This window comes from Pseudomonas sp. GM102, assembly GCF_000282555.1.
In the GTDB taxonomy this organism is placed as follows: Bacteria; Pseudomonadota; Gammaproteobacteria; order Pseudomonadales; family Pseudomonadaceae; genus Aquipseudomonas.
Map to the genome: position 1 here is coordinate 1 of NZ_AKJB01000146.1, position 57,671 is coordinate 57,671.

42 protein-coding genes are annotated in these 57,671 nt (G+C 59.7%); 11 read left to right on the plus strand and 31 right to left on the minus strand.

Going from position 1 to position 57,671, the window contains the following annotated elements:
* Nucleotides 1–506: Hsp70 family protein (locus tag PMI18_RS01630; RefSeq protein ID WP_007907353.1), on the minus strand; the 506-nt coding region annotated here is incomplete at its 3' end.
* Between the two features lie 296 nt (nucleotides 507–802).
* Here PMI18_RS01630 and PMI18_RS01625 point away from each other — a divergent pair.
* Both PMI18_RS01625 and PMI18_RS01620 read left to right on the plus strand, forming a co-directional pair.
* Nucleotides 803–1,750: a DnaJ C-terminal domain-containing protein gene (locus tag PMI18_RS01625; protein WP_007907355.1), complete on the plus strand. Its 948-nt coding sequence runs from the start codon at nucleotides 803–805 to the stop codon at nucleotides 1,748–1,750.
* Nucleotides 1,751–1,774: 24 nt separating this feature from the next.
* Nucleotides 1,775–2,080, plus strand: coding sequence for a chaperone modulator CbpM (locus tag PMI18_RS01620; RefSeq protein ID WP_007907357.1), 306 nt, complete (start codon nucleotides 1,775–1,777; stop codon nucleotides 2,078–2,080).
* A 168-nt stretch (nucleotides 2,081–2,248) separates the two neighbouring features.
* On the opposite strand, the gene ureC is transcribed toward PMI18_RS01620, so the two are convergent.
* The 24 genes from ureC to PMI18_RS01500 all read right to left on the minus strand — a co-directional run bounded on the left by ureC (nucleotide 2,249) and on the right by PMI18_RS01500 (nucleotide 27,438).
* Nucleotides 2,249–3,949 (minus strand): urease subunit alpha, encoded by a 1,701-nt coding sequence (gene ureC, locus PMI18_RS01615; RefSeq protein WP_007907359.1) that lies wholly within the window; start codon nucleotides 3,947–3,949, stop codon nucleotides 2,249–2,251.
* A 142-nt stretch (nucleotides 3,950–4,091) separates the two neighbouring features.
* The gene (locus PMI18_RS01610) at nucleotides 4,092–4,397 is read right to left on the minus strand and encodes an urease subunit beta (RefSeq protein ID WP_007907361.1); all 306 of its coding nucleotides are present in this window, start codon (nucleotides 4,395–4,397) and stop codon (nucleotides 4,092–4,094) included.
* The gene (locus PMI18_RS01605) at nucleotides 4,397–4,930 is read right to left on the minus strand and encodes a GNAT family N-acetyltransferase (protein ID WP_007907362.1); all 534 of its coding nucleotides are present in this window, start codon (nucleotides 4,928–4,930) and stop codon (nucleotides 4,397–4,399) included. The genes PMI18_RS01610 and PMI18_RS01605 overlap by 1 nt, the downstream gene beginning before the upstream one ends.
* A gap of 5 nt (nucleotides 4,931–4,935) precedes the next feature.
* The gene (locus tag PMI18_RS01600) at nucleotides 4,936–5,469 is read right to left on the minus strand and encodes a GNAT family N-acetyltransferase (protein WP_007907364.1); all 534 of its coding nucleotides are present in this window, start codon (nucleotides 5,467–5,469) and stop codon (nucleotides 4,936–4,938) included.
* Nucleotides 5,470–5,478: 9 nt separating this feature from the next.
* On the minus strand, nucleotides 5,479–5,781 hold the full coding sequence (gene ureA, locus PMI18_RS01595) for an urease subunit gamma (RefSeq protein WP_007907366.1): 303 nt from the start codon (nucleotides 5,779–5,781) through the stop codon (nucleotides 5,479–5,481).
* Between the two features lie 143 nt (nucleotides 5,782–5,924).
* Nucleotides 5,925–6,764, minus strand: coding sequence for an urease accessory protein UreD (locus PMI18_RS01590; protein ID WP_007907368.1), 840 nt, complete (start codon nucleotides 6,762–6,764; stop codon nucleotides 5,925–5,927).
* A 30-nt stretch (nucleotides 6,765–6,794) separates the two neighbouring features.
* On the minus strand, nucleotides 6,795–7,493 hold the full coding sequence (gene urtE / locus PMI18_RS01585; RefSeq protein WP_007907370.1) for an urea ABC transporter ATP-binding subunit UrtE: 699 nt from the start codon (nucleotides 7,491–7,493) through the stop codon (nucleotides 6,795–6,797).
* Between the two features lie 168 nt (nucleotides 7,494–7,661).
* On the minus strand, nucleotides 7,662–8,531 hold the full coding sequence (urtD, locus tag PMI18_RS01580) for an urea ABC transporter ATP-binding protein UrtD (RefSeq protein ID WP_007907372.1): 870 nt from the start codon (nucleotides 8,529–8,531) through the stop codon (nucleotides 7,662–7,664).
* Nucleotides 8,528–9,607 (minus strand): urea ABC transporter permease subunit UrtC, encoded by a 1,080-nt coding sequence (gene urtC / locus PMI18_RS01575; protein ID WP_007907375.1) that lies wholly within the window; start codon nucleotides 9,605–9,607, stop codon nucleotides 8,528–8,530. Before urtC ends, urtD begins: the two co-directional genes overlap by 4 nt.
* Nucleotides 9,607–11,106: an urea ABC transporter permease subunit UrtB gene (gene urtB, locus PMI18_RS01570; RefSeq protein ID WP_007907377.1), complete on the minus strand. Its 1,500-nt coding sequence runs from the start codon at nucleotides 11,104–11,106 to the stop codon at nucleotides 9,607–9,609. The genes urtC and urtB overlap by 1 nt, the downstream gene beginning before the upstream one ends.
* Before the next feature lie 140 nt (nucleotides 11,107–11,246).
* Entirely contained in the window at nucleotides 11,247–12,512 is a 1,266-nt protein-coding gene (gene urtA / locus PMI18_RS01565; RefSeq protein WP_007907378.1) for an urea ABC transporter substrate-binding protein, read from the minus strand.
* Nucleotides 12,513–12,914: 402 nt separating this feature from the next.
* On the minus strand, nucleotides 12,915–13,286 hold the full coding sequence (locus PMI18_RS01560; RefSeq protein ID WP_007907380.1) for a DUF6124 family protein: 372 nt from the start codon (nucleotides 13,284–13,286) through the stop codon (nucleotides 12,915–12,917).
* 491 nt (nucleotides 13,287–13,777) lie between these two features.
* Nucleotides 13,778–14,788, minus strand: coding sequence for a FecCD family ABC transporter permease (locus PMI18_RS01555; RefSeq protein WP_007907382.1), 1,011 nt, complete (start codon nucleotides 14,786–14,788; stop codon nucleotides 13,778–13,780).
* The gene (locus PMI18_RS01550) at nucleotides 14,785–15,732 is read right to left on the minus strand and encodes an ABC transporter substrate-binding protein (RefSeq protein ID WP_007907384.1); all 948 of its coding nucleotides are present in this window, start codon (nucleotides 15,730–15,732) and stop codon (nucleotides 14,785–14,787) included. Before PMI18_RS01550 ends, PMI18_RS01555 begins: the two co-directional genes overlap by 4 nt.
* On the minus strand, nucleotides 15,729–16,517 hold the full coding sequence (locus PMI18_RS01545) for an ABC transporter ATP-binding protein (protein ID WP_007907387.1): 789 nt from the start codon (nucleotides 16,515–16,517) through the stop codon (nucleotides 15,729–15,731). The genes PMI18_RS01550 and PMI18_RS01545 overlap by 4 nt, the downstream gene beginning before the upstream one ends.
* Nucleotides 16,518–16,701: 184 nt before the next feature.
* Nucleotides 16,702–18,822 (minus strand): TonB-dependent receptor, encoded by a 2,121-nt coding sequence (locus PMI18_RS01540; RefSeq protein WP_007907389.1) that lies wholly within the window; start codon nucleotides 18,820–18,822, stop codon nucleotides 16,702–16,704.
* A 150-nt stretch (nucleotides 18,823–18,972) separates the two neighbouring features.
* The gene (locus PMI18_RS01535; RefSeq protein WP_007907390.1) at nucleotides 18,973–20,352 is read right to left on the minus strand and encodes a PepSY-associated TM helix domain-containing protein; all 1,380 of its coding nucleotides are present in this window, start codon (nucleotides 20,350–20,352) and stop codon (nucleotides 18,973–18,975) included.
* Nucleotides 20,353–20,505: 153 nt separating this feature from the next.
* Entirely contained in the window at nucleotides 20,506–22,623 is a 2,118-nt protein-coding gene (locus PMI18_RS01530; protein WP_007907392.1) for a TonB-dependent copper receptor, read from the minus strand.
* Between the two features lie 84 nt (nucleotides 22,624–22,707).
* The gene (locus PMI18_RS01525; RefSeq protein ID WP_007907393.1) at nucleotides 22,708–23,157 is read right to left on the minus strand and encodes a DUF2946 domain-containing protein; all 450 of its coding nucleotides are present in this window, start codon (nucleotides 23,155–23,157) and stop codon (nucleotides 22,708–22,710) included.
* A 21-nt stretch (nucleotides 23,158–23,178) separates the two neighbouring features.
* A complete protein-coding gene (locus PMI18_RS01520; RefSeq protein ID WP_007907394.1) occupies nucleotides 23,179–23,658 on the minus strand; it encodes a copper chaperone PCu(A)C in 480 nt (159 codons plus the stop codon).
* Between the two features lie 48 nt (nucleotides 23,659–23,706).
* Nucleotides 23,707–24,105, minus strand: coding sequence for a DUF2946 domain-containing protein (locus PMI18_RS01515; RefSeq protein WP_007907395.1), 399 nt, complete (start codon nucleotides 24,103–24,105; stop codon nucleotides 23,707–23,709).
* 300 nt (nucleotides 24,106–24,405) lie between these two features.
* A complete protein-coding gene (locus PMI18_RS01510) occupies nucleotides 24,406–25,140 on the minus strand; it encodes a cobalt-precorrin-6A reductase (RefSeq protein WP_007907396.1) in 735 nt (244 codons plus the stop codon).
* On the minus strand, nucleotides 25,137–26,234 hold the full coding sequence (locus PMI18_RS01505; RefSeq protein WP_007907397.1) for a cobalt-precorrin-5B (C(1))-methyltransferase: 1,098 nt from the start codon (nucleotides 26,232–26,234) through the stop codon (nucleotides 25,137–25,139). Before PMI18_RS01505 ends, PMI18_RS01510 begins: the two co-directional genes overlap by 4 nt.
* A complete protein-coding gene (locus PMI18_RS01500; RefSeq protein WP_007907398.1) occupies nucleotides 26,227–27,438 on the minus strand; it encodes a bifunctional cobalt-precorrin-7 (C(5))-methyltransferase/cobalt-precorrin-6B (C(15))-methyltransferase in 1,212 nt (403 codons plus the stop codon). Before PMI18_RS01500 ends, PMI18_RS01505 begins: the two co-directional genes overlap by 8 nt.
* 144 nt (nucleotides 27,439–27,582) lie before the next feature.
* Here PMI18_RS01500 and cobG point away from each other — a divergent pair, with 144 nt between their 5' ends.
* The 6 genes from cobG to PMI18_RS01470 all read left to right on the plus strand — a co-directional run bounded on the left by cobG (nucleotide 27,583) and on the right by PMI18_RS01470 (nucleotide 46,736).
* On the plus strand, nucleotides 27,583–28,890 hold the full coding sequence (gene cobG / locus PMI18_RS01495) for a precorrin-3B synthase (protein ID WP_033036903.1): 1,308 nt from the start codon (nucleotides 27,583–27,585) through the stop codon (nucleotides 28,888–28,890).
* Nucleotides 28,883–29,509, plus strand: coding sequence for a precorrin-8X methylmutase (locus PMI18_RS01490; protein ID WP_007907400.1), 627 nt, complete (start codon nucleotides 28,883–28,885; stop codon nucleotides 29,507–29,509). Before cobG ends, PMI18_RS01490 begins: the two co-directional genes overlap by 8 nt.
* Nucleotides 29,509–30,240: a precorrin-2 C(20)-methyltransferase gene (locus tag PMI18_RS01485; RefSeq protein WP_030128260.1), complete on the plus strand. Its 732-nt coding sequence runs from the start codon at nucleotides 29,509–29,511 to the stop codon at nucleotides 30,238–30,240. Before PMI18_RS01490 ends, PMI18_RS01485 begins: the two co-directional genes overlap by 1 nt.
* A complete protein-coding gene (cobJ, locus tag PMI18_RS01480) occupies nucleotides 30,240–31,943 on the plus strand; it encodes a precorrin-3B C(17)-methyltransferase (protein WP_007907402.1) in 1,704 nt (567 codons plus the stop codon). The genes PMI18_RS01485 and cobJ overlap by 1 nt, the downstream gene beginning before the upstream one ends.
* A gap of 559 nt (nucleotides 31,944–32,502) precedes the next feature.
* Nucleotides 32,503–39,585 carry a TcdA/TcdB pore-forming domain-containing protein gene (locus tag PMI18_RS01475; protein ID WP_007907403.1) on the plus strand — a complete coding sequence of 2,361 codons (7,083 nt, stop codon included), beginning with the start codon at nucleotides 32,503–32,505 and terminating at the stop codon, nucleotides 39,583–39,585.
* 134 nt (nucleotides 39,586–39,719) lie between these two features.
* Nucleotides 39,720–46,736, plus strand: a complete 7,017-nt coding sequence (locus PMI18_RS01470) for a TcdA/TcdB pore-forming domain-containing protein (protein ID WP_007907404.1) — start codon at nucleotides 39,720–39,722, stop codon at nucleotides 46,734–46,736.
* A gap of 69 nt (nucleotides 46,737–46,805) precedes the next feature.
* Here PMI18_RS01470 and PMI18_RS01465 read toward each other — a convergent pair whose 3' ends face one another.
* Entirely contained in the window at nucleotides 46,806–47,417 is a 612-nt protein-coding gene (locus tag PMI18_RS01465; protein ID WP_007907405.1) for a MarC family protein, read from the minus strand.
* A gap of 289 nt (nucleotides 47,418–47,706) precedes the next feature.
* Here PMI18_RS01465 and PMI18_RS01460 point away from each other — a divergent pair, with 289 nt between their 5' ends.
* The 3 genes from PMI18_RS01460 to PMI18_RS01450 all read left to right on the plus strand — a co-directional run bounded on the left by PMI18_RS01460 (nucleotide 47,707) and on the right by PMI18_RS01450 (nucleotide 50,110).
* Nucleotides 47,707–48,378, plus strand: a complete 672-nt coding sequence (locus PMI18_RS01460) for a hypothetical protein (protein WP_007907406.1) — start codon at nucleotides 47,707–47,709, stop codon at nucleotides 48,376–48,378.
* 173 nt (nucleotides 48,379–48,551) lie between these two features.
* Nucleotides 48,552–49,358, plus strand: a complete 807-nt coding sequence (locus tag PMI18_RS01455; protein WP_007907408.1) for a hypothetical protein — start codon at nucleotides 48,552–48,554, stop codon at nucleotides 49,356–49,358.
* 56 nt (nucleotides 49,359–49,414) lie between these two features.
* The gene (locus tag PMI18_RS01450; RefSeq protein WP_007907410.1) at nucleotides 49,415–50,110 is read left to right on the plus strand and encodes a hypothetical protein; all 696 of its coding nucleotides are present in this window, start codon (nucleotides 49,415–49,417) and stop codon (nucleotides 50,108–50,110) included.
* Nucleotides 50,111–50,189: 79 nt separating this feature from the next.
* Here PMI18_RS01450 and PMI18_RS01445 read toward each other — a convergent pair whose 3' ends face one another.
* From PMI18_RS01445 to dusB, 5 genes are all read right to left on the minus strand, one after another.
* Nucleotides 50,190–52,967: a hybrid sensor histidine kinase/response regulator gene (locus PMI18_RS01445; RefSeq protein ID WP_007907412.1), complete on the minus strand. Its 2,778-nt coding sequence runs from the start codon at nucleotides 52,965–52,967 to the stop codon at nucleotides 50,190–50,192.
* A gap of 99 nt (nucleotides 52,968–53,066) precedes the next feature.
* Entirely contained in the window at nucleotides 53,067–54,362 is a 1,296-nt protein-coding gene (purD, locus tag PMI18_RS01440) for a phosphoribosylamine--glycine ligase (RefSeq protein WP_007907414.1), read from the minus strand.
* 187 nt (nucleotides 54,363–54,549) lie between these two features.
* On the minus strand, nucleotides 54,550–56,157 hold the full coding sequence (purH, locus tag PMI18_RS01435; protein ID WP_007907416.1) for a bifunctional phosphoribosylaminoimidazolecarboxamide formyltransferase/IMP cyclohydrolase: 1,608 nt from the start codon (nucleotides 56,155–56,157) through the stop codon (nucleotides 54,550–54,552).
* An 82-nt stretch (nucleotides 56,158–56,239) separates the two neighbouring features.
* Entirely contained in the window at nucleotides 56,240–56,560 is a 321-nt protein-coding gene (gene fis, locus PMI18_RS01430; RefSeq protein WP_007907419.1) for a DNA-binding transcriptional regulator Fis, read from the minus strand.
* Entirely contained in the window at nucleotides 56,557–57,567 is a 1,011-nt protein-coding gene (dusB, locus tag PMI18_RS01425; RefSeq protein WP_007907421.1) for a tRNA dihydrouridine synthase DusB, read from the minus strand. Before dusB ends, fis begins: the two co-directional genes overlap by 4 nt.
* Nucleotides 57,568–57,671 lie beyond the last annotated feature (104 nt).

Below are 57,671 nucleotides of genomic sequence, written 5' to 3' on the forward strand. Positions count from 1 at the left end.
CCCGCCGCTATCGGCTCGTACTGGAACGAGACGTCCTTGAAACCAATGGCGCGGGCCACATCCACGAGGGTGTTTTCCGCTTCCTGGTCGGCCAACTCGTCGTCATCGACGAAAAACACCGGACGGCCCAGCACCACTTCCTCGAACTCACGACCGGCGGCGGTTTCGGCGCGCTTCTTCAATTGGCCGATGAACAGCCCGAGCAAGTCCTTGAAAGGCATCGCGGTGCCGAGGACGCTGGTGTCGTGTTTGATCAGTTTGGAACCCAGCAGGCTCTTGAGCGAGCGCATCAACCGGCCTTCGTAGCCTTCCAGGTACTCGTGCAGCGCCAGCCGGCCGTACACCGGGCGGCGTTCTTCCATATTGAAGAAGACCACCGAGGGCAAAGTGATCTTGTCGTCCTCCAGCGCGATCAGCGTTTCCATGCCGGGGCGCAGCCAGCCGACGGTGGAGTTGGACGTGCCGAAGTCGATACCACAGGCACGGGCTGGAGATGCGTTTTTCATGTCTTTCAAGTTCCGGTTAAAAAACGGCCGCGCAGTGTATGTCAGTGCGGCGAAGATTCGAAGGCCGACTATCCGTTAAATCGCAGCGATCAGCGCTTGAAAGATGGTCCATCACCCCCAAACTTCCCTGCATAGGCTTGGCAGCCCTCAGGGCGACTGCAAGAACCGCGCCCTCTGCCGATAAACTTCTAATGCGCCGCCCGGTCACAATGTTGAGATCGGTCAATCCAGATGCTGCAAACAAGAGCATGCTGTGCCGTGCTGCGCGATTTCGATAATGGATGGTGATTCCCTCGATGGACTTCAAAGACTATTACAAGATTCTCGGTGTGGAGCCGACCGCGGACGATAAGGCGATCAAAGCCGCCTATCGAAAGCTGGCGCGCAAATACCACCCCGACGTCAGCAAGGAAAAGGACGCCGAGGCTAAATTCAAGGACGCTTCGGAAGCCTATGAAGCGCTGAAAAGCGCCGACAAGCGCGCCGAATACGACGACTTGCGCAAATACGGCCACCACGGTCAGCCCTTTCAGGGCCCACCGGGTTGGCAGAGCCGCGGTGGTTTCGGGGGTGGTGGTCAGGACACGGGCGATTTTTCGGACTTTTTCAGTTCGATCTTCGGCAACCGTGGTCCGGGTTTCGGTGGTGGTGGACGGTCGGGCCATAGCGCCGGACGTCGAGGACAAGACGTGGAAATGGAATTACCGGTTTTTCTGGAAGAAACCCTCTCGACCGAATCGAAGAAGGTCAGCTTCCAGGTGCCGCATTACAACGCGGCCGGCCAGCATGTCAGCAACACCAGCAAAAGCCTGAACGTGAAGATTCCCGCCGGTGTGACCGACGGCGAGCGCATCCGCCTCAAGGGCCAAGGGGCGCCGGGCGTCGGTGGTGGAGCCAATGGCGACTTGTACCTGACCATCCGTTTTGCGCCGCACCCCAAATTCGACGTCGAAGGCGAAAACCTGATCATCACCTTGCCGCTGGCACCGTGGGAGCTGGCGCTGGGGACCGAAGTCGCGGTGCCGACCCTGACCGGCAAGATCAACCTCAAGGTTCCGGCCGGCAGCCAGAATGGCCAGCGCATGCGCGCCAAGGGCCACGGCCTGCTGCACAAGGCCGGTCACCGTGGCTACCTGTTCGTGCAGCTCAAGGCAGTGATGCCGAAAAAACTGGACCATGACGTCAAAGAATTGTGGGAGGAGCTGGCAAAAAAAGCCGCTTTCGATCCGCGAGAGAACTTTTGATTTCGAGATAAGGAGTAGCCAATCATGAGCGACCCCGTGATCGTTCTATTGGACCTGGCGGAATTCTGCGAGGCGACCGAACTGTCGGACGTGCATGTGATCGAGATCGTCGAACACGGCATCCTCGAACCTCAGGGAGCACAGCCCAAGGATTGGCGTTTCACCGATTATGAACTGGCACTGGCCAAGCGCGCTGCCAAGCTGCGGCGCGATCTGGAGCTGGAATGGGAAGGCGTCGCCCTGGCGCTGGACCTGCTGGAAGAGGTCCGGCAACTGCGGGCCGAAAACCGCATGCTCAGGCAGCGGTTGGGGCGGTTGCTGGTCGAGTAATCGTTCTGGTGTTTTTGTGTTGTCTGTCAGCCTGCCATCGGGAGCAGGCTCGCTCCCACATTTCTGATTTGTGGTGAACACGGAATTTGTGAACACCAACAATCCCCTGTGGGAGCGAGCCTGCTCGCGATGAACGATAACGCGGTCTCCTCGCCTCCGGAGAAAAAATCAGAACAGGAAGTAGCGCTGCGCCATCGGCAACACATCCGCCGGTTCACACCACAGCAACACGCCGTCGGCCTTGACCTGATAGGTTTGAGGATCGACGTCGATCTTTGGCAGGTAATCGTTGTGGATCAGGTCGGTTTTCTGCACGTCGCGACAGCCTTTGACCACGGCGATTTTTTTCTTCAGGCCCAGAGCTTCGGGCAAGCCTGCTTCCTGCGCTGCCTGGCTGATAAAGGTCAGGCTGGTGGCGTGCAACGAGCCGCCGTAACTGGCGAACATCGGGCGGTAGTGCACCGGTTGCGGGGTCGGGATCGAAGCGTTGGCGTCGCCCATCAGGCTGGCCGCAATGGCACCGCCTTTTAGAATCAACGTCGGTTTGACTCCGAAAAACGCCGGACGCCAGAGTACCAGGTCCGCCCATTTACCCACTTCCACCGAGCCCACTTCATGGCTGATGCCGTGGGTGATCGCCGGGTTGATGGTGTACTTGGCGATGTAGCGTTTGGCGCGGAAGTTGTCGTTGCCTTCACCGTCACCGGGCAGTGGGCCGCGCTGCTTTTTCATCTTGTCGGCGGTCTGCCAGGTGCGCGTGATGACTTCACCGACGCGGCCCATGGCCTGGCTGTCGGAGCTGATCATCGAGAACGCGCCGAGGTCGTGGAGGATGTCTTCGGCGGCAATCGTCTCGCGGCGGATGCGGCTTTCGGCGAAGGCCACGTCTTCGGCAATGCTCGGGTCCAGGTGGTGGCAGACCATCAGCATGTCGAGGTGTTCATCGATGGTGTTGCGGGTGAACGGCCGGGTCGGGTTGGTCGAACTCGGCAGCACGTTGGCGAAGCCGCAGGCCTTGATGATGTCCGGGGCATGGCCGCCGCCGGCGCCTTCGGTGTGGTAGGTGTGGATGGTGCGGCCCTTGAAAGCGGCGAGGGTGGTTTCGACGAAGCCCGACTCGTTGAGGGTGTCGGTATGGATCGCCACCTGCACGTCGTACTGATCGGCCACGTTCAGGCAGTTGTCGATGCTCGCCGGGGTGGTGCCCCAGTCTTCGTGCAGCTTGAGGCCGATGGCGCCGGCCTTGACCTGTTCGATCAACGGTTCCGGCAGGCTGGCGTTGCCTTTGCCGGTGAAGCCGATGTTCATCGGGAATGCATCGGCGGCCTGAAGCATGCGCGCCAAGTGCCACGGCCCGGAGGTGCAAGTGGTGGCATTGGTTCCGGTGGCCGGGCCAGTGCCGCCGCCGATCATGGTAGTGACGCCGCTCATCAGCGCTTCTTCGATCTGCTGCGGGCAGATGAAGTGGATGTGGGTATCGATGCCGCCGGCGGTGAGGATCATGCCTTCACCGGCGATGACTTCGGTGCTGGCGCCGACCGCGATGGTGACGTTCGGCTGGATGTCCGGGTTGCCGGCCTTGCCGATGGCGGCGATGCGCCCGTCCTTGAGGCCGACGTCCGCCTTGACGATGCCCCAGTGGTCGATGATCAGCGCGTTGGTGATCAGGGTGTCGACGACCTCTGCGGCCAATAACTGGCTCTGGCCCTGGCCGTCGCGAATGACTTTGCCGCCGCCGAATTTCACTTCTTCGCCGTAGGTGGTGAAGTCCTGTTCCACTTCGATCCACAGTTCGGTGTCGGCCAGACGGACCTTGTCACCGACGGTGGGGCCGAACATGTCGGCGTAGGCTTGTCTTGAGATTTTCATGCGCTTGCCTTGGGATTCAATTGGATTTGAGACTGTTCGCTTCGCTCACAGATTCGCGGGCAAGCCTCGCTCCTACAGGGGATGCGATCAATTGTAGGAGCGAGGCTTGCCCGCGAAGGGGCCGGTGCGGACAACGCATTACTTAAAGGTCGCCCATGATCCTGCCGGCAAACCCGAATACCCGGCGATGCCCGGCCAGGTCTACCAACTCGATCTCGCGGCTCTGCCCCGGTTCGAAGCGCACGGCGGTGCCGGCGGGGATGTTCAGGCGCATGCCGCGGCTGGCGGCGCGGTCGAAGGTCAGGGCGTCGTTGGTTTCGAAGAAGTGATAATGCGAGCCGACCTGGATCGGCCGGTCACCGCTGTTGGCCACCTTCAGGCTGAGGGTGCGGCGGCCGACGTTGAGTTCGATGTCGCCGGGCTGGACCTGGTATTCACCGGGAATCATCAATGGGCTCCTTGGAGAATCTTGTAATAGAGGGCGGTCGGTTTGTAGCGGCCATTCGGGTCGCAGGCGTAGTCGGGGATTTCGCCGGCGCGGGTGTAACCCAAAGCCTTGTAGAAGTCTTCGGCGGGGGAGCCGGCTTCGGTGTCGAGGTAGAGCATGCCGCGTTTGTGTTGGCGGGCCGCGAGCTCAACGGCATGCATCATCTGTTGGCCCAGGCCGCGACGACGGGCATGTTCACGCACCAGCAGTTTCTGCACTTCGGCGCGGTTCAGCCCATTGGCTTTCTGGCACAACGTCAGTTGCACGCTGGCCTGCACCTGTTCGTCCTTGACCACCACCCAGAGCAGCACGTTGCCTTTGTTCAGGTTCTCCTGGACTTCATCGAAATAGGCTCGGGCCTGGGTCGCATCCAGATCCGCCATGAACCCGACACTGGCGCCATAGCCGACGGCGTCGAGCAGCAAATCAATCAAACCCTGACGATAGTGCGCAAAGCTTTCAACATTGACGCGGCGCAGTTGGGCGGCGTTCATGGGTATCACTCCTTGTGGGGACCGGGTGGCATTGCGCCCGGGTCGAGAATCAGTTGCATGAAGGTCAGGTCCAGCCAGCGGCCGAACTTGGTGCCCACCTGCGGCATTTGGCCGGTGACGACAAAACCGGCCCGCTCGTGCAGCCGAATCGAGGCGCCGTTACCGCTTTCGATGGCGGCGACCATCACGTGTTTGTTGCAGCCTTTGGCGCGTTCGATCAGCACTTCCATCAGTCGCGGCCCGAGGCCATTGCCCCGCTGGTCGTTGCGCACGTACACCGAGTGCTCGACCGTGTGGCGGAACCCATCGAACGGGCGCCAGTCACCGAATGAAGCGTAGCCGAGTACGCTGTTGTCGCCGTCGACGATCACCAGGATCGGATAGCCCTGATCTTGCCGGGCGCTGAACCAGGCCTGGCGGTTGCCCAGGTCCACGGCCTGTTCGTTCCAGATCGCCGTGGTATTGAGCACGGCGTCGTTGTAGATGTCGCGGATCGCTGGCAGATCGGCGTGCAGCGCATCGCGGATGTGGTAAGTCATGGCGCGGCCTCAGGCGATCGGTTGGTGAACGGTGACCAGTTTGGTGCCGTCGGGAAACGTCGCTTCGACCTGGATCTCCGGGATCATTTCCGGGATGCCTTCCATCACTTGTTCGCGGCTGAGCAGGGTGGTGCCAAAATGCATCAGCTCGGCCACGGTCTGGCCGTCACGAGCGCCTTCGAGCAACGCCGCGGAAATGTAGGCCATGGCCTCCGGGTAATTGAGCTTCACGCCGCGAGCCAAACGTCGTTCGGCCACGAGGCCGGCGGTGAAGATCAGCAGCTTGTCTTTTTCGCGTGGGGTCAGGTCCATCGTTTGGAATCCATAATCGGCAGTTAAAAAGTTCACTCGCCCTGTAGGAGCGAGGCTTGCCCGCGAAGAGGACGCCTCGGTTGAATTGGAAGACCACGTTATCGTTCTTCGCGGGCAAGCCTCGCTCCTACAGGGGATCGTGTTCAGGTGCTCCATATTCGTGGCGGGACGGCTTCTCGGCCAAGCAACGCAGGCCTGAGCAATCGCCACACATCGATCAGCCAGCCACGTGCCAACAGCGCTTCACTGGCCAGGCATCGAGCCACCAAAAGCCCCGGCAATTGCGTCAGATCCCCGCGCACGTCATTGGGCAGCGAGCGGCACTTTTCCAGTAATTCGCTATCAATTTCACCCGTCACCAGCAACGTCGCAAACACCGGTTGGCCATCCAGCCCTATCGGCGAATCCAGCAAACCATCATTGCCGACAATGCGCTGGCGTTCGTGCCAGAGCAATTGGCCGTCGCGACGGATATCCAGGTGCGCCTGAAAATGCCCGAGGTCAAAGCGCTCGCCACTGGCCGGGCGACCCAGCGCCACCACGTCCCAGTAGAACAACCGCGCATCGCCCTCAAGGTCGATGCGGGTGCTGAGTTCCGCCTGAGCATCGCTGAAGATAATCGTCTCTTGCGGCAACCACTCCAACGTAGCACCAGCGGCCACGCGCAGGTCGAGTTTCTGATAAGCCGGCCCGGCCGCGCGATACCACTTGGCGGCGCCGGGGCTGGTAATTTGCGCCCAGGCATCAGGGCCGACGCTGGCCGAGATGTCCAGCCGGTCACCACCGGCAATCCCGCCCGGCGGGTGGACGATGATGTGCTGGCACACCTCGGGGCCTTCGGCATACAAATGCTTCTGCACCCGCAGCGGGCCTTTGTGGCGGCGCTGCACCGGGCGCGTGCTGTCGCCGAAACGGGCGTAGCCCAGTTCCAGCTCGGCATGCCAGCTGGGGGTGAACAGCGTGATAGGGGCAGGTAAATTCATGATTTCTGATTATCGTCAGGAGGCTGCAGGTTAGATCGTAACCAGTCCACGGACACCTTCGGCTTCCATATTCTCGCCGCGCCCTTGTTGCACGATTTCGCCCCGGGACATGACCAGGTACTGATCGGCCAGTTCGGCGGCGAAATCATAGAACTGCTCCACCAGCAGAATTGCCATGTCACCGCGAGCCGCGAGCTGCTTGATCACCGCGCCGATTTCCTTGATCACCGACGGCTGGATGCCTTCGGTGGGTTCGTCGAGGATCAGCAACCGTGGACGACTGGCCAGTGCTCTGCCGATCGCCAGTTGCTGTTGTTGACCACCAGACAAGTCACCGCCGCGCCGCTGTTTCATTTGCAGCAGCACCGGGAACAGCTCGTAGATGAACGCCGGGACTTCCTTGGCTTCGGAGCCGGGAAAGCGCGACAGGCCCATCAGCAGGTTTTCTTCCACGGTCAGTCGGCCAAAGATTTCCCGACCCTGGGGCACGTAGGCGATGCCGGCATGCACCCGTTGGTGCGGCTTGAACGTGGTGATCGGTTTGCCTTCCCAGTTCACTGCGCCTTCTTTGGCTGGCAGCAAACCCATCAGGCATTTGAGCAGGGTGGTCTTGCCCACACCGTTGCGCCCGAGCAGGCAGGTGACTTCGCCGACCTTCACCTCAAACGTCAGGCCCCGCAGGATGTGGCTACCGCCGTAGTACTGGTGCAGCTTGTCGACTTGCAGCATGTTCAAAACTCTCCCTCAGTGATCGTTCCCACGCTCTGCGTGGGAATGCATCCCGTGACGCTCCGCGTCACCCGTGCGTAGGACTTGAGCCCTGCATTGTCAGCGGGACGCGGAGCGTCCCCGGCGGCATTCCCACGCAGAGCGTGGGAACGATCATCTCCACAGCTCTCAGCGACCGAGGTAGACCTCGATCACCCGCTCATTGTCCTGCACCTGTTCCAGCGACCCTTCGGCCAGCACGCTGCCTTGGTGCAACACGGTGACGTGGTCGGCGATCGAGCCGACGAAGCCCATGTCGTGTTCCACCACCATCAGCGAATGCTTGCCCGCCAGACTCTTGAACAGTTCGGCAGTGAATTCGGTTTCGGCGTCGGTCATGCCCGCCACCGGTTCATCGAGCAACAGCAGTTGCGGGTCTTGCATCAGCAGCATGCCGATTTCCAGAAACTGCTTCTGACCGTGAGATAACAAGCCCGCCGGGCGATTGACCGAGGCAGTCAGGCGGATGGTTTCCAGCACTTCGCTGATGCGATCTTTCTGCTCGCCACTGAGGCGAGCCCGCAGGCTGGCCCATACCGACTTGTCGGTTTTCTGCGCCAGTTCCAGGTTTTCGAACACGCTCAAGGCCTCGAACACCGTCGGCTTCTGGAACTTGCGACCGATGCCGGCCTGGGCAATCTGCACTTCACTCATCTGCGTCAGATCGAGGGTTTCACCGAACCAGGCTTTGCCATGACTTGGGCGAGTCTTGCCGGTGATCACGTCCATCAGCGTGGTCTTGCCCGCGCCGTTGGGGCCGATGATGCAGCGCAATTCGCCGACGCCGATGTACAGGTTCAGATCGTTCAGCGCCTTGAAACCATCGAAGCTGACGCTGATGTCTTCCAGGGTCAGGATGGTGCCATGACGGGTATTCAGGCCGGGACCGACGCGTTGGCCGAGGCCGATGGCGTCACGGCTGCTACCTGCATCTTTGTTGGGCTCTACGGGGAAAAACGCCGGTTCGAGCATGAATTCAGCCGTTGCAGTCACTCTCATTGCTCGCCCCTTTTCTTCAGCAGACCGATCACACCCTTAGGCAGATACAACGTCACGACGATGAACAGTGCGCCGAGGAAAAACAGCCAGTACTCCGGAAATGCCACGGTGAACCAGCTCTTCATGCCGTTGACCACGCCGGCACCGAGCAGCGGGCCGATCAGCGTGCCGCGACCACCCAGCGCCACCCACACGGCAGCTTCGATGGAGTTGGTCGGCGACATTTCACTCGGGTTGATAATCCCGACTTGCGGCACATACAGCGCGCCCGCCAAGCCGCACAGCACCGCGCTCAACACCCAGACGAACAGCTTGAAACCGCGTGGATCGTAGCCGCAGAACATCAGGCGATTTTCCGCATCGCGCAACGCGGTCAGCACCCGGCCAAACTTGCTTTGCGCCAGCCGCCAACCGATGAACAGGCTCGCCACCAGCAGCAACACCGTGGCGAAAAACAACACCGCACGCGTCCCCGGTTCAGTGATGCCAAACCCGAGAATGGTGCGGAAGTTGGTGAAGCCGTTGTTGCCGCCAAACCCGGTTTCGTTGCGGAAAAACAGCAACATCCCGGCGAAGGTCAGGGCCTGGGTCATGATCGAGAAATACACGCCTTTGATCCGCGAGCGGAAGGCGAAGAAACCGAACACCAGCGCCAGCAGGCCCGGCGCCAACACCACCAGACACATGGCCCAGAGGAAGCTGCTGGTGCCGGTCCAGTACCACGGCAATTCGGTCCACGACAGGAAGGTCATGAACGCCGGCAAGCCATCGCCCGAGGCCTGGCGCATCAGGTACATGCCCATCGCGTAACCGCCGAGGGCGAAGAACAGACCGTGACCCAGCGACAAGAGGCCGGCGTAACCCCAGACCAGATCCAGCGCCAGGGCGACGATGGCGTAGCAAAGGATTTTGCCCACCAGGGTTAGCGTATAAGCCGAGACATGAAAGGTGCTGTCCGCCGGCAACAACGACAGCAATGGCAACGCCAGCAGCAGGGCGAGGATTACCGCACCGACAGCAATCGTGACCTTGGGGCCGGCCTTTTGTGTGGCCGTGAGCAGCAGAGGCTGATTCATCAGTCGATCACCCGTCCTTTCAGTGCGAAGAGGCCTTGCGGACGTTTCTGAATGAACAGAATGATCAGCGCGAGGATCAGGATTTTGCCCAGCACCGCACCGATCTGCGGTTCGAGAATCTTGTTGGCTATCCCTAAGCCGAATGCGGCCAATACGCTACCGGCCAATTGACCGACACCGCCGAGCACGACCACCAGGAACGAGTCGATGATGTAGCTCTGACCGAGGTCCGGGCCGACGTTGCCGATCTGGCTCAGCGCCACGCCGCCGAGGCCGGCGATGCCCGAGCCGAGACCGAACGCGAGCATGTCGACGCGCCCGGTCGGTACGCCGCAGCAGGCGGCCATGTTGCGGTTCTGGGTGACGGCGCGCACGTTGAGGCCGAGGCGAGTCTTGTTCAGCAGCAGCCAGGTCAGCACCACCACAAACAAGGCGAACGCGATGATCACGATGCGGTTGTACGGCAGCACCAGATTCGGCAACACCTGAATCCCGCCCGACAACCACGCCGGGTTGGCCACTTCGACGTTCTGCGCGCCGAACACCAGGCGCACCAACTGAATCAACATCAGGCTGATGCCCCATGTGGCGAGCAGGGTTTCCAGCGGGCGGCCATAGAGGTGACGAATCACCGTGCGCTCCAGCGCCATGCCGATCCCGGCGGTGACAAAAAACGCTACCGGCAAGGCAATCAGCGGGTAGAACTCAATGGCTTGCGGGGCGAAGCGCTGGAACATCAGCTGCACCACGTAAGTCGAGTAGGCGCCGAGCATCAGCATCTCGCCGTGGGCCATGTTGATCACGCCGAGCAGGCCGAAGGTGATCGCCAGCCCCAACGCCGCGAGTAGCAGGATCGAGCCGAGGGACATGCCGCTGAACGCCTGGCCGAGCATTTCGCCGATCAGCAATTTGCGTTTGACCTGAGCCAGGCTGGTTTCGGCGGCGGTGCGCACATTGGCATCGGCTTCGACGCCGGGTTCGAGCAACCCTTCGAGGCGGGTACGGGCTAGCGGGTCGCCGGTTTCACCGAGCAAGCGCACAGCGGCGAGGCGCACGGCGGGATCGGTGTCGACCAGTTGCAGATTGGCCAACGCCAGGCTCAGGGCGGCGTGAACGGTTTCGTCTTTTTCGCCAGCCAGTTGCTGGTCGAGGAATTTCAACTGCGCCGGTTTGGCGCTTTTCTGCAATTGCTGCGCGGCGGCCAAGCGGATTTTGGCGTCGGCGGCGAGCAATTGGTGGCTGGCCAGCGCGGTGTCGATCAGACCGCGCAGGCGATTGTTCAGGCGCAGGGTTTTTGGTTGGCCATCGATGGTCAACTCGCCTTGTTGCAGGGCGTTGATCAATTCGATACGGACCGGATCGGGCTGCGCGGCCCAGGTTTCCAGAAGTTTTGCTTGCTGCACGGGATTGGCCGCGACGAAGTCTTCGGCGTCGCCGGCGTGGGTGGCCATCGGCAATAACAGCGCGAGGGCGAGGATCAAGCGGTAAAGGGTGGGCATAACGAGTGTCCTGTATTGATCGTTCCCACGCTCCGCGTGGGAATGCAGCCCGGGACGCTCCGCGTCCCAAAGCGGACGCAGAGCATCCGTTGAGGCATTCCCACGCAGAGCGTGGGAACGATCAGGCTAAGCGGGGTGAATCAGTTGCTCTTCACCGCATAGTCCGGCTTCTTGTCGTTACCCTGAATAAACGGGCTCCACGGCTGGGCGCGGATCGGCCCTTCGGTCTGCCACACAACGTTGAACTGACCGTCGGCCTGAATCTCGCCGATCATCACCGGTTTGTGCAGGTGGTGGTTGGTCTTGTCCATGGTCAGGGTGTAGCCGGACGGCGCGGCGAAAGTCTGGCCGGCCAGGGCTTCGCGGACTTTGTTGACGTCGGTGGACTTGGCTTTCTCCGCCGCTTGCGCCCACATATGGATACCGACATAGGTGGCTTCCATCGGGTCGTTGGTCACCGCTTTGTCGGCGCCCGGCAGGTTGTGTTTCTTGGCGTAGGCTTTCCAGTCGGCGACGAATTTCTTGTTCTGCGGGTTCTCGACCGATTCGAAGTAGTTCCACGCCGCGAGGTTGCCCACCAGCGGTTTGGTGTCGATGCCACGCAGTTCTTCTTCGCCCACGGAGAACGCCACGACAGGAACGTCGGTGGCTTTCAGGCCCTGGTTGGCCAGCTCTTTATAGAACGGCACGTTGGAGTCGCCATTGACGGTGGAGATGACGGCGGTCTTGCCACCGGCGGAGAATTTTTTGATGTTGGCCACGATGGTTTGATAGTCGCTATGGCCGAATGGGGTGTAGACCTCTTCGATGTCCTTGTCCGCCACACCTTTGGAGTGCAGGAACGAGCGCAGGATCTTGTTGGTGGTGCGCGGGTAAACGTAGTCGGTGCCGAGCAGGAAGTAACGCTTGGCGCTGCCGCCTTCTTCACTCATCAGGTATTCCACCGCCGGAATTGCCTGCTGGTTCGGCGCGGCGCCGGTGTAGAACACGTTCGGCGACATTTCTTCGCCTTCGTACTGCACCGGGTAGAACAGCAGGCCGTTGAGTTCTTCGAACACCGGTAATACCGACTTACGCGACACCGACGTCCAGCAACCGAACACCACGGCGACTTTGTCCTGCGTCAGTAATTGCCGGCCCTTTTCGGCGAACAGTGGCCAGTTCGATGCCGGGTCAACCACCACCGGTTCAAGCATCTTGCCGTTGACGCCACCCTTGGCGTTGATCTCGTCGATGGTCATCAACGCCATGTCTTTGAGCGAGGTTTCGGAGATCGCCATGGTCCCGGACAACGAATGCAGAATACCGACCTTGATGGTCTCGGCGGCCTGGACAGTCCAGGCCATGCCCATCGCGGCAATGCTTGCCGATAGTGTGAAAGCCTTGATCAAACTGCGACGCTTCATTGTGCGATCTCCATGAACGTTAAAGTTTTTTATGGTTGGCAGATGCGGACGACTGAAGGGTCTTTAGCAAGGGCTGTGCCCGGTCGGGGAAGGGCAAGGAAATGTCGTATTAGAGCGGTTGCGCGGGTTTGGCGGCGCACCATGAAGGACCGCGTTTGGCGCATGGGTGCAACGAGGTGCGCCACATTGGGGCGTAGGTGTCGTGCGCTGAATCTATGCACGACACAAATTCTGTGGGAACGGGCTTGCCCGCGATAGCGGTGTGTCATGGGCGGGGATGTTGAATGTGCCGCCGTCATCGCGGGCAAGCCCGCTCCCACAGGGGGAGCGGTCATTAACAAAATTTGTGAACGACACAAATCCTGTGGGAGCGGGCTTGCCCGCGATGAACGATAACGCGGTCTACGCCGGGTCGACGTTGTCCAGCGCCCGGTTCACCGCCAGCTCCGCGAGCATGATGACCTGCTGAATCGCCATCGCCGTATGGCGCTGCGGGCCGATCAGGTTGTTGGCGAAATCGCTGGCCAGGACACTCGCCGAGGCCAACGATTCACAGGCGTGGGCCAGCAGGCTTTCGGTGCCGGCATCCGGGGCAACCAGGAACAGGGTGCTGGGGCGGCGAGGTTTTTCGGTGTATTGCGCCGGGGGATCGAGGTAGTAGTCGAGGGCGCGCTTTATGGCTTCGCGATCTTTGAGGAGGTCGTCGTCGCGCGATTTTTCGGCTTCGGGAATGGTGATATCGATGGGTGGATCGGGAACAATTTTCTTACTCATTGAAACGTCCTCTAAGCAATTGGAACCATCACTTGTCGTTTCTCACGCGACGGAGTGGTGGCAGCTATGTGCGGGGTGAGAAACCGGTAGAGGACTAATTCCGGCCGGACCGAAGTCCGCCCGCACACAGCCGCCATAGGACATTGCAGGCAGCGGATAAGCTGGCGGCAATTATGGTGGTACCGGCGGTGGATTAAAACCTCTACCGGGTTCTCACACCCGATCGCTGAGTGTTCAGCGACAGCCCAAGACTAGAGGGGCCACGTCCGACGAACAACCTGAAAAAGGCGTGGGAAAGTTCCCTGTTTTGACACATCCGTTAAACATTCAAAAGCGCAACGCGGAGCGTCCCTGGCGGCAGGCACAGGATCGCAAATCCCTGTGGGAGCGGGCTTGCCCGCGATAGCGGTGGGTCAGTCATGGTGATGTTGAATGTGCCGCCGTCATCGCAGGCAAGCCAGCTCCCACAGGTGCAGTGGTTTTTTTGGAGATCAGCGGCGGCGCATCAAGCCGATGAAGAACAGCCCGCCGATGGCTGCGGTGGCGACGCCGATGGGCAAGTCTTCCGGGGCGATCACGGTGCGGGCGGCGACGTCCACCCAGACGAGGAACAGGCTGCCCAGCAACACGCACACCGGCAGCAACCGCCGATGCTCGGCCCCGACCAAACGCCGGGCAATGTGCGGCACCATCAGCCCGACAAACCCGATAGACCCACTGATCGACACCAACACTCCAGTCATCAGTGACGCAATCAAAAACACCCGCAAACGCACGGTGCGAGCATTCAGCCCGAGGGTCACAGCCGTCTGTTCACCGGCCATTAACGCATTCAACGGCCGCGCCATCCCCAGCAACAACACCAACCCGAGCAACACGCTGGCCGCTGGCACCGCGAGCAATTCCCAACGCGCCAGGCCAAGGCCGCCGAGCATCCAGAACATCACCGCCGAACTGGCGCGATGGTCGCCAAGAAACAGCAGCAAATTGGCAATCGCCATCATCACGAATGACACCGCCACGCCGCACAACAGCAGCCGATCAATGTCCAGCCGCCCATGACGATTGGCGATCATCAGCACGATCAACATGCTCAACAACGCGCCGATAAATGCCGCGATCGGCAAGGTCAGCAGGCCTACGATTTCACCAACATGCAGCACCACGATCACCGCACCGAGGGTGGCGCCAGAGGTGACCCCGAGCAGGTGCGGATCAGCCAATGGATTGCGCGTTACCGCTTGCAGCACCGCGCCAATCAACGCCAGACCGGCGCCCACCAGCGCGCCGAGCAACATGCGCGGCACGCGGATCAGCCAGACGATGTGTTCCTGGCCGGCGGTCCAGTCCGGAACACCGAAACCAAAAATCTTGTGCAGCAATATTCGCCACACCACATCCACCGGCACTCGCGCCGGGCCGAAACCAAGCGACACCACGCACGACACCAGCAACAGCGCGCCGAGGACGGTCAGCAACAAGGCATAGCGACGATTGATCATTCGCCGTGGAAACCCTTGGCCAGGGTTTCGACCGCCAGCACGTTATCGATCCCCGGCGTGGCCTGCACGTAAGGGATGACAATGAAGCGCTGGTTCTTGACTGCGTCCACCGATTGCAGCGCCTTGTTGTTCAGCAGGAATTGTTCCTTCTGCTCGGCGGTGACTTCGCCATAGTCGACGATCACGATCACCTGCGGATTGCGCTCGACCACGTTTTCCCAATTGACCCGGGTCCAGCTCGCCTCGACGTCGTCGAGAATATTGCGCCCACCGGCAGCGTCGATCAGCGCCTGAGGCATGCCGAGTCGCCCGGACGTCATGGCCCGGTCCTCACCACTGTCGTAGAGAAACACCCGAGGCTTGTCCGCCGGCAGATCCTTGCGCACCTCGGCGACTTGCGCCTGCATCTCGGCGATCACGGCATTTGCGCGATCCTGCACGTCGAAAATTTTCCCGAGGTTGCGCAGGTCGTTGTAGGTATCTTCCAGGCTGGCCGATGGACGCTTCATCACAAACGCGCAGGACTCGGTCAACTCGTAGACGTTGATGCCCAGCGGTTGCAGGGTTTGCGGCGTGAGATCGCCGCCGACGCGCATGCCGTAATCCCAACCGGCGAAGAAGAAATCGACGTTGGCGTTGAGCAGGGTTTCCACCGACGGGTACTTGGCTGCCAGCTCCGGGAAGCCATCGAGGATGGTCTGCATTTCGGGTGTCACCGACTTCCAGCCGGTCACGCCGCTGTAACCGGCCATCTGCGGTTTGAGGCCGAGGGCGAGCATCATCTGGGTCATGTTGATGTCGTGGCTGACCGCGTGTTTCGGCGCTTGCTTGAAGGTCACTTCGCGGTTGCAGCTCTGGACGGTCAGCGGGTATTTCGTGGCTTCGGCGAAGGCTTGGGCACTGCCCAGCAACAGAGCGACGCACAGTAGGGAACGCAAAGTCATGGTTGGGTTATCCAGGTGATTCGTGGGTAGCCGTGCAAGGGGTGGTCATCGATCAGGGCGTCGACGCCGAACACGTTGTGCAGCAGTTGTGTGGTCAGGACTTCTTTGGGTGTGCCGCTGGCGACGATGCGACCGTGATTGATCACGTACAGCCGATCACAGAAGGCCGCCGCCAGATTGAGGTCATGGATGCTCGCCAGCGTGCCGATCTGCAGACGCTTGACCAGTTGCAACAGCTCCAGCTGATAGCGCGGGTCGAGGTGATTGGTCGGTTCGTCGAGGATCAGCAATTGCGGTTGCTGGGCCAGGGAGCGGGCGAGGATTACCCGCTGTTTTTCACCACCGGACAGGGTGGCGAAGGCGTGGTCTTCGAAGCCTTTGAGGCCGACCGATTCCAGGGCGCGAGCCGCGAGTTTCCGGTCTTCAAGGGTATCGCCATCAAACAATCCTTTGTGCGGCGTGCGGCCCATGACGACTACTTCATCCACGGTCAGGCCGAAGGCGTCGGGGAATTCCTGCAACACTACGGCGATGCGTTGCGCGCACCAGCGTGAGGATTGCTTCCAGACGTTGTGATGGTCGAGCTTTACCTCACCGCGTTCCGGTTTGCTGAAACGATAGGCGCAACGCAGCAGGCTGGTCTTGCCGCTGCCATTGGGGCCGATCAACCCGACGAACTCGCCGGCGGCCACGTGCAGCGATGCGTCACGCAGCTGGAACTGGTGATGGCAGTGGCCGTGGCCCAGGGGTGTCCATGCGAGGTTGGTGAGGTTCAGCGAGGTCATTTCATTCCTGATGATCGTTCAAGTCAGCACACACCTGTGGCGAGGGAGCTTGCTCCCGCTCGGCTGCGCAGCAGTCGCAAAACCAGACAATGCGCAGTGTCAGAGAAAACCGGGGCGCCTGGTTTTGGGGGCGCTTCGCAACCCAGCGGGAGCAAGCTCCCTCGCCACAAGAGCATTCCATCTTTTAAAAGATGTAGTCGGCCGTGACAAAAAATGATCGCGGTTCGCCGAGGATCCATTGCTGCCCCTCATTGTATTGGCTTTGCGCGTACTGGCGGTCAAACAGATTATTCACCTGCAACCCCAGCGTCGTATTTCGCAGCGCCTTCCATGACAACGTGGCATCGACCACGGTGTAGCTCGGCAGCTCATTCTGGTTGGCCATGTCTGCGTAACGCGCATCGACATAGCGCACACCGGCTCCAGCTTTCAGGTCATCGTTGATCGCTTTGCTCAGCCACAGATTCGCCGTGCGCCGTGGCACGTCCACCGGGCGATTGCCGTTGCGCGACACTGGCACACCACTGACCACCTCTTCGAAGTCATCGTATTTGGCTTTGACGATGGCGGCGTTGGCCTGTAACTGCCAGGCGTGCGGCAGTTGCAGATCGAGGCTGGCTTCCAGCCCGTTGGACGATTGCTGGCCGACCTGTTGCTTGAGCGTCGGATTGCCCGGGTCATCGGTTAGTAGTTTCTTTTTGACGATGCGATAGGCCGCCAGGGTCCATTCCCCGCGTTGGTCCCAGAACATCTGCTTCACACCGATTTCGGTCTGCCTGGCGGTGGCCAGGTCATATTGCTGCTGGCTCGGGCTCAGGGAAATCAAACCGCCGACACCATCGGTGCTGGTGGCGTACTGGCCGTAGAGCGAAGTGTCCGGGGTCACGGCAAACACCAGGCCGGCCTTCCAGTTGTTGCCGGTCAGGGTCTTGTCGCTTTGGCTGCCATCGACCAGGTTGTCACGGTCCACATGCACATAGTCGCGGCGCACACCGGTCACCAGGGACCAGCGTTCGCTCAGCTGTGTGCGGTTCTCGGCGAAGGCCGACATTTGTCTGGTGGTGGACTGGAACTGATCGCGGTACGGGTCGGCACTTTCAAAGCTGCGGCGTTGCGGGTGATACAGGTCGACCGGTTGGCCATCGGGCAAGACGTCAGTGAATGGCGAGTTGCTGTCGAGCTGGAAGCGGATGCGGTTGTAATCGACGCCGGTCACGGTCTGGCTGTCGAGGCCGAACAGCGAGTGTTTGAAGGTGAAGGTCTGACGGTCGCCGACCTGTTCCTGCTTATGGCCGATGCCGAAATATCCGCTACGGCTGAGTTGTTGGGTGTCGCGGTCGAAGTTGTAGTTCTCGGCGTTCTGCCAGCGACGTTGGGCCTTGAGGTAATAGAGTTCGTTGCTCGAACTGATGTTCTCGCAAATCTGCCAGTCGCTGGTCAGGCGCGTCCATTGATCGTTGTAGTGCTGTTTGTCGTTGCTGACGTTGTAGTTCTTGTCTCGCAGGCTCTCTTTGAAGCGCCCGTTGATCAGCGGTGTGCCGAAATAATTCATCGGCTTCTGATCGCCGTAATCATGGGCCAGGGTGAACGCCAAATCGTCCGTCGCCTGCCAGCGCAGGGCGGCACTGATGAAGTCGCTGGATGAATCTCCACGGTCGATCCAACCGTTGCTGCGCAGGCGATTGAGGTTCAAGCGGAAGCTCAACGTATCGCTCAACGAACCGCCACTGTCGAAGGCCTGCTGCTGGCTATCGTAGGAACCGTAACCGAGGCGAACGTGGTTTTCGATCTCGCCTTCAAAGGGCTTTTTCGGGATCACATTGACCACTGCGCCAGTCGCGCCTTCGCCATACAGCACCGACGCCGGGCCGCGCAGCACATCGACCCGCTCCACCGACCAGGTGTCGACCGGGAAGGTCACGGTGCCCATGCCGGTGTACATCCGGTTGCCGTCGAACAACTGCATCACCGAACCCTGCCCGGTAAAACCCCGCGCCGACACCGACGTGCCGCCATCGCCGGGCGTACCGGTGCGGCTGATCCCGGTGCTGCGCGACACCGCGTCCTGGACGCTGCGATCACCACGCGAGCGGACCTGCTCGCCGGTCAGGCTTTCGACACTGGCCGGGGTTTCCAGCGACGTCAGATCAAGGCGCGAACCGGCGGTGGTCGGGGTGTTCAGGTTGACGGTGTCGTCGTCAAAGGCCGGTGCGGTGATGGTGCCGGTCGGCAGAGTCAGCGGCTGCGCTTGGGCGCTGTTATTCATCGCGAGCAGGCAGAGGCCGGACAAGAGGTACTTGTTCATCGAGGCGGTGAGTCACTTCTTCAAAAGAAAACCCGCAGCATCCGGCTGCGGGCAAGGCGGTACATTTGCGTTATACAGTAACACTAAAAATGACCGTGAGATAAGCGCCGGAAGTCTACAGATCCCTCTATCCTGCGCATCTCGCCTGTTTCATGATGAAGGTGAGGTGGATTCAGTTTGCCGGCTCAAGCGCGACAGCAGCACTCGATCCAGCACCCACACGACCACCAGCGAAGCCCCCACCAACGGAAACATCACTGCCAGCCCGAGCATGATGACCATCGCGGTTTTCCATTTCGGCAGGTCGTGACGCAACGGCGGTACACCGAACTTGCCCTGTGGCCGGCGTTTCCACCAGATCACTACGCCGCTGACGGCGCTGAGCAAAATCATCAGGCAGATCAGCAGCACGATGATCTGATTGAACGGGCCGAACATCTTGCCTTCGTGCAGCATCACGCCGACTTCCGTGGCCCGGGCGACATTGCTGTAATGCTTCCAGCGCACGTCGGCGAGGACGTCGCCGGTGTACTGATCGACATGCAGGGTGGCGTCGTTGCGCGGGTCGTCGGCGAACAAGGCGATGGTGAACACGCCGGTGGCCGTGGTGGGGAAGGTGATGCTGTAGCCGGGTGCGACCTTGCGTTGCACGGCGATGTTTTGCACGTCTTGCAGGCTGATGGTAGGCGCGGCCGGGCCGGCTTTAGTGCCGGTGTGAGCCATGTGTTCGGCGTGGTCGCCGGACATCGGCATCGGCGTGTTTTCCATGGCCCACGGCACGGTCTGGCGCGTGGCGCTGTTGAGGCTGCGGGCCTCGACGTCGGATTTGGGCACGTCATTCCACATGGCTACCGGGAAGCGGTTCCAGAGATCGGCGTATTGCTTGCCCCAGAACCCGGTCCAGGTCATGCCGCTGAGCAGCATCACCAGCAGCAATGCCGCGCCCCAGAACCCGGTCACCGCGTGCAGGTCACGCCAGAGCACTCGACCCCGACTGTTCAAGCGTGGCCAGAGAATCCCGGCGGACTGGCCGCGCGGCCACCACAAAAATACCCCGGAGACCACCAGCACCACACCCCAACCGGCGGCCAATTCCACCAGCCGATCACCGACGGTGCCGATCATCAACTCGCCGTGAATCGAGCGCGCGACTGCTTGCAGATTCTTTTTCGCGTCTTGCTCGCCAAGAATGTCGCCGTGGTACGGATCGATGAACACGTTCAGTTCATGACCTTCGTTGATCACCACAAATTGCGCACTGCGTTCAGCGTTGACCGGCGGCAGGTACTGTTTGATCTGACCTTGTGGGTATGCCTCTTTTACCCGTTTGAGCAGGTCGTCGGCGGCGACTGTGTGATGGGCAGCGGGGACGTTCAGCAGACTGCCGTACATCAACGGATCGAGTTGCGGTTTGAACAGGTAAATGATGCCGGTCAGGGCCAGCATCACCATGAACGGCGCGACGAACAGACCGGCATAGAAATGCCAGCGCCAGGCCAGGTTGTAGAAATTCGGTTTGGGCTGTTTCATTTAGAGTGCTCCGCTAGGCTTGGGTCTTTTGTTGTTGTCTGGTGACTGCTGCGCAGTCGTTCGCGGGCAAGCCTCGCTCCTACAGGTTCAGGTTGTTCGCAATAACCACATACGACACAAACCCTGTAGGAGCGAGGCTTGCCCGCGAAGCTCTTAAAAGCTCATATCCACCTTGGTCCAGAGCGTGCGCCCCGGTTCGTTGATGGCTTGCGGATCATTGGCCGGGAAGCCGAAACCGGCGTTGCCGGCCAGGTTCAAGTGTTCGGCGTAAGCCTTGTTAAAGAGGTTGTCGACGCCACTGCTGACCTTCCAGTTCTTGTTGATCCGGTACGCACCGTTGAGCGAGAACACGCCGAACCCCGAGCTCGTGTCGAAGTCTTTGCCAACCACGTTGCCCTTGTTCTGGTCGATACGGTTTTGCGCCGCAACCACCCGCCACAAGGCGCCGGCGCTCCAGTTGTCTTCGCTGTAGGTCAGGCCGAAACGGGCATCCAGCGGTGGCATCTGCGGCAGGGCGCTGCCGTCGCTGCTGTTCTTGCCCCAGGCGTAGGCCAGGGTCGCGTCGGCTTTCCAGTTGGCCGTCAGCTTGTAGGCCGCACCGAGTTCGCCGCCCATGATTCGCGCGTCGATGTTCTCGGCTTGCGAGGTCATGCCCATCATCCCCGGTGTGTAGTTGAACAGGATGTAGTCGCGCACCTGACCGACATAACCCGAGGCCCAGGCTTCGAGGTCTTCGGTCTTGTATTGCAGGCCGAAGTCGAGCTGGGTGGTTTTCTCCGGCTTGATCGAGTCGAACGCATTCACCGAACCGGCGGGGCCGGACTTGGGCGAAAACAGCTCCCAGTAATCCGGGAAACGCTGAGCATGACCGAGGCCCGCATACAACGTGGTCGGGCTATCGGCCAGGTCATGTTCGTAACGGACGAAACCGCTGGGTAAGGTGTCGGCGCGGGTGTCGTCGGCCGTCGGGTTTGGGCGGGCCATCATCCCGGAGCCAATGGTCTGCCGATAATCCTTGGCCGACGCGCGATCCAGTCGTGCACCGGTGATCAACCGATCACGGTCGGCGGCGTACCAGGTCAGTTCGCTGAACACGCCGTAGTTGTGGAAGTCGGCGTCCTTGTTGCGCGGCACATCCTTGTAGGCGTCGACGCCCATCGCGCTACGTTGGCGATGTTCGTTGGTCTGCGCATCCAGGCCGCTGATCAGTTGCACATCGGCCCAGCGCCAGGTGGCTTTGATCCGCGCGCCGAGGGTCCGGCGGTCAACGTTGGAGGCCATGGGGCCGGCCATCATCCCGGTGCCGGACGGCGTGCGCAGGGTGTAGTTGTCCATCACGTGGTCGGCGTAGTTGTAGTAGACCTGCGCCTCGACCTTATCCAGCACCTCACCGATGTTCGACTGTTCGAAGCGCAGGCCCAGGCTTTCGCGCAAGAACTGCGAACCGTCCATGCCGCGCCCGGCGTAACGGGCTTCGCCATCGCCCTTGCCGGCGGTCAGTTCCAGCAGCGTGTCGGCGCTCGGAGTCCAGCCGACAGCGACGTCGCCGTTCCACTTGTCATAGCGCGAGGGCACGGTGTCGTTGTTGCCGTCCTTGTAATCGTCGGAATGTGCGGTGTTGCCGATCACTCGCACGTAACCCAGCGGCCCACCGGCAGCGGCGTCCACCACTTTGTCGAAGCGGCCGTTGGAACCGGCCAGAATGCTGGCGTTCACCCGGGTGCCGAGTTCGCCGAAGCTTTCCGGCTCACGGTCGAACAGGATGGTGCCGGCCGATGCGCCGGGGCCCCAGAGCACGGTTTGCGGGCCTTTGATCACGGTGAGTTTGTCGTAGGTTTCCGGTGAGATATACGAGGTCGGCGCGTCCATGCGGCCGGGGCAGGCGCCGAGCATCATGCTGCCGTTGGTGAGGATATTCAGTCGCGAGCCAAACATGCCGCGCAGCACCGGATCGCCGTTGGTGCCGCCATTGCGCACCAGGGCGAAGCCGGGGATGGTTTTCAGGTAATCGCCACCGTCGCTGGCCGGCACTGGTTGGCGCGGGTCCTTGGGGTTGGTGACGATGGTCAGCGGCGAACTCGGCGCGATGGCGGTGATCACCGTCGGGCTCAGTTCTTCGGTGTGCTCGGCGTGTTCATCGGCCAGCACCATCGGTGCCAGCAACAAGCCGCAAAGAACGGCCGTGGCGTGCCTGAAACGAACGCGAGATTCGTTCAGGGCAAAAGAAGCCTGGGCAGCGCCCAAACGTGTGTCAGCAGAAAACCTGGACATGACAATTTCCATCGAACAGTCGTAAACGACACGGCCGGCAGCCTATGGCTGTCTTCTAAACCGTGTGAGATCGGAGGTGGGTGTTTACGCGACGATGGGTGGAGCGCGGGTGCGGGCACCGGGGAAGAAGGTTTGCCGGGCGTGGCCCAGGCGAGTGGCAGGAGTGCTGAAAGTGGTTGTCTGTGGACTGTCGAAGGCGACGAAGGACTGACCGCCAGTGAGCGCCGGGCAATTGAACAGCAGGCTGCAATAGCCGCATTTTTCCCAGAGTGCGTGATGGTCGGCTTTGGGGGGACAGTGCTCGGCGGCGGGTTGCGCGCCATGCTCCATGGCCGACATGTCCATAGGCATGTCCATCGACATGCTCATGGATACTTTCATCAACGCCGAGGTGCGTTGATCCATCGGCATCGACTGAGAAATCAGCGGGCCGATAAAGATCATCAGCATGGCGAACAGGCTGATCCAGCTGCCGCGCGTCAGGCTCATTGGCTGACGGCGGTGCACGGATGACCGGGTGCCAAGCGGGCGCATGGGCGTTTTCAACGTGGGCGATTACTGGGCGTGCATATGCTCATGCATGCCGTCCGGCGCCTTTTTCTGCACCGTGACATCGACTGTCACATCACCGGATTTTTCGAAGTGCATCGTCAGCGGGAAGCGCTTGCCGTCGCCCAACAGGCTGCGGTCTTTCAGCTCCAGCAGCATCACGTGATAGGCCATCGGGGCGAAAGTGGCTTCACCGCCAGCCGGAATCTCGACGCTGGGCACTTGCTGCATTTTCATCAGGTCGTTTTGCATCACGTGCTCGTGCAACTCGGCAACGCCTGCGATCGGCGAGTCGACGCTCAACAGTCGGTCGGCGGTTTTGCCGTTGTTGTGAATCACGAAATACGCCGCGACGGTGGGCGCGTTGGGCGGCAACTCTTGCGACCATGGATGGGCGATCTCAAGCTCGCCAGCCTTGTATTCGTGAGCATTGGCAAAACAGGCAGGCAGCAGCAATACAGCCAGAACGATGAGTTTGTTCAACATGGCAGTTCTCCAGAACGATTCAAAACGCAGGTCAATTGCGAGAAGGAATCACACCAGAGGGGACGCACGGGGGTTGAGACTCGGCCATTGCTGGCGCGGTGTAGGGGTGTCGAGCGTGGCAGGCGGCAGGCTTCGATTGGCCTCGAAACGCGCGAAATACAACTGCGGTACATGCCCCGGCAACGCCACCAACGGCGCGGAACCCGAGCAGCACCAGCAATGCTGCATGTTGGAATGATCGTCGCTCTGCGGAGCTTTCTGCTCGATATCGCCCAGGGAAATCGCCACCAGCCTGGTGCCGTTGGAAGAGCAGAAACTGCCCCACAGCAACTGTTCGGCCGGCGATTTCGCCGTCTGCGCCATCGCTCCGGACATCGGCATGGCGAGCATGTTGAACAGCACTGCAAAGCAGGCGATCCAGGCAAATGCGAGCCGTTGTCGGGACATGAGGACAGATCCGGTTGAGTGGGCGATCAGGCGCGGCTATTTAGCCTGATCAGGGGCGATAAGTAAAAAGGCCGCGTGCGGTGTGGTGTCGCAGCAGACTTTCAAACGAGTGTAGCGGTATCGTTTGGAAATGCCGGATGAGTTGCGGCTAGCCTACAACCCTGTGGCGAGGGGGCTTGCCCCCGTTGGGCCGCGCAGCGGCCCCAAAACCTGCACCCTGATTTTATCAGCCTGAACCGTGTCTACCTGTTTGCGACTGCTTCGCAGCCGAACGGGGGCAAGCCCCCTCGCCACAATGATTTATTCGTCCGTTAGATTGCGCTTCGCCAGTGCGGCCAAAACCTCATCCACTGCCCCAAACTCCCGCTCAACCCCCGGCAACATCGGCCGCTTCAACACCAGCACCGGTACTCCACGCTCCCGCGCCACTTCCAATTTCGGTTCGGTGGCGGTGCTGCCGCTGTTCTTGCTGATCAGCACATCAATCTGCCGACGCTCGAACAGTTCGCGTTCATCCTCGATCAGAAACGGCCCACGCGCGCCGATCACTTCGCAGCGCTCATTCCCGGGATAAACATCCAACGCACGCAACGTCCAGAATTGCTCCGGCGGGATTTCGTGCAGGTGCTGCAATGGCTCGCGACCAAGGGTGAACAGCGGGCGGCGGAAGGGTTTCAGCGCTTCGATCAACTCGGCCCAGTCGCTGACTTCGCGCCAGTCATCCCCGGTTTGTGGTTGCCAGGCCGGGCGTCGCAAAGCCCAGCACGCAATGCCGCTCAACTTCGCAGCGGTGGCGGCGTTCTGGCTGATTTGCGCTGCGTAGGGATGGGTCGCATCCAGTAGAAGGTCAATGCCTTCATCCCGAATGCACTGCGCCAGACCTTCAGCGCCGCCATAGCCGCCAACCCGAACCTGGCAGTTCAGGTCCGTCGGCACGCGACCGACACCGGCCAGGCTATAGATGTGTTCCGGCCCCAGGGTTCGGGCGATGGCCAGGGCCTCCGTGACGCCGCCGAGCAACAACACGCGCTTCATTGAAAAACTCCTGCATGGCCGACAATCCCGCCCTGGCGATCGATGGCGAATACTTCGACCTGAACCTGCGCTGGCACCACGCTGCGGGCAAAGTCCAGAGCGTGCTGACACACTGCGTCGCCGAGGGCGATCCCGGCAGCGCTGGCCATGGCCAACGCCTGTTGACTGGTATTGGCTTGGCGGATCGCCTGTTGCAACGCCTCATCCGCGCCGACCGCCGCGGCCCATTCGGCCAGTTGCGGCAGGTCGATGCTGGAATGGCGACTGTGCAAATCCATGTGCCCGGCCGCCAGTTTGCTGATTTTGCCGAAGCCGCCGCAGAGGCTGAGTTTATCCACAGGCACTTTGCGCAAGTGCTTGAGTACCGCGCCGACGAAGTCGCCCATTTCGATCAGGGCGATTTCCGGCAAGTCGTAGACCCGGCGCATGGTGTCTTCGCTGGCGTTGCCGGTGCACGCGGCGATATGCAGGTAGCCATTGGTTTTGGCGACGTCGATGCCCTGATGGATCGAGGCGATGTAGGCCGCGCAGGAGAAGGGCCGGACGATGCCGCTGGTGCCGAGGATCGACAGGCCGCCGAGAATCCCCAATCGCGGGTTCATGGTTTTCAGCGCCAGCGCTTCACCGTCCTCGACGTTCACCGTGACCTCGAAGCCGCCCGGGTAATCAAGCTCCTCGGCCAGCAGCGTCAGGTGGTCGGTGATCATCTTGCGCGGTACCGGGTTGATCGCCGGTTCGCCGACGTTCAGCACCAGCCCGGGCCGGGTGACGGTGCCAACGCCACGGCCAGCACTGAAGCGGATGCCCGGCTCGCGGTGCAGGCGCACCTGGGAAAAGAGCAGGGCGCCGTGGGTCACGTCCGGGTCGTCGCCGGCGTCTTTGATCGTTCCGGCTTCGGCGCCGTCATTCATCAATCGACAGAATTCCAGGCGCATCTGCACCCGTTTGCCTTTGGGCAGAATGATCTCGACGGCGTCTGCTTCCACGCCACTGAGCAGCAGGCGTGCCGCCGCGAGGCTGGTGGCGGTGGCGCAGCTGCCGGTGGTCAGGCCGCTGCGCAGCGGTGCGGGTTGTTCGGCGGTTTCGTCACGCATCGAGGGGTTTCGTCACGTCTAGCAAGGTAATCGGTAGCGCCTGACGCCAGGTGTCGAACTCGCCCAGCGGTTGCGCCTGAGCGACGTGGATGCGGGTCAGTTCACCGCCATGCCGTTCGCGCCAGGCCATCAGGGTCACTTCGCTTTGCAGGGTGACGGCGTTGGCCACCAGTCGACCGCCGGGTTTGAGATGCGCCCAGCAAGTATCGAGCACGCCTTCGCGGGTGACGCCGCCACCGATGAAAATCGCGTCCGGGCGTTCGAGTCCGGTCAGGGCTTGGGGTGCGCTGCCGCGAATCAATTGCAGACCGGGTACGCCCAAGGCATCGCGGTTGTGTTCGATCAACAACTGCCGACCTTCATCCGCTTCGATGGCCAGCGCCCGGCAGCTCGGATGAGCGCGCATCCACTCGATGCCGATCGAACCGCTGCCAGCGCCGACGTCCCACAGCAGTTCGCCGGGGATCGGGGCGAGGCGCGCAAGGGTGATGGCGCGCACATCGCGCTTGGTCAGTTGGCCGTCATGCTGGAAGGCTGAGTCCGGCAGGCCGGCCAGTCGCGACAGGCGTGGCGTATTAGGTTCGGCGATGCATTCGATGGCGATCAGGTTCAGATCGGCGATCACCGGCTTACTCCAGTCGTTGGCAACACCCTCGATGCGTCGTTCGGCGTCGCCGCCCAGACGTTCCAGCACGGTGAGGCGACTCGGCCCGAAACCGCGCTCACACAGCAGCGCCGCGATGGCTGCCGGACTCTGGCCGTCGTTGCTCAATACCAGCAAGCGCACTCCACTGAACAGATGGGCGTTGAGCGCGGCGACGGGGCGGGCGACCACCGACAGAGTCACCACATCCTGCAGCGGCCAACCCAGGCGAGCGGCCGCCAGCGACACGGAAGAGGGGGCGGGCAGGATCAGCATTTCCGCGCCGGGCAGTTGCCGCGCCAGGCTGGCGCCGACGCCAAAGAACATCGGGTCGCCGCTGGCCAGCACACAGATCGGCTCGCCACGCAGTGCCAGCAATGGTTCAAGGGAAAACGGACTAGGCCAGAGCTGGCGTTCGCCGCGAATGCACACGGGCAACAAATCCAGTTGCCGCTGGCCGCCGAAGATCCGCGAGGCGCCCAGCAGGGCGCGCCGGGCGTTTTTGCCCAGGCCCTTGAAGCCGTCTTCACCGATACCTACTACTGTCAGCCAGGGTGACATCTGCCGTCCTCAAAAAAAGTCCACAAACGGACTGTTCCGACGGGCAGGCTTTTCATGCCGTCGGACAAAGCAGGCATAATACCGCGCCTTCGCCCACGAAGCGCCTTTCCCACACAGCCGGTCGCCCCTTTGAACGAACGCCCGATGTCTACCGCCTTACGCCCCTCGGCCTGCCCGGGGTTGCTGCGTATCGTCCCGGCGCTGGATGGCGGCATCTGTCGGATCAAATTGAACGGCGGCTCGATCAGCGCTGCCCAGGCTGAAGCGGTGGCCAGCGCGGCCGAACGGTTTGCCGGGGGCGTGATCGAGGCGACCAATCGGGCCAACCTGCAGATTCGCGGGATCGGCAGCGAACAGACGGCACTGATCGACAGCCTGCTCGCCGCTGGATTGGGCCCGCGTACCGCGGCGGGCGATGATGTACGCAACCTGATGCTCAGCCCAAGCGCCGGGATTGATCGGCACATGCTCTTTGACACGCGTGCGCTGGCGGAACAGATCCTCACCACCCTGCAAAGCCATGAGCGTTTTCACGAACTCAGCGCCAAGTTTGCCGTGCAACTCGACGGCGGCGAAGGTTTGGCAATGCTCGAGCATCCTCATGACCTTTGGTTGAGTGCCGTTGAGCAAGAAGGCGAGTGTGTGCTGGCCTTCGGTCTGGCGGGTTGCCCGACCCAGACTCCGTCGGGCGCGGTGCGACTGGAGGACGGCCATGCGCTGGTGATCGCGGTGCTGGAGCTATTCCTCGACCTGGCGCGTCCGGACCAGACGCGCATGCGCCACTTGCTGACCGAATACCCGGTTGCCGGGTTTGTCGCTCAAGTGGCCGAACGTGTGCCGCTACTGTCCATCGTGAGCGGGTCGCGCGTTACGAACTCGAGCGTTCTACACATCGGCGCTCATCCTCAGCGTGAAACCGGCCGTGTCTATGTCGGCGCGACACCGCCTCTGGGCCGACTCGATCCCGCCATGCTCCGGGGCGCCGCACAACTGGCCCGCGAACGAGGTGACGGCAGCCTGCGTTTCACACCTTGGCAAAGCCTGCTGCTGCCAGATATCCACGAAGACGACGCCGCTCAAGTTATCCACAGCCTGGAAAATTTGGGCCTGCGCTGTTCAGCGGACGATGCCTTGGCGCATCTGATTGCCTGCACCGGTTCGGCGGGTTGCGGCAAAGGCCTGTCCGACACCAAAGGCGATGCGCTGCAACTGGCGACGTTGTTGCAACGCAATGGCCAAGTCTTTGATGTGCATTTGTCTGGCTGCGCGCGTTCCTGCGCGGCGGCACACATCACGCCAGCGACTTTGCTGGCAGTCTCACCCGGTCACTACGACCTCTATTTTTTTGATGCGGCGCAGCCGGGCTTCGGCGCGCTGCACGCACGCAATCTTACTATTGAAGCGGTCGCAGCCTTGCTCGACGCCCGCTCACGGAGCCCCCTTGATGCTTGATTACATCCGCGACGGTCAGGAGATCTATCGCAACTCCTTCGCGATCATTCGCGCCGAGGCCAACCTCGAGCGCATCCCGGCCGATCTGGAGAAACTCGCCGTGCGGGTGATCCACGCCTGCGGCATGGTCGAGGCCATCGACGGGCTGCAATTTTCCGAAGGTGCGGGCAAGGCCGGGCGTGATGCGCTGGCGGCTGGCGCGCCGATCCTGTGCGATGCGCGGATGGTCAGTGAAGGCGTGACCCGTGCGCGTTTGCCCGCTAACAATCCGGTGATTTGCACTCTGCGCGACGACAGCGTCCCGGAGCTTGCCCGCGAGTTGGGCAACACCCGTTCCGCCGCCGCGCTGGAACTGTGGCGCCCGCACCTGGAAGGCAGTGTGGTGGTGATCGGTAATGCGCCGACCGCACTGTTTTATCTGCTGGAAATGCTCGACGCCGGCGCGCCGAAACCGGCGCTGATCCTTGGCTTCCCGGTGGGCTTCGTCGGCGCCGCCGAATCCAAGGCGATGCTCGCGGCGGACAGCCGTGGCGTGCCTTTCGTCATCATGCAAGGCCGGCTGGGCGGTAGTGCCATGGCCGCCGCCGCCGTCAACGCCCTCGCCACGGAGATCGAATGATGCAGCAACCTGGACGTTTGATTGGCCTGGGCGTCGGCCCCGGTGATCCGGAACTGATTACCGTCAAAGCCTTGCGCCTGCTGCGCGAATCGCCGGTGGTGGCGTACTTCGTCGCCAAGGGCAAGAAAGGCAACGCCTTCGGTATTATCGAAGCGCACCTGCAGGACGCACAAACCCTGCTGCCGCTGGTTTATCCGGTGACCACCGAAGCGCTGCCGGCGCCGTTGTCGTACGAACAAGTGATCAGCGATTTCTACGATGCGGCTGGCGAACAACTCGCCGCGCATCTGGACGCCGGCCGTGACGTGGCGGTGATCTGCGAAGGCGATCCGTTCTTCTACGGCTCTTACATGTACCTGCACGATCGTCTGGCCGAACGCTATGAAGCCGAAGTCGTGCCGGGCGTCTGCTCAATGCTCGGCGGTGCGTCGGTACTGGGTGCACCGCTGGTGTATCGCAATCAGAGCCTGTCGGTGTTGTCGGGCGTGTTGCCCCACGAAGACCTCAAGCGGCGATTGGCCGATGCCGATGCGGCGGTGATCATGAAACTGGGGCGCAACTTCCCCAAGGTCCGTCAGGTGCTCGAAGAACTCGGTCTGGCGGAGCGTGCGCTGTACGTCGAGCGCGCGACCATGGCCAATCAGAAAATCGTGCCGCTGGATCAGGTCGAGCCGATGTCCTCGCCGTATTTCTCGCTGATTATCGTTCCCGGTGAAAGGTGGCAAGGCTGATGGCCCACTCCGCTCCTGCGATTGTCATTCTCGGCAATGGTAGCCTCGCCACCGCGCGCAAGATTGCGCAGCTGTACCCCGGCGCATTGATCCATGGGTTGTCCGAACGGGTCGACGGCGCGGACCGTGTTTATCACGAGTTCGGCGTAACCCTGCGCGAACTTTATCAACAGGACACGCCAATCATCGCGCTGTGCGCCGCCGGGATTGTGATCCGCACCCTGGCGCCGTTGCTGCTGGAAAAAGGTGCCGAGCCACCGGTGCTGGCCGTGGCCGAAGACGGCAGCGCCGTGGTGCCGCTGCTCGGCGGCCTTGGTGGGGTGAATGTCATGGCGCGCGAGATTGCCGCCGGCCTCGACGTCGCGGCGGCGATTACCACCAGCGGTGAGCTGCGTTTCGGCACGTGCCTGCTCAATCCCCCCAGCGGCTATGCCTTGGGCGATCTGGAGCTGGGCAAGCGCTTTGTCTCGGACTTGCTGGCCGGTGAACACGTGCGCATCGAAGGCGCTGCGCCCTGGTTGGCGCAAGCACAGTTACCGCAGGATCCCGAGGCTCATTTGTCGATCCATGTCGGCAGCGCCGAACGGACGCCAGCCGCCAATGAACTGTTGATCTACCCGCGCAGTGTGTTGCTGGCGGTCAGCGCCAGTGTGGCGGATTTGCCCCAGGCGATTCGCGCGGCGCTGCGTCAGGCGCAAATCGCCGTTCAATCGCTGGCGTGCTTGCTGGCGCCGGTCACGGAGATGGCCAACCCGACGTTGCGCGAAGCGGCGCTTGAGTTGGGTGTGCCGCTGCGCTTTGCGTCACCCACCAGCGATGCCAGCGAGTTGGCTCGCGAGGCTATTCCCGGCGCGACGATTATCCCGATCGACGCGAACCTGGCGCTGGCAATCGTCGAACAGCCGCTGAACGTTGCGCAGATCGGCCAGCCACGCGGGCGACTGGCGGTGATCGGCCTGGGCCCGGGCGCTGCCGAACTGATGGTGCCTGCGGTGAAGGCCGAACTGGCCAGGGCCACTGACGTGCTCGGTTATGAAACCTATGTGCGCATGGCCGGCCCGTTTCGCCCGGATCAAGTGCTGCACTGCACCGACAACCGCGAAGAAATGCAGCGTGCCCGTCACGCCTTCGAACTGGCGGCCCAGGGGCGGTCGGTGATTGTGGTCTCGTCCGGTGACCCCGGCGTGTTCGCCATGGCGGCCGCGGTGTTGGAAGCCTTGCATGAGTCGAGTGACCCGGCCTGGCACAGCGTCGATCTGGAGATTCTGCCGGGGGTTTCCGCTTCGCTGGCGACGGCTGCTCAGGCCGGTGCGCCGTTGGGGCATGACTTCTGTGTGATGTCGCTGTCGGACAACCTCAAGCCGTGGTCGATCATCGAGAAGCGTCTGGACCTGGCCGCCGAAGCCGATCTGGCGCTGGCTTTCTATAACCCGATATCCCGTTCGCGGCCTTGGCAGTTGGGCCGTGCTCTGGAAATCGTCGCACAGCACCGTACGCCGCAAACCCCGGTGGTTCTGGGTCGTGATATCGGTCGGCCCGGCCAGACGCTGCGGGTCACTACCCTCGGCGCGCTCACGCCGGAGCAAGTGGACATGCGCACCATGGTGCTGATCGGCTCGTCCACCACGTGTGTGTTCCCCCGCGCCGAAGGCGGCGACTGGGTGTACACACCGCGCTGGTATGGCAACAAACCCCTCTGCTGAACTCTGGCGGCCCGCTCGGGCCGCCTCCATCACCTCAGTCCGTTTTTTCCCCTCGATTGTTTCGGCATTTATGCGCGTAAGCCTATTCGATTGTTTGAGTGGGATTTTGTCGTCTGTCACGAAGAATTTTTGTTCTGCCTTGTAGGAAGTTCTACTTTGATGCCAGGATTTTTCAGGGTATGACGAATCATGAATTCAGGCGGTTGTTATAAGGTCGGGGCTATAAAGGGTTTCCGGGGTTCTGACTTGTGCGTCATGGGTAAACGAATAAAAGTGCATAAATCTGTAACGCGGAATGTAGTGTTTGTTTTGTAATTAATTGAATTCCTTATTGCTTGAGTTGCATCGGGCGGCGGGGTAATTTTAATTGGGATTTGTTGGTGTTAGTTGGTTGTTTAGGAGTTGTGCGGCGCTTTAGTGATGGCTGGCACTTGGTCGGACAGCTACACTTTTTTGTTCTGTTTAAATCAGGTAAAGGCCCGAGTGGTTGCACTTGAGACGTCATCATTGTCTAGAGTCGAACCCGGCTGTTTGTACACAATAAATGGAAGTGTTGTTTATGAGTGAATCTAAGTTTTCGTTTGCGGGTGGCTACGTCAATTTTGTGGATTTGTTCAAACGGGTGGATCTTGAACAGGCATTAATATCGCACAAGGGCACTGATCAATATGATGCGGTGTTTCGCTATTACTTGGGTTGTATCGATTCGCTGGGTTCTCCACAACTGTTGGAGCCGTTAGGACTGCTAAAGCAAGCATTGGGGGCTTTGGAGGGAGGTAGCCGCCGGCGCCGTGCGGCAGAGTCGGCGCCACCTTTGAGTGGTGGTGCCGAGGCTGATGATTTGGCGCAAATCTACAACAAAGTAGAGGGATTCGAAGCGCGTCTGCACAACAGCCTTGAGCAACTGAAGACTTCTGCCACCGAAGTGCCGAAAAATCTGCATTTTGTCTGGCTGGGGGGCGGCGTCGGGGCGATTCAGCGTGACTACATCAATATTTGGAAGCAGGTGATGGCCGCAGAGGGCTATCACCTCAATCTCTGGTACGACAGCGACGCGCTGCTGGCCTATGAAACCAACCGGGTCATTGTCGAAGCCGCCAAGGCCGACGCCATGCTCAATGGCGGGCAAACCAGTACTGACGCGATTGAGCTGGGCGACAGCTATGAAGAACGCGCCATCGTTCTGAAGCAGCAAATGCATGCACACATTACGCAGGCCGTGGAAAACGGCGGCAGCGCCGATGACGCCAGAATCGATTTACTGGTTCGAGCCTACGGCCAGGATGAGGTGCGACTGAGCACCCTGAGGAGCGATAACCGGCTCAGCTTCTCGGCATTGGCCGGGGGTGGTCTGGCACTACGCGATCTTGCCATTGGTGAGGCACCGCTGCATTTGCAGGATATCTACAAGCGCGAGATCAGCCTGCGGGGCAATTTTGCGGCGGCCTCTGACATCGTGCGCGCCGAGGCTTTGGTCGCCGAGGGCGGCAGTTATACCGATGTCGATAACCTGCCACCGTTGTTGGAAAAACTGGGTGAGGTAGACATCCGTGCGTTCAAGACAGACGCGCGCCTGGGCGTGCTCCAGTTGATGCTTGATCGCAATCCTGAATGGATGCCTGGCCGTCAGGCATTGCGCAGTCGATACACCAACTACTTCGAACAGATCCCATTGGAGCATCGCGAGGCACTCGAGCATTTCGCCAGCAGCCAACCCGAGCTAAGTCGTGTTTTTCGTCCCCCGGTGGAGCGTTTGGTTCAACCGGACGGGCTGCGAGCTGTCGCCGTACAAAATAGCTTGAGCAACGCTTTCCTGATGGCCCATCCCGGGTCAGCGATGCTCAAAGCCGTACTCGAGCGTTACAGGCTCAATTATGAAATCGTCGATGCCACGGCCCACTTGGCCGATGAGCAAAACATTGCCCTCACCGATGCCGAGGCCATGAGCGGCCTTGCGCTGCAGGCCGCGACGCAGGTTTTCGGTGCTCTGCATGAGCTGTCGCCGGAAGAAGAACTGGCAGCGTCTTTTCTGGTTCAGGCTGCTGCCACCTACTACAGCGACGGCATCCGCCCCCAGAGCGAGGTGACAATCTACCTGACCGGGCCTGCTGCCCTGCGCGAGGGTATGGCGGATTACGAAAGGATGCATTTTACGCCTCAAATCGCTAGAGAGTGGCGTGCGGAGGTTGCCATCCCGGCCATCGCCACGGTCAACGGGGCTACCGAGGAGGAGCTGGATCACTCCTGGAAAGAGAACGAAAGTGACACCGGGCAATGGCTGGACAACGAGAAAAAACGCTGGCAAGAAGGGCGGTTCAAAGCCCGTTACGCGGGTGATCTGGCGCAGTTGCTCAAATACCGGACCCTCGACTTCGAGGAAGGCTGGCCGGTGATCGAGGGACGCCATGTGCTGTCCACCGACCTGTTGCAACATCTGGCCGATGAGCTGGGCGAGCCGTTCATGCGGATGATGAATCGTGGCCACAACGGTGCGGTGACCTTCGACAAGGCCATACCACTAAGCTTTGATGAGCGTCAGTTGATCCTCGCTCAAAGCGACGCTGCGCTGCCGCCTGCATCGTTGAGCGATCCGCAGACGCAACAGCTGTCGCTCGATACACTCCTGAGCGGACTCGCCAAGGGCTCTGTCGAAGTCGCTCGGTTGAGCCCCATGCAGCGTCTGCTGCTCGGTGCCTTGACCGGTGCGCAAGCATTGGATAATCGCAGCTTCGACGCGGTTCGCCCGCAGCTGGATAACCTGGCCAACAGCTTCGGCGAACCAGGGACGTCGGGCCGCTACGCGACGATCGAACACGCACTGTATCAACGCCAGGTTCCGGCGTTTCTGGCTGGGCTTGCCAGCCCTCTCGATCATCCGCCAGCGCTTTCCGAGACCGCCCTGGGGCTGAAGAAAAACGCGTTGGAGCAACCTTTGACGTTGCGCCAGTGGGGCCAGCAGGTCGCCCGAATCCAGCAGGTAGCGAAACTTGAATACCGTGACCAGATTGTTGAGCACCTCGGTGTAGTTCTGGACGGTTTTGAAGCGGGCACCGTCAAGCTGGTACCGCAGGATTTACTGCTACAGGGCGCTGGTGACAGGGTGGGTGGGCGTTGTTATCCACTGGCACTGGTAATGGCGGCTGCCTTGTCAGAGGGGAAGGCTGCGGCCAACATTCTGCGCGAGCGATTCTATCTGGGGGTTATCGAGCCTGAGGGGAACGATTCAGCGATTTTTCTGCACAGCCTGGAGGCGTTGCGCGGTGTGCAGATCAGCGAGGTGGGCAACGCGCTGGCGCGTTCGGATCTGAATCAGGTCGTGGACATTCTGCAAGCCAGAACTGCGACCAGTACGCTGATGCTCAACTCCGATAATCACGCCATGCTGGTGGCCAAAACCATCGAGGGCGAACGCAGCACTTATCACTTCTACGATCCGAATTTTGGCGTATTCGAGTTCGAACATCCGACCCTGTTCAGGCAGGCGTTGGAACAGTTCTTCCTCCGGCAGGGGATGGCCAGGCATTACGCGGCCTATGGCGATGCGGCGCGTCCGACCTTCGATCTGATCGAACTGGAGGGCACGCGGGTGTCGGGAGTGGCATTGCCTGGGGCAACTCCGGTCTCGAAACTGCTGCAACCCGGCACGTTGGCGGGACAGTCGCAACGCCCGGTCAGGCAGCGTCTGGCCAGTGCCCGTGGACAATCATTGATGAGTAACCCTCGCCTGGGCAGTTGTCTGCTGGCGCTGGACAGTCATTGGTGGGCGCAACAGATCGCGCAAGTGACGACCCGCCTCCGGCAGCAGAATCAACTGGCACCACAGCTTGTACCGCTGTTCGAAACCCTGGAGATCACGCCGGACGGGATGTACCGGATGAGCCTGATCGATCCTGCAAACCCTGAGCATGTGGTACGAGTCATCACCGAGGACCATCGACTCTTACGCATTAAAAATTACCTCTCGGAACGTTTTTCAGCCTTGGCCAACAAATCGTCCGCCCCGGGCGATCCTGTCGATCCCACCGATGTTGGTAGCGTCCACACCCTGAACGCCGGCTTCGCCATACAAGCGCTGATGAACGCATTGAGAGGGCAGGAAGGGCCTGACCGGCCGCTGACCCTGGCTGTCCGGTTACACGCCTATGTCAATTACGCGCAATTGGTGCATGGCAACGTGGTCGATGTAGCGGGTCTGGTAAGCCTGGTTCGGCAGGCACTGGTTGAAGAGAAACTGATCGCCCATACCGTCGCGCCAGTGGTCAGAGCGGCTGTGGGGCCGAGCGTAGGCGAAGCGACAGGGGGACTGTTGCAGCTGGCGAATGTCGGGTTCGACATCTACCAGTTGGCGACTGCGCAAAGCGATGTCGAACGTGCCCGGTTCGGGACGCAACTGACTTTCGACTCGGCCAGTCTGGTGTTGTCGGTGGGCGCTTATGCTGTCGGCGTCACAACCGCTGGGGCGTTTCTGGGCGGGGCAGCGGTGATTCTGGCAGGGTTGGCGGTGGGGGTGGCGGCACTGGCTCAGGGTTTTGCTGTCATTGCCGAAGAAGCCAAACAGGTCGGGCTGTTTTTCGATGAAATCGAGAAGGCCCATCGTCAAGGCTATCGATTCGACAGTGCTTTGGCCGCGTGGGTACCCCGCTCATCGCTGATCGTCCAGACGCTGGATCTGGCCGCCGGCAAACTGCTGCTCGACAGCCCCAAGCTGTACCCGCTGCGCGACCATTTTGGGGTGCCGACCTTTGATGGCGATTACGAACGGGCGATCAATATTCGTCGAGAACTGAATCTGCCTAGCCAGATAAAATTCACTCCGCACACCGGGCAGGTCATTGTGCTGCCCTGCACACCGCAAACCTGTTATGGCTATGAGTACAAGGCGCTGCCCTTCGCTACGCTGCGCCATGAAACCGGGTTCGACACGGCCCGACGCCTGGAAAAAAGGAAAGCGGATGGCGGCCGTCTGTTTCTGTTTTCCTTCTATTCATTTCCCAGCGAGTACATCCTTTATCGCCTGTTCCCGGTCTATCGACCAACAGTGATCAATGTGCTGCTCGATGCCGTCGAGCGCTCACTGGTGGTGCCTGTTCTGCCCCCGATCTGGCACGGAAAAGTCACCTATCAGATCCGGGGAGCCGGCAAGCAATGCGCGTTGGTGCTCAATCCTGGGGTGAGCCTGACACTCGAGTCAGCCAGCGGCACCTCGCGATGGGTGCTGGAGGCGTCTTGGGCCAGTGAGCAAGACGTTGTTCTGGGGGGGGCGGCAGGCCTGCAGATCGGCACCGTCAAGGTGGAGTTCACAGGCAGAGGTCTTCACGACGTCCTGATCCGGATCGCCAACAATCAGCTGTTCCAGCTTGCGCGCGCAAAACAGCAGATGAGCCTCGTTGAGCAGGATGTGCCATTGGGCATGGATCGGCAGGCATTGCAGGAGCATTTCAAGGTTCTGGCTCGAGAACATCGTTTGGTGATGCCGTATACGCCGGTTCACCACTATCTGATTCCGTTCGAGAAACCGGACGAGCCCCGGTACACGACGGCCTGGTACGACGCGAAGGAGGATCGTTTCCTGTACATCCGTAGCGAGGAGGTAGGGGCCGCCGATGAAGCACTGCTGGGGACGGTGGCAAGCGGCTACGCCTATTTCTACGAACCGCAGAATTACGAAATATGGCAAGTCGACGCGGTAACCGGGCTGCTCAGTCACCGTTATCGGTTGCTGCTCAAAAACACGGCAGCCATCATCACGAGCGTCGAGGCAGATGCGCAGGGGGTGATTCACGTCGTACAGGAAATCGCTCGCGAGAATCAGAGCAGCGATGTACTGGTCTACGTGATCCATGACGGGCAACTGCTGCTGAGTTCGGTCACCCGTGACATGGATCCGGCGCTGGAATCGGTTTTCAGTGCCAGCGACACACTGGCCGACTGGTCGCAGGTACTGGGCAGCTATTACACCTTTACGCCTGTCACTGCCGAGGCCTTTGTCACTGTCGACTGGCAGCCGGCGCCCTTTGTTTCGGTCTGCTGGAAGTTCGACGCGAACACACGGGACATGGCCTGGGTTCGTCACAGTGACCACCTGATCATCCGTCCCTCTCCATGGCTTCATCGTGGGCGCGGCTGGGCCGATTCGATCAAGAACATGACTGATCTGACATTGCTCACACCGGCGGACGGCAGCGATGTGTTTGTCATCTACGACAGGCTCAAGCAGCAGCTGTGCCGCAAGCAGCGCACCCTGGTGGCGGGCAAAGGGCATTGGTCCCATACGTGGGAACAGCCCAGGGAGCTGGAGAATGTCGTGGCTGTCGAAGGTGGGTACCTGGCGCTGGCGTCGCAGGGGCTGTTCTTCAACCTGACGCCCCAGGGTTATCTGGAGCTGGGCGGTCTTGGCGAGTCGTGGTTCAAGGATCGGATGCACTGGTGGTCCGCATTGGAACCGCTTGCCCGGCAACACGCGGTCGAGCGTTTTGCCCTGGTCGGCCTGAGCAACTTCAGCGGCGACGCGAGGTTGTGCGCCTGGTACGTCGGCAATCGATTGTTGCTGGCTGATCTGGGCCATGGAAAAGAAGTGCGCCTGCTCAGCATTACCCCTGATAGCGAGGCGGCCTGGTTATTCGATGTTTCGAACGGCGAAGTCTATCGTCAGGCGTTCTTCGCCCCGCAGAGGCTGGAGCCTGCGTTCGGCCAAGGCTCGCGATTGCTGATGGCCGACGCGCTACCCGCCGCCGAGCGTGAATGGGCGCCCTGGCAGTTTGCCGAGGTGACGGTTGAGGGCGCCGGACTGCGAGGTACCACACTTGAAGGCGTGGTGTTCGAGCTACGTTATCAAGAGCCGGCATTGATCACCGGCGTCACCCATGAATGGGTCATGACTCAGGGGGAGCGACCGTACCAAGGCCTCAAACAATTGACGGACAGCCAACCTCATGCCGCGCTGCTGTCGGTAGAGGACGCCGGCAGTCTGATGTGGTTTGTAGTCGATACCGCACGTGTGATTCGGGTGCCAAAGGCCGCGATTCCGGAGTCCTTCGAACTGTTGGGAACGCAACAGCAAACCAACGTATTGCTTCATGAAGACAAGAATGGAATGTTGCTGACCTACCCGGACATGGGGCATGCGGGACCTCTCAGTTATGTCCGGCGTAATGCTGAAGTCATGGTTATTGAAGGCCAGATGAAAGTCGACGATGTTCTACCGTTGATGCCGGACGATGTCACGACCCTGATCCTGCGCATGGGGCAAGGTGCCGTAAGTTACCGGTTGTCGAAGGCTGCCTGGCTGAGGCTTGAGTCGGTCATTCTCGATTGCCGGCATTCGCTGGGCAATGCGCAAACGATTCCCGGCAAGTTGATCTGGGAGCTGGAAAATCCTGAAAAGCTGTTGCTGAGCATCGTTCAGGAACACCTGGTGATCATTGACCCGGACAGCGGGCACAGTGTGATCTTTCGTGAAGTGCATGCGACGGATTTCAACTTGCGCGGCGAAGTCTTGCTCGGGTTCGAAGGGCATCGACCTTATAGCGTTTCGACACTGGTGCAGAGGCTGGTCGCTCGGCAGAGCCTGCATGACAGTGCAACGCTGGGCGATCTTCTAACGGTATCGACGGCTGAGTTGGAAAACAGTCTGGTGGGTTGATCACCGGCTGTTGTCTGCGATTTAAAAAAGCGATTAGGCGATGTGCCCCTCAAGGAACTGAAGTTACTTGAGGGGTTCGCTTGTGCCTGAGTTTCAAGAGTTAATCCAATAGGGACATTATGAACAGGGACGTTATGAGTGAATTGATGCAGTTGCCCGATACCGGGCAAGGTTTTGTCACGGCTATAGGTTTATCCGGATTCTCCGGTGACCTCGGTGAGTTTGCAGGCAGTGAAGAACACGCCGCACTCAACCGGTATTATACGGCGGCGAGTGAAAGTGATCGGCTGTCTGATCAATTGGCGCCGGCAAAGTTGTTCCTGGAAACGCTTGCCTCGCTGATTCGGCAAAAAACCGGGCCGATGACCGACACGCTGCGCAAAGCCAATGCCGACACTAAAGCTTATGTGGCGAGGATCGAAAAGACGGTAGCAATACTTGCCGAAGTCCATCCGCCGGTGCCCAAAAACATGCATTTCGTCTGGGTGGGTGGCGCTCTGTTCGGGGATAACCAGCGTGACTACTTCAATATCTGGAAGCAAGTGCTGAGCAAAGACGGACATACCTTGAATCTTTGGTATGACCCTGACGCGCTGATGGCTTTTGATACCAACCGGATCATTACTCAGGCCGCCAAGGCGCATGCGATGGAGGCGGGCGGGACAGAGCTGAGCAGTGCCGCCAAACTGGTCGATTTGATCGAGAAGCGTGTAGTGGTGTTGCGCCAACAGATGTTCGAGCACATCAAGGCAGCGCAAAAACAAGGCATCAAGGCTGACGATGCCCGTATCGATTTACTGGTGAAAGCTTATGGGCAAGATCGGACGGCGCTTGAAGCGGCGAAAGCCCGATACCTTGAGAGCCACTTGGCGATGGCGGGCGAACAGGTTCGAGTGCGCGATGCACGTGCGGCATTTGGTTCGCATTTTCTATGGGACGTATACGAGCGTGAAGTGTCTTTTCGCGGGAACCTGGCCGCGGCTTCCGATGTGGTGCGACTTCAGGCGACAAGTCTGGAGGGCGGGAATTACAGCGATCTTGATTATCTGCCGTTACTCGTCGAGCAGATGGGTGAAGTAAACATCAAGGCATTCAGCTTCGAACAAAAATTGGGTGTGTTGCAGTTATTGCTGGATAAAAATCCGACGTTGATGCCAGGTCGTGACAAAAGCAGGTACAAGAGTTACGCACATCATTTACCTCCTGAACATCTAGAGGCTCTGACCCGATTTGCCGAAAGCAATCCTGAGGTCGCTGACATTTTCGCCGCGACGAAAGGGCTCACCGTTCCAGAAAGTGCTGTCCGTCTAGGGGCACCGGTAGGTACGGAAATGAACGCATTTATCATGGCCCATCCTGAGTCAGGAATGGTTGATTCGATCATGAGGCGAATTTGGAGTAATTACGACATTCTGACCAAGGTTGAGCAGGAACTAATAGCCTCTGGAAAACAATGGGATCGTAATGCGGTAATTGATATCGGAGGCAAAATTGTTGGCGCGAATAATGACCGGGTTACCCATTCGGCAGCGGGTCGCTTGGCTTATGTCTCCGCTCTAGCGGACTACCATCGCGACGGTATAGACCCACTGGCGCGAAGCACCATCTCAATGACCGGCCCCGGAGCCGCTATTTGGGGGGTTGAGGACTTTATGGATGCCCACTGCATTGCGCAAAAGGGCGCCGAGGTAAGGGAAAGGCTTCGACTTGTAGAAATCGGGTACAACCGGGCGACTGAAGAAGAGTTGATCAGTGGCTGGGTGGAAAATGTTAAAGAGCCTGAACAGTGGCTGGAGAAAGAACAGCAAAACTGGCGCGACGACAAATACAAGGCCCGATACACCGGCAATCTTGCGGAGTTGCTGAAGGGGCAGACCCTGACCTTCAAACAAGGCTGGCCGGTGATCGAAGGCAAACCCGTGTTGCTGACATCGGTGCTGCAACAGCTGCTTGAGGATCTGGGCGAACCCTTCATGCGCGCGATGAATGAAAAGTTGAGCGGTGACATCACATTCAACGATCGCTTTACCCTCGACTTTGAGACGCGACAGCAAATTCTGGCGCAACCTGCCAGCAAACTTCCTGAATCAATAGGCGCCGAGTCGCTTGGCAATATGAACGAGGCATTGGCGCGTATCGCTGGCGGCAAGTTGCCTGCTGAGCAGTTGAGCCCGCTGCACCGTGTCGTGTTTGGTGGCCTGTTCGGTGCATTCACTCTGGATCAGGAGGGGTTCGCTCCTGCCTGGAAGGAGACGGTCGCCCTGGCGGAAAGCACTCAGGATCGCGGGCTTTTCGCACGCTACGAATTGATCGAGCAGACCCTGTTCAATCGGCGACCGGCGATGTTCGAAGCCGGGCGCAATGCTTCATCCCTGTCCGGGCAGATGCCAGAAAACTCGCGAGTACTGAAGGCCCAGGCCCTTGCCGAACCGTTGAGCGTGCGGCAGTGGGGGGAGCACGTCCACAGGATCGAAACGGCGACCAGGAACGAATACCAGGCGTCGATTCTGCAGAGAGGGCATTCAGTCCGTGAAGGGTTTTTCCAGGCCGGGGCCGATGCTGTCAAACAGTTGCCGCAGGAGCTGCTGGTACGTGGGAGTGGTGATCCGGGCCGGCGTTGTTATCCCCTGGCGCTGGTCATGGCCGCAGCGCTGGAAAGTGGCAACACGGCAGAGCGGGCCTTGATCGGTAAACTGGCGATTGCCAACCTCGCGCCTGACGCCGCTCAAACCCATGCGTTGCTTCATGTTCTGGATGAGTTGCGCGGCATTCCCATGTCGCAGTTCGGCGAAAAAACGGCGGCCGTGAATCTGAGCGCGGCCATGCAGGCACTGGAAGCGAAAACCTCCACCGGCAGCTTGATGCTCAACACTGACAATCACTCGATGCTGGTGAGCAAGGTCGTGGAGCAGGGTGAGACATCTTATCGATTTTATGACCCCAATTTCGGCCTGTATGCCTTCAGGCGGGCAGAGGATTTGCTGCAAGGCATCAACAACTTTTTGCAGGATGAAGTGATTGCCAGGCTCTATGGCCTCGGCGAGATGTCGAACCTGGCTTTCGATGTGATCGATCTCAATGGTTCGAGCATTGCCGAGAAGTCTTTGCCTTCGCGGGTGACTGTCGGCGATTTACTGAGGCGCGAGCAGATGGCCGGCGGACGGTCAATCGAGCCTTGGCAGCATCACGCGGCATTACGTGCTCGTTCATTGTCGGAAAATGCCCGGCTGGGTGATGGCCTGGCTCGGCTGGACGCCCAGGGTTGGGCGCGGCAGATCGAAAGCGCCACCATTCGCTTGCAGGCAGAGCATCAGTTGAGTCGTGACTTTGTGCCGGTCTTTGAGTCATTGAAGACCGGTGCGACAGGCCTGCGTGAAATTACCCTGGTCAATGCCAGGGACGCCGGTCAGACCCGCAGAGTCGTGACCAATGACCTGCTTCTGGACACCATCAAGTCTCACCTGACAGATATTTACCAGACGCTGTCGGTTAAAGCGCCCCGCCCCGGTGTGGTTGATCCGACCGATGCGGGGGCCGTTCATACGCTCAACGCCGGATTCGCCATTCAAGCCCTGTTGTTCGCTCTGAAGGAGCGGGAGTCCTCCGAAGGTGGGACGACGGCATTGACGTCTGCGGTGCGCCTGCATGGCTACCTGTCCTATGCGCAACTGACCCATGGCCTCGTGGTGGATGTTGTGGAACTGATCAATCTGGTGCGTATCGCGTTCACCGACAGTCTATTGGTCGCCAGAACCACCTCCTCGGTGGTGATCAATGCCCTGGGGCATGTGGCCAATGAGGGGGTGGGCAATATTCTTCAACTGGCTGCGGTCGGCTTTGATATTTATCTGCTGGCCAATGCCGAGAATGAGGCTCAGATTGCCCAGTTCGCAACACAACTGGCGTTCGATTCCGCAGGCCTGGCGGCGGGGCTTGGCGGGCTTGGCGCATCCCTGCTCGGTGCCGGCACCGCGGCGGCGTTTCTGGGAGGGGCGAGTGTCATCCTGGGGGGGCTGGCGGTCGGCATCGGCGCGTTGGTCGAAGGTTTCAGCGGAATACTGGAGCGGGCCCGTCAGGTCGGCAAATATTTGAATCTGATTGAGCAGGGTTATCGCAGCGGCGGGTTTTCGCGGATTGACGATGCGCTGTGCATCAGCCCCTATGTCGTCGTTACACATCTGGACCTCGAAGCACGGCTACTGCGTTACGGCGGCATACTGAATATTTACGCGGCCATTCCCCATGCATTGCATCCGCCGCAGGGCAATCCGGATCGGTCATTGTCGATCAGCATCCGTGAGTCACTCGGCTATGCCTACGAAAGCGCGATTCCCGATGCCGCAGACTTTGATGTCGTCGTGCTCCCGTGCATGCCGCATTGCTACTTCGGATTCGACTATAAGGCATTGCCGTTTGCGACCACCCGCAAGGAGCATTTTGAAACGGCGCTGAAACTCGAGAACGACAGTGAAGGGGAGCGCCAGTTCTGGTTCAGTTTCTACAGGTTCCCGAGCGAATATGTGCTGCATCAACTGGTACCCAATTACTCGCAGACGTTGATCAGCGTGGTACTGGATCGCAGAAACCGCTTTCTCCACGTGCCGAAATTGCCAAGAGAGCTGCACAATTTCCTGTCCTACGAAATTCTGGGACGGGGAGGGCAATGCACGGTGATGCTGGCCGAAGGTGTGCGGGCGATCACGCTGACAAAGTACGATGATGCGCCGTCGATGTCCTGGGCATTGAGTGCAACCTGGCTGGCTGAGAGCGACGTGAAAATTGAAGGCGCTCATGTGCAGCTGGGCGCGATCCATGTCCATGTCCCTGACAAGTCGCCTTTGCTTGTGCAACTGGACAAGCAGTCGTATCAAGTGGACTGGGAGCACGGGGGGCTACTCATCTCCGAGATCTCGATCGGCTCGGGCGATAATGCTTCCGCTGCACAGGCGTCCCTGCGCGAGCACGCGCGTTCCCTGCGTCTGGCCGGTCGCTACACGGCTGTCCGGGATTTTCCTGTCCCCTACAGCGATCCCCTCGAGCCGGTTTACACCACGGCCCAATACGACCGCAACGAAGACCGTTTCCTGTTTGTCCGTGGCCTGGATCCGGCCTATCAGAAAGCCGCTTGCCTGGGCGCCATTGTCGACAAGTACGCATACTACTATGTCCCCGACGAAGTTCTGATCTGGCGCACGGATGTGGCCACCGGGCAGGTCAACCGGATTTACCGGTTGATGGATCCAGTGCCGGGCTCAAGGATTTCGGCCTTCCAGGAACTGGAGGGAGGGTTGATACGGATCGTTCAGAAAGTCGTGCTGCGTAACGGTCGTGACATGAAGATGACTTACCTGCTCGGCGCAAATGACCTCTCGCTGTTTTCTGTCATCGGCCCACTGACCGAGGGCCAGAAGGCATTGCTGCAACGCAAGAACACAGTCTCCCTTTCGTATTTCTTCTGGGATTACGAATTGATGGTCCACGACGAGAAACTCGCGCCTTTCGATGCAGTGAGTGTCGTGGATTATCAATGCGCCCCACTGACTTCGATCACCTATTGGCATGACGATTCTCGCAATCCCGTCAATCTCTGGTTGCGACGCGATGACGGGCTCGTGATCCGGCCGAACGTGGAAGGAGGCTCAGGCAATCTGATTTTACTTAACACCCAGGACGCCGACGGCGATACGTTCCTGTTCTTTGATCAGCTCCATCGCAGTCTCTACCGACAGCGGGTGACGGCGCAGAACGACGAGCCATCCGCGCCTGCTGCAAAGATTCTGCCTCACGAGGTGCTCGAGGTGTTTTTCCAGGAGCAGCGCCACATTGCGCTCACCCGGAACGGGATGCTGTATCAACTGAGCAGGACGGATGAGTCGCAACTGGTTGCGCTGAACAAGGATTGGCTGGCACAGGCCGCATCGGCCGCCGGTGACGGTTTTGAATGGCACACAAGCGTTGTGGCACTTGCCGAAGAGACAGCTACCGACGGTTTTGAAGTGTCCGGTGTGCAGAATGTCCCCGGCAATGCGTTCCTGCGTGTCTGGTGCCTGGAACGACGCATGCTGATTGCCGATATGAGGGCAGGTCAATCCGTACAGCTATTGGCGCAGACCCCAGACAAAAAGGCTGCATGGTTATGGGATCCGGCCTCGGGGCAGGTCTATCGTCAGCCCTTCATGGAGCCCGAAGCGTTTGCGGCGGCCTTTGCCAATGGCACGCGCCTGTTGCATCGAGATCGGTTGCCGGCAATGCAGCGGGTGGCTGCGCAATGGTCTTTCACCCGGATCGCACCCGAAGGCGCGGGATTGCGTGGCTTGACCCGAGAACATGTGTGGATCGAGCTGTTTGAAGGTGACGCACCTCGTATCGTCGGTGTGGAAAGCGATTTCTTCTTTGGTCTTGGCACCCGGCAGGCGCGGGAAAACAAGCTGCTCCAGTTGATTGCCGGCCGCTTCTGCGCGCCCGTTTTGACCGCAGGCAGATTCGATGATCTCTTTGCCTGGTATGACACAGGTGCCAAGCGCCTGTACTACTCGACCGTACAAACCAATGGGCATTGGCCTGCTTATCTGGGCGCGCGCGATGGCGAAATTGCGCTACTGCACAATACCGTCACCCGCGAGGTGTTCAGTAACAGAAACGGTGCGTGGCTGGTGCCGGACCATGATGTCTGGATGCATGCAGATACGGTGAGTCGGACGGCCCAGGTGATGACGATCCAGACCCGGGACAACATCGAGGACTTGCTGATGCTGATTCCGGACGGTGTCACCACACTGGTGCTGGGACTCGAAGGCCAGATGACATGCCAGATCTCAGAAGCCGCCTGGTTACGGCTCGACTGCCTGATTATTGACTTCCATCAGCCAGCGCCCCGACAGCGTCAATTGCTCGTGCAACTGCCGCCTATGGATCACTGGCGGATCACGTTGGCCGAGGGGCATCTGTTGCTCACCGATCCAGATGATGGGCGCAGTCTGATTTTTCGAAATGTCGAATCCGCCGGAGCTGCATCGCGGAACACGTTTAATCTGCTGATCAATGTTTCCGGCGATCAGCTGTTCGTCACCCTTGAGGAGCTGATGCTGGACCTGGAGGAGGGTGTCAGTCTTGATCTGGTGAAACTGCTGGAGAAGGCACTCGAGACGTAGTCCCGTAAGCGGACAATCTGTCTCCAAGGGTCTACGGCAGGCTGCGGGGTTGATCCCCCGCAGCCTTTTTCATGAGGCACTGGCGCCAGGTACGAGATAGCCCTTCACCCCGGTAAAAATAATCTGCGCCGCCAGTGCGCAGACAAACAATCCCATCAAGCGGCTGACGATCTGCAGGCCTTGATCGCCCAGAATCCGTTCTATCCGGCTGGACAGATAAAGCACCACGCCGACCGTGAAACTGGCCAGCGCAATACTGAGAATTGCCGTCAGCTTGTCATCCCAGTGGGGCTGGCTCACGCCCATCACCAGCAGAGCACCGATGGTACCGGGGCCGACGGTCAGCGGAATGGTCAGCGGGACGATGGTCACGTCCTGCTGCACATTGTCGGTCTGTACCGCTGACTTGCCCTGGGCCATGCCCAGTGCCGAGATGAACAGCACACTGCCGGCGCCGATGCGGAACGCGTCCACGGTGATGCCGAAAACACTGAAAATGACCCGTCCGAACAGGTACAGCAAGACGCTGGAAACCAGCGTGGCGGTTGCCACTTTCCAGGCCAGGCGTCGCTGCTCTTTGCGCGAATAGCCGCGGGTCAGGCTGATGAAGCAGGACAATACGAAGAATGGGCTGTAGAGCACCAGCATCTTCAGGTAAACGCTGAATAACACGTGGAGCATGGCAAGCTCACTGGCGAGGGAAGTCGTGGGGAGTCTATCAGGCGCTACAAGGTCTGTCGGCTCGCTCAATTCGCGCCCGTCCACGCCGTGCTGCCGGGCGTCTTTCAATTAATGCACGCCGGCATGACCGCGCGGCCACTCTTGCATCAATGAGGGCGGACATCAAATGTTGTTCTTCATCAATTGAGTGGTCTGATTTTTTCTTGTTAGTGTGTTGAGTCAAGAAGTCTTCTGTGGAAGATTGAGCATATCAAGAAGTCAAAAAATGCCAGGTAGGCAGGGGTTTTAAATGGAACATGAGTTGAAAGAAAATACCGAAACGATTGCGCCGAAAAACAGTGCCTCGGTTTTATATAACAGTTTGTTGGGTTTTAGTGGTGAGCTTTCAAAGCAGGATAAACAGTTTATAAAAAACAGTGTTAGATATGCAAAGGCCCGCGCGAGCAAAGAATACGATAGCGTCAAGCAGGCTGCTGACTGGTTCGAATATTACTCAGGAGTACTCTGGTCTATCGGTTGGGGGCTTGATCAGCCACTGGTGGAAGTAATCGACAAGAAATTTTCCGGAAGTGTCACGGAGGCGTATCTGGATGTCATGTCCAGGAAGATCGGGCGTCGTAAGGCTGCGACCCTTGCAAACGCTTTAAATCTGCTGGGACGCGACGATGTGTTGAAAGATTCCTTCGCCGCAAGAGTGAGAGAGTCCGGTGAGCTTGAGATTTTGCCCGCCGAGCTTAACCCGGATGGCTCGTTGGGAATATTCGTCAGTCATGTACGTCTTCTTAAACTTGACTGGTCTACTGGCTTTTGGAGCGTCGGACTCTCGATGGCACAACTGGATATCAGGGTGCGTGAGTTCACTATTGGGCAACGAGAGATCGAAGAAAACCGCCAGGTACTGCAGGACGCACTGGATGAGTTGGAAGATCAGGATTTTATCGATCTGATATCGGGCAACTGATCAAACTGAGCCTGCCCGGTGCCATCCACTAGGCGACTTGTGGTAGGGGTATTTGATTGTTTATGTGTTGTAATTATTTGTATGTGTTCATTGTTTGTGGTTTTTAAGTTGGCTTTGATAGTATTGGTTCTGAGCCGGGTTGGCTCATATTAATAACAAAGGAATGTTGAAGAATGAATCAAGTTACTGTTTTAAATGATGCGGAGCAGGCGGAATTAATTACTGGCCTGATCAAGCAATATCCCGCCTCTCAGGCAAAATTGCGTATGGCGGGTTTTTCGGCGAAGTCGGGGCCGAGCCTGATCGACCTGGACAATATTCAAGCGGTGGTCGATGGGCCTAATATTGTCAGTTTGTTGGAAGGGATGACTCGCCGCAACAAAAAAGTTACGCTCAATACTTATCGGTTTGCCGAGATCATGGCCACCAACAAGTACCCTGAAAAAAACCAGATGGAGGACCGATTTAAGTTTTTGGTGCAAGTTCTTACATCGTTGAAATGGACCAATGTTGTCCAGGTTTCCAAGGCGTATGAAAAGAAAACGCAAAGTCTGACCATGGCGAATGTAGTGGTCGATATTGTTGGCAGTATCGTCAAGGGCGTCGCCGGAGGAGTCGGTATCCCCGCTTTGGTTTCCGATACCCTTGGCTCTCTCAACCAGGACGAAAAAGCGCTCACCCTTTTCAATCGTTCTGTAGAGAAAGAACAGGGGCGTCGTTTTGGAATAGCCTCCGGCGTACAAGACAAGGAAGGTTACGTCAACATGGCTGTTGCGGCTGTCAATTATTCCTCGGAGCCAGGCAAAGACGGTGGCGTGCTGTTCTTTGAATGGAAAAGTTCTGAAGTCAACGTCTACCAGGACACTGCGTACATGGTCATCCATGAGGAAGATTATCCCGCGAAAAGGGAGGAGGCGGTAAACGCCTACCTGGATGAGCTGGATGAGCGAGCATTCCAGGCCATTTTAGCCGGTAAGTAACAATGGAGCCGGAGGTGTTTGCCTCCGGTTTTTTTTGAGTCCAAGAAGTAACGCTTATGTTGAATTTAAACTACGACATGTTTGTTGTTGGTGGAAGCATTTTGTTGCTGTCACATGAACTGAATCAAAGCGTACGGGATGATGTGCTCGATTCGGCTTTATATATGCAACTTGCCTCGGTGGCCAAGCCGCCTTCATTGACCGAGTATGAGCAGTGGTGGGAACTGTATCGCTCGCAACTTAATCAGTTTGGCTGGGCGCGTCTTCAGGATTTCGGCGGTTCGTTCAAACCTGATTCGAAGCAGCCGTGCCAGACGATAAGTCAAATAGTGGCATCCAAAGTCAGTCTTTATCTTTCCAGTCCATATGTCGAAGCCATTGACCGAGCGTTGGTCGAATTGTCCAGACTACCGCCACAGAGTGCGGTACGCACTCAACTGCGCCAGTATTCGGTCGCTGAGGATCAGGCCTCGAAGCTGACCAGAGTCCGATTGCAGATCGGTATTGTCCTGGCGGGTACGCGCTTAATCTGTTTGACCTTCAGTTTCGAAACCCATGAAACGCTTCCGAACTCAATCATTGAACACATCTTTCGAACAAACGATATCGTCGGGGAGATTGAGTTCAACGGGTGTATTTCGGTGCTGGATTCGACGGCCTTTGAGCTGTGGCGCAAGAGAATTGCTATGGCAGTTGCACCTGCTCGTGAGGAACTTATAAGTGCCGTGCACTCGCCAAAAACCAATGAGTAGGCAGTTGTTTTGGGTGTTCAATCCCTGATACCTGCAAAAATGATCTGGGCTGTCTAAGCGCAAACAAATATCTGTCGATTCACGACGGTTGAGTCGTGGCGCGATTCTGATGATCACGCTGGGCAACCCAATGCTCGATCAGGTCACGCAGTTGCGACAACTCGACCGGTTTGGCCATGTGCCCGTCCATGCCGGCCTGGCGCGCGCGCTCTTTGTGTTCGGCGAGGATGTGTGCGGTCAATGCCACCACAGGGGTGCGAATCCGCTGGTTGCCGACTTCCCAGGCACGTAGCTGCTGGGTGGCGGAGAAACCGTCGAGGATCGGCATTTCACAATCCATCAGCACCAGGTCGTAGCGCTGGGCCTTCATCGCCATCAGGGCTTCTTCGCCATTGCTGGCGGTGTCCGGTTGCAGGTTGAGCTTGCCCAACATGCCGCGTATGACCTTGGTCGAGATGTTGTTGTCTTCGGCTACCAGGATGCGGAAATCGCTGGGTACCTTGACCGGAAGGGTCGGGCCGGTGGGCAGGTGCTGCGAGACGGGCAGGCCTTTGTTGCGCTGGTTCAGCTCGTCCGCCAGCGTGGTCTTGAGGGTATAGCCGGCTACCGGTTTGGCGAGAATGCGTTTGATCCCGCAATTACGCGCGATGATCTTGCTCGGGGCATTGCTGATACCGGTGAGCATGATCAATAGAATGTCATGGTTCAGGCTCGGGTCTTCCTTGATCTTGGCGGCCAGTTGCATGCCGGTCATGCCGGGCATGTTCTGGTCCAGCAGGACCACGTCGAAATAATCGCGCAAGTGGGCCTTGGTGCGCAGCAGCGCCAGGGCCTCCTTGCCGGATGGTACGGCACTGACGCTCATGCCCCAGGCGCTGCACTGCTGCACCAGCACCTTGCGACAGGTGTCGTTGTCGTCCACGACCAATACGCGTGCGCCTTGCAACGGGCCGTCCAGGTCCGAGGTCGGGTGTTCGAGACGGTCCGGGTCCAGTGGCAGGGTCAGCCATAATGTGCTGCCCTGGCTGGCGCCGCTTTTGATGCCGAATTCCCCCTGCATCAAACGGATCAGCTGACGGGCGATGACCAGCCCAAGATTACCCCCCAGGCTGGTGGCCGAGAGAAAGTGCTTGCTGTGCAGTTCGGCATGCATCAACGCGTCGCGCTCTTCCGCCTCCATGGGTTGGCCGCTGTCTTGCACAGCGATGCGCAGCCGCGGTTTGGCGCTGCGTTCATCCAGGGCGACAACGATCAGGATCTCGCCTTCGTCGGTTTTCTTCAGAGCGTTTTCCAGCAGGCTCAGCAGGGTCTGGCGCAGGCGCGTTGGATCTCCGCTGATGACGCGTGGTACCTGTGGCTGGATAAAACTGATCAGCTCGACGTTCTGCTGTTCGGCCTTGGCGCGGAAGATGCTCAAGCAGTCTTCGATCAGGGCGTTGAGGTCGAACTGCACGTCGTCCAGTTCGATCTGCCCGGACTCGAGTTTGGAGATGTCGAGAATTTCGTTGATCAGTGTCAGCAGCTCGTTGCCGGCGCTGTGGATGGTCTGCACATAGTCGCGTTGCTTGACCGACAGCGGTGTGCCCAGCAGCAGTTCGGTCATGCCCAGCACGCCATTCATCGGGGTGCGGATTTCGTGGCTGATTTTTGCCAGAAATTCGGCTTTGGCGTTGATCTCGGCGTTGCTGGCGGCCAGGTCGCGACTGACGCTGAAGCGGTCTTCGGTGATGCTGCGCTGTCGCTCGCCCAAGGCAACACTCATCAACAGGCCGCTGATGCAGATAAACACCAGCAGAATGATGATCAGGCCTTGCGGCGCGACAAGGGTCAGCCCCTGCAGCGCGGGCAGGATAATCAATGTGCCGAGGTTGAATACCACCATGGCCGCCACGAACAGGCGCGCCGGGCGATAACCTTTTTGCCAGTGATGGACACTGACGAACAACATACTCAGGCCGGCCAGGGCAACCAGCACGTACGTGATGAGGTTCAGCGGCAGCGTGTTGACGAACAACAACAGCAGACCGCAGACCACAATGAACAAGATGTCGCCCAGCAGCAACTTGTTCAGTGGGTGTGGGCCGAGCGGGGCGAAGAAACGGTAGGCGAACATCAGGCCGCAAGGTGCGGTCAGCAACAGGGCGAGGTAGGCTCCGGGTGTCTGCAAGGCGGGCCAGTTCGGTAACCATGGGCCGGCCAGATTCAGCAGCAACACGAGGCTGAGCAGCAACAATACTTCGCACGCCGCCAGCCAGAGGCAGCTGCGTGAACGGGTATAGGCATAACGGGTCAGGTTATGCAGGATCAGCATTGCGATGCAGCCAAAGAGCAGCCCGTAGATCAGCGTCAGGTTCTGAGTGGCCGCGGTCATGACCGCCGATTGCAGGGTGATGTAAGGCCGCAACTGGTGTTCGGAGACCAGCCGCAAGTAGACGTCGAGGGTTTTGTCGCTTTGTGGCAACGGCAACATGAAGTCGCTGCTGGGGAGGGGGCGCCTGGTCTGGAGCTGTCCGGTACCGGTATTCAATTGATCAATCAGTTCGTCGCCGTCGAGCACATACAGATTGAGGTGCGACAGGTCCGGTGCGAACACTCGCAGCAACTGTTCGTGTTTGCCGGGCGCGAGCCTGAAACGCAGCCATAGTGCACCGTCGGGCGCGGCTGCGGTAAGGCGGTCGAGTTCGATGGGGCTAAATTGATTGGTGTAGCGGCTGGAGCGGATGTCGCTTAGCTGCAAGTCGCCCTGTTCGTCGAGCAATACTGCCCAGCCACTGCCTTGCGCGGCTTGGGCCGGGAGCATGCAGAGCAAGGTCAGCAGAGTGACGGTGAAGCCTATGGCAATCCTGAGCCAGCGCACGGCGAAATCCCTTCGTAGGTTGATGCCAGAGTATAACTATGCGCGGCGTCGGAATAGTCAGGCAAGGGCCGCAAGCCCTTGCCTGGCCGAATAGATGGCTTATTCCTGATTTTCGCCACGCTCGCGGGCAATGGCACGGTAGCCAATGTCCTTGCGGTAGAAGCAGCCTTCCCAGTCGATTTTAGCCGCCAGTTTGTAAGCCTGCTGCTGGGCTGCGTCGACGCTGGTGCCCATGGCGGTTGCGCACAGCACCCGACCACCGGCAGTCACCACCTGACCGTCCTTTAGCGCAGTGCCGGCGTGGAAGACTTTGCCTTCCAGTGCCGCTGCTGCATCCAGGCCGTTGATGGCAACACCTTTGACGTAGTCACCCGGGTAACCGCCAGCGGCCAGTACGATGCCGACGCTCGGACGTGGATCCCATTGCGCTTCGACCTTGTCCAGCGCTTGCGCCAGCGCCGCTTCGACCAGCAACACCAGGCTCGACTGCAAACGCAGCATCACCGGTTGCGTCTCAGGATCGCCGAAACGGCAATTGAACTCGATGACTTTTGGGTTACCAGCCTTGTCGATCATCAGGCCGGCATAGAGGAAACCGGTGTAAATGTTCCCTTCCTCGGCCATGCCACGCACGGTCGGCCAGATCACCAGGTCCATGACCCGCTGATGGACTTCGGCCGTGACGACCGGGGCCGGGGAGTAAGCGCCCATTCCGCCGGTGTTCGGGCCGGTATCGCCGTCGCCGACGCGTTTGTGGTCCTGGCTGGTGGCCATCGGCAACACATTCTTGCCGTCGACCATGACGATGAAGCTGGCTTCTTCGCCGTCCAGGAATTCTTCGATCACCACGCGAGAGCCGGCGTCGCCAAACGCGTTACCTGCGAGCATGTCGCGCACCGCGTCTTCGGCTTCGCCCAGGGTCATGGCGACGATCACGCCTTTACCGGCGGCCAGGCCATCGGCCTTGATCACGATCGGTGCGCCTTTTTCACGCAGATAAGCCAGGGCTGGCTCGATCTCGGTAAAGTTCTGGTAGTCGGCGGTCGGGATCTTGTGGCGCGCCAGGAAGTCCTTGGTGAAGGCTTTCGAACCTTCCAGCTGAGCAGCGCCCGCGGTCGGGCCGAAGCAATCCAGGCCACGGGAGCGGAACAGATCGACGACACCGGCGACCAGCGGCACTTCCGGGCCGACGATGGTCAGGGAAACGTTCTGTTCGGCAAAGTCAGCCAATTGTTCAAGCGCCAACACGTCGATAGCGACGTTCTCGCACTTGGCTTCAATGGCGGTGCCGGCGTTGCCCGGGGCAACGAAAACTTTCTGCACGCGCGGATCCTGAGCCACTTTCCAGGCCAGGGCGTGTTCACGGCCACCGCTGCCAATGATCAAAACATTCATTTCAAAAACCTCGGATGACGCTAATTCTGTGGGGGCAGCCTGGGCTGTCTGGCTAACGGTACGCGGCATCCGCCGCTGCACCAAACCTGTAGGAGCGAGGCTTGCCCGCGAAGGGATCGCCGCGGTGCATCAGCCAGACCGAGGTGAGGCCTTCGCGGGCAAGCCTCGCTCCTACAAGAGCAAGAAATCAGTGACGGAAGTGGCGCATGCCAGTAAAGACCATGGCGATGCCAGCTTCATCAGCAGCAGCAATCACTTCGTTATCACGCATCGAGCCGCCTGGCTGGATCACCGCAGTGATACCGACCTTGGCCGCGTTGTCGATGCCGTCGCGGAACGGGAAGAATGCATCCGATGCCATGACCGCGCCCTGTACCTGCAAGCCAGCGTGTTCTGCCTTGATCGCAGCGATACGCGCGGAGTTCACGCGGCTCATCTGGCCAGCGCCGACACCGATGGTCTGACGGTTCTTGGCGTAGACGATGGCGTTGGACTTAACGTATTTGGCGACTTTCCAGGCGAAGATCAGGTCATTGATTTCCTGTTCGGTCGGCGCGCGCTTGGTTACCACTTTCAGGTCTTCGCTGCCAATCATGCCGATATCGCGGCTCTGTACCAGCAGGCCACCGTTGACGCGTTTGTAGTCCCACGCAGCAGCGCGATCAGCCGACCACTCGCCGCAGGCCAGCAGGCGCACATTGGCTTTGGCAGCCACGATGGCGCGAGCTTCTTCGCTGACGCTAGGGGCGATGATCACTTCGACGAACTGACGCTCGACGATGGCCTTGGCGGTTTCAGCATCCAGCTCACGGTTGAACGCAATGATGCCGCCGAACGCCGATTCGGTGTCGGTGGCGTAGGCCAGTTCATAAGCCTGGCGGATGCCGCCTTCGGCGTCCGGGCTCACGGCCACGCCGCACGGGTTGGCGTGCTTGACGATCACGCAGGCTGGCTTGACGAAGCTCTTCACGCATTCCAGCGCGGCGTCGGTGTCGGCCACGTTGTTGTACGACAGCTCTTTGCCTTGCAGCTGGGTGGCGGTGGCGATGCCGACTTCCGCAGGTTTGGCTTCAACGTAGAACGCCGCGCTCTGGTGCGGGTTCTCGCCGTAGCGCATTTCCTGAGCCTTGACGAACTGGCTGTTGAAGGTGCGCGGAAACTCGCTGCGACCTTCGGTGCTGAGGGTTTCAGCCGCCTGGTTCACGGTGCCCATGTAGTTGGCGATCATGCCGTCATAGGCGGCGGTGTGTTCGAAGGCCTTGAGCATCAGGTCGAAACGCTGAGCGTAGGTCAGGCCGCCGGCCTTGAGGCTTTCCAGGACGTTGGCGTAATCGCTGGCATTCACCACGATAGCTACGTCTTTGTGGTTCTTGGCTGCCGAACGGACCATGGTCGGGCCGCCGATGTCGATGTTCTCGATGGCGGTCGGCAGGTCGCAGCCTGGCTTGTTGATGGTGGCTTGGAACGGGTACAGGTTGACCGCAACCAGATCGATCGGCTTGATGCCGTGCTCGTTCATGATGGCGTCATCGATACCGCGACGACCGAGGATTCCGCCGTGGATTTTCGGGTGCAGGGTTTTCACCCGACCGTCCATCATTTCTGCGAAACCGGTGTAATCCGCGACTTCCACTGCGGCAACGCCGTTGTCGCGCAGCAGCTTGAACGTCCCGCCGGTGGAGAGGATCTCGACGCCCAGGGCTTCGAGCTCCTTGGCGAATTCAAGGATCCCGGTCTTGTCGGAAACGCTGATCAAAGCGCGGCGGATCGGCAGGCGGGTAGTCTGGTCGGTCATTTCAATTTCCATCAAAAGCAAGGGAAGTCAGCAAAAAAGGCGACCGGTTTTACGCGGGCGCCTTTCTGGTTTGATTGAATGCTTACAGCAAATCGTACTGCTTGAGTTTCTTGCGCAGGGTGCCCCGGTTCAGCCCGAGCAGCTCACTGGCTTTGGTCTGGTTGCCCTTGACGTAGTTCATCACGCATTCGAGCAGGGGAGCCTCGACTTCGGAGAGCACCAGGTTGTACACATCCGTGACGGCAGCGCCCTCAAGGTGGGCGAAATAATTGTGCAGCGCCTTCTCGACACTCCCGCGAAGGGTCTGACCTTCTTCGCTCGGCGTATTGAGGTGCTGTTTCAAATTCACGTTGTCGCTCACGGGTGTTGTTCCACTCACTAAAGTCTCGGTCATCATCGTCATGCAGCCACCCCTTCTCCGTCCCCTGTCAGGCTCTTGTAGCGTTCGGCGAAGAAGGCCCGAACGTAGGCGCATTGTGCTTCCGTATCTTCCAAACGATTGAAGTGGGCGCGAAACTCCCTGGCGCCCGGCAAGGTTGCGAGATACCAGCCCACATGCTTGCGAGCTATGCGCACGCCCATGACGTCGCCGTAGAAGGCATGCAGCGCGGCCAGATGCTCAAGCAGAATACGTTCCACCTCGATCAGTTCCGGTGCCGGGAGCTTTTCGCCGGTACGCAGATAATGGTCGATCTCACGAAAAATCCATGGCTGCCCCTGAGCAGCCCGCCCCACCAACAGGCCATCGGCACCGGTCGCGTCGAGCACGTACCGGGCCTTCTCGGGCGAATCGATATCGCCATTGGCGAAGACCGGAATCGACACCGCCTGCTTGATCGCGGCAATGGTGTCGTACTCGGCTTCACCGGTGTACAGGTCTGCACGGGTGCGGCCATGCACCGCCAACGCTGTAATGCCTGCCTGTTCGGCAATCTTCGCCACGGTCAGGCCGTTCTTGTTCGCCCGGTCCCAGCCGGTGCGGATCTTCAGGGTGACCGGCACATCGACTGCGGCCACCACGGCCTGCAGGATCTCGGTCACCAATGCTTCATCTTTCAACAGCGCGGAGCCGGCGGCCTTGTTGCAGACCTTCTTCGCCGGACAACCCATGTTGATATCAATAATCTGGGCGCCCAGTTCGACGTTGGCCCGGGCTGCATCCGCCAGCATCTGCGCATCTCCACCGGCGATCTGTACCGAGCGGGGCTCGGGATCGCCTTCGTGGATCATGCGCATCCGCGATTTGCGGGTGTTCCATAAGCTCATGTCGCTGGTGACCATTTCCGAGACTACAAGGCCCGCGCCCAGTCGCTTGCACAGCTGACGAAAGGGCTGGTCGGTGACACCCGCCATGGGGGCGAGAATCAAGCCGTTGTGCAATGTATATGGACCGATGCGTACCGCCGACATAGGACTTCCCTGTTGTGGGGCCGGATCATGAGAGTTCGAAAAAGGGTTGGCATGATACCCGCTCTCGATGACTGGATAAAGGCTGAATTGAACAAAATCTGAAC

Coding starts and splice junctions, on each gene's coding strand:
- PMI18_RS01460 (WP_007907406.1), top strand. CDS start 47,707: ATGGAACATGAGTTGAAAGAAAATACCGAAACGATTGCGCCGAAAAAC.
- purH (WP_007907416.1), bottom strand. CDS start 56,157: ATGACCGACCAGACTACCCGCCTGCCGATCCGCCGCGCTTTGATCAGC.
- PMI18_RS01455 (WP_007907408.1), top strand. CDS start 48,552: ATGAATCAAGTTACTGTTTTAAATGATGCGGAGCAGGCGGAATTAATT.
- PMI18_RS01540 (WP_007907389.1), bottom strand. CDS start 18,822: ATGAACAAGTACCTCTTGTCCGGCCTCTGCCTGCTCGCGATGAATAAC.
- PMI18_RS01530 (WP_007907392.1), bottom strand. CDS start 22,623: ATGTCCAGGTTTTCTGCTGACACACGTTTGGGCGCTGCCCAGGCTTCT.
- PMI18_RS01560 (WP_007907380.1), bottom strand. CDS start 13,286: ATGAGTAAGAAAATTGTTCCCGATCCACCCATCGATATCACCATTCCC.
- PMI18_RS01450 (WP_007907410.1), top strand. CDS start 49,415: ATGTTGAATTTAAACTACGACATGTTTGTTGTTGGTGGAAGCATTTTG.
- ureC (WP_007907359.1), bottom strand. CDS start 3,949: ATGAAAATCTCAAGACAAGCCTACGCCGACATGTTCGGCCCCACCGTC.
- PMI18_RS01515 (WP_007907395.1), bottom strand. CDS start 24,105: ATGTCCCGACAACGGCTCGCATTTGCCTGGATCGCCTGCTTTGCAGTG.
- PMI18_RS01475 (WP_007907403.1), top strand. CDS start 32,503: ATGAGTGAATCTAAGTTTTCGTTTGCGGGTGGCTACGTCAATTTTGTG.
- PMI18_RS01520 (WP_007907394.1), bottom strand. CDS start 23,658: ATGTTGAACAAACTCATCGTTCTGGCTGTATTGCTGCTGCCTGCCTGT.
- PMI18_RS01545 (WP_007907387.1), bottom strand. CDS start 16,517: ATGACCTCGCTGAACCTCACCAACCTCGCATGGACACCCCTGGGCCAC.
- PMI18_RS01490 (WP_007907400.1), top strand. CDS start 28,883: ATGCTTGATTACATCCGCGACGGTCAGGAGATCTATCGCAACTCCTTC.
- fis (WP_007907419.1), bottom strand. CDS start 56,560: ATGACGATGATGACCGAGACTTTAGTGAGTGGAACAACACCCGTGAGC.
- PMI18_RS01625 (WP_007907355.1), top strand. CDS start 803: ATGGACTTCAAAGACTATTACAAGATTCTCGGTGTGGAGCCGACCGCG.
- PMI18_RS01470 (WP_007907404.1), top strand. CDS start 39,720: ATGAGTGAATTGATGCAGTTGCCCGATACCGGGCAAGGTTTTGTCACG.
- PMI18_RS01535 (WP_007907390.1), bottom strand. CDS start 20,352: ATGAAACAGCCCAAACCGAATTTCTACAACCTGGCCTGGCGCTGGCAT.
- cobG (WP_033036903.1), top strand. CDS start 27,583: ATGTCTACCGCCTTACGCCCCTCGGCCTGCCCGGGGTTGCTGCGTATC.
- PMI18_RS01465 (WP_007907405.1), bottom strand. CDS start 47,417: ATGCTCCACGTGTTATTCAGCGTTTACCTGAAGATGCTGGTGCTCTAC.
- urtE (WP_007907370.1), bottom strand. CDS start 7,493: ATGCTGCAAGTCGACAAGCTGCACCAGTACTACGGCGGTAGCCACATC.
- urtC (WP_007907375.1), bottom strand. CDS start 9,607: ATGAATCAGCCTCTGCTGCTCACGGCCACACAAAAGGCCGGCCCCAAG.
- urtB (WP_007907377.1), bottom strand. CDS start 11,106: ATGCCCACCCTTTACCGCTTGATCCTCGCCCTCGCGCTGTTATTGCCG.
- PMI18_RS01590 (WP_007907368.1), bottom strand. CDS start 6,764: ATGAATTTACCTGCCCCTATCACGCTGTTCACCCCCAGCTGGCATGCC.
- PMI18_RS01510 (WP_007907396.1), bottom strand. CDS start 25,140: ATGAAGCGCGTGTTGTTGCTCGGCGGCGTCACGGAGGCCCTGGCCATC.
- PMI18_RS01550 (WP_007907384.1), bottom strand. CDS start 15,732: ATGACTTTGCGTTCCCTACTGTGCGTCGCTCTGTTGCTGGGCAGTGCC.
- dusB (WP_007907421.1), bottom strand. CDS start 57,567: ATGTCGGCGGTACGCATCGGTCCATATACATTGCACAACGGCTTGATT.
- PMI18_RS01605 (WP_007907362.1), bottom strand. CDS start 4,930: ATGAACGCCGCCCAACTGCGCCGCGTCAATGTTGAAAGCTTTGCGCAC.
- PMI18_RS01555 (WP_007907382.1), bottom strand. CDS start 14,788: ATGATCAATCGTCGCTATGCCTTGTTGCTGACCGTCCTCGGCGCGCTG.
- ureA (WP_007907366.1), bottom strand. CDS start 5,781: ATGGACCTGACCCCACGCGAAAAAGACAAGCTGCTGATCTTCACCGCC.
- purD (WP_007907414.1), bottom strand. CDS start 54,362: ATGAATGTTTTGATCATTGGCAGCGGTGGCCGTGAACACGCCCTGGCC.
- PMI18_RS01500 (WP_007907398.1), bottom strand. CDS start 27,438: ATGTCACCCTGGCTGACAGTAGTAGGTATCGGTGAAGACGGCTTCAAG.
- PMI18_RS01525 (WP_007907393.1), bottom strand. CDS start 23,157: ATGCGCCCGCTTGGCACCCGGTCATCCGTGCACCGCCGTCAGCCAATG.
- PMI18_RS01485 (WP_030128260.1), top strand. CDS start 29,509: ATGCAGCAACCTGGACGTTTGATTGGCCTGGGCGTCGGCCCCGGTGAT.
- cobJ (WP_007907402.1), top strand. CDS start 30,240: ATGGCCCACTCCGCTCCTGCGATTGTCATTCTCGGCAATGGTAGCCTC.
- PMI18_RS01600 (WP_007907364.1), bottom strand. CDS start 5,469: ATGACTTACCACATCCGCGATGCGCTGCACGCCGATCTGCCAGCGATC.
- urtD (WP_007907372.1), bottom strand. CDS start 8,531: ATGAGAGTGACTGCAACGGCTGAATTCATGCTCGAACCGGCGTTTTTC.
- urtA (WP_007907378.1), bottom strand. CDS start 12,512: ATGAAGCGTCGCAGTTTGATCAAGGCTTTCACACTATCGGCAAGCATT.
- PMI18_RS01620 (WP_007907357.1), top strand. CDS start 1,775: ATGAGCGACCCCGTGATCGTTCTATTGGACCTGGCGGAATTCTGCGAG.
- PMI18_RS01610 (WP_007907361.1), bottom strand. CDS start 4,397: ATGATTCCCGGTGAATACCAGGTCCAGCCCGGCGACATCGAACTCAAC.
- PMI18_RS01505 (WP_007907397.1), bottom strand. CDS start 26,234: ATGCGTGACGAAACCGCCGAACAACCCGCACCGCTGCGCAGCGGCCTG.